The 53,887-nt window shown below is 67.2% G+C and carries 61 protein-coding genes (2 of these 61 running past the window's edge); 29 read left to right on the plus strand and 32 right to left on the minus strand.

Going from position 1 to position 53,887, the window contains the following annotated elements:
- Nucleotides 1-259, minus strand: partial view of a tRNA preQ1(34) S-adenosylmethionine ribosyltransferase-isomerase QueA gene (queA, locus tag SH203_RS05855; RefSeq protein WP_087119914.1) — the 5' end (the start) only. It extends 827 nt beyond the left edge of the window; only the first 259 of its 1,086 coding nucleotides appear in the window; the start codon lies at nt 257-259; its stop codon lies beyond the left edge, outside the window.
- A gap of 289 nt (nt 260-548) precedes the next feature.
- Nucleotides 549-1,835 carry a D-amino acid dehydrogenase gene (locus tag SH203_RS05860; protein ID WP_087119915.1) on the minus strand — a complete coding sequence of 429 codons (1,287 nt, stop codon included), beginning with the start codon at nt 1,833-1,835 and terminating at the stop codon, nt 549-551.
- Nucleotides 1,836-1,970: 135 nt separating this feature from the next.
- Here SH203_RS05860 and SH203_RS05865 point away from each other — a divergent pair, with 135 nt between their 5' ends.
- The 4 genes from SH203_RS05865 to SH203_RS05880 all read left to right on the plus strand — a co-directional run bounded on the left by SH203_RS05865 (nt 1,971) and on the right by SH203_RS05880 (nt 5,178).
- The gene (locus SH203_RS05865; protein WP_087119916.1) at nt 1,971-2,420 is read left to right on the plus strand and encodes an Lrp/AsnC family transcriptional regulator; all 450 of its coding nucleotides are present in this window, start codon (nt 1,971-1,973) and stop codon (nt 2,418-2,420) included.
- Between the two features lie 89 nt (nt 2,421-2,509).
- Nucleotides 2,510-2,854, plus strand: coding sequence for a RidA family protein (locus SH203_RS05870; protein WP_087119917.1), 345 nt, complete (start codon nt 2,510-2,512; stop codon nt 2,852-2,854).
- Between the two features lie 53 nt (nt 2,855-2,907).
- Nucleotides 2,908-4,587 carry a lysine--tRNA ligase gene (locus SH203_RS05875; RefSeq protein ID WP_087119918.1) on the plus strand — a complete coding sequence of 560 codons (1,680 nt, stop codon included), beginning with the start codon at nt 2,908-2,910 and terminating at the stop codon, nt 4,585-4,587.
- Nucleotides 4,588-4,704: 117 nt separating this feature from the next.
- A complete protein-coding gene (locus SH203_RS05880; protein ID WP_087119919.1) occupies nt 4,705-5,178 on the plus strand; it encodes an SH3 domain-containing protein in 474 nt (157 codons plus the stop codon).
- Nucleotides 5,179-5,230: 52 nt separating this feature from the next.
- Here SH203_RS05880 and SH203_RS05885 read toward each other — a convergent pair whose 3' ends face one another.
- The 5 genes from SH203_RS05885 to SH203_RS05905 form a co-directional block, all read right to left on the minus strand.
- A complete protein-coding gene (locus tag SH203_RS05885; protein ID WP_087119920.1) occupies nt 5,231-5,866 on the minus strand; it encodes a helix-turn-helix transcriptional regulator in 636 nt (211 codons plus the stop codon).
- Between the two features lie 51 nt (nt 5,867-5,917).
- Nucleotides 5,918-6,349 (minus strand): hypothetical protein, encoded by a 432-nt coding sequence (locus SH203_RS05890; RefSeq protein ID WP_087119921.1) that lies wholly within the window; start codon nt 6,347-6,349, stop codon nt 5,918-5,920.
- Nucleotides 6,350-6,440: 91 nt separating this feature from the next.
- A complete protein-coding gene (locus tag SH203_RS05895; protein ID WP_087119922.1) occupies nt 6,441-6,791 on the minus strand; it encodes a hypothetical protein in 351 nt (116 codons plus the stop codon).
- 172 nt (nt 6,792-6,963) lie between these two features.
- A complete protein-coding gene (locus SH203_RS05900) occupies nt 6,964-7,359 on the minus strand; it encodes a PaaI family thioesterase (protein WP_087119923.1) in 396 nt (131 codons plus the stop codon).
- A complete protein-coding gene (locus SH203_RS05905) occupies nt 7,356-7,805 on the minus strand; it encodes a PaaI family thioesterase (RefSeq protein ID WP_087119924.1) in 450 nt (149 codons plus the stop codon). The genes SH203_RS05900 and SH203_RS05905 overlap by 4 nt, the downstream gene beginning before the upstream one ends.
- 86 nt (nt 7,806-7,891) lie before the next feature.
- Between SH203_RS05905 and SH203_RS05910 the strand changes: the two genes are divergently transcribed.
- Nucleotides 7,892-8,923, plus strand: coding sequence for a ligase-associated DNA damage response exonuclease (locus SH203_RS05910; protein WP_087119925.1), 1,032 nt, complete (start codon nt 7,892-7,894; stop codon nt 8,921-8,923).
- 4 nt (nt 8,924-8,927) lie between these two features.
- Here SH203_RS05910 and SH203_RS05915 read toward each other — a convergent pair whose 3' ends face one another.
- Complete coding sequence (locus SH203_RS05915; RefSeq protein WP_087119926.1) at nt 8,928-10,547, minus strand: response regulator; 1,620 nt, start codon at nt 10,545-10,547, stop codon at nt 8,928-8,930.
- Nucleotides 10,548-10,740: 193 nt separating this feature from the next.
- On the opposite strand from SH203_RS05915, the gene queC reads away from it, so the two are divergent.
- The 3 genes from queC to SH203_RS05930 are packed head-to-tail and all read left to right on the plus strand — an operon-like array spanning nt 10,741 to nt 12,460.
- The gene (gene queC / locus SH203_RS05920) at nt 10,741-11,460 is read left to right on the plus strand and encodes a 7-cyano-7-deazaguanine synthase QueC (protein ID WP_087119927.1); all 720 of its coding nucleotides are present in this window, start codon (nt 10,741-10,743) and stop codon (nt 11,458-11,460) included.
- On the plus strand, nt 11,457-12,092 hold the full coding sequence (gene queE, locus SH203_RS05925; protein WP_087119928.1) for a 7-carboxy-7-deazaguanine synthase: 636 nt from the start codon (nt 11,457-11,459) through the stop codon (nt 12,090-12,092). The genes queC and queE overlap by 4 nt, the downstream gene beginning before the upstream one ends.
- The gene (locus tag SH203_RS05930) at nt 12,092-12,460 is read left to right on the plus strand and encodes a 6-carboxytetrahydropterin synthase (protein WP_087119929.1); all 369 of its coding nucleotides are present in this window, start codon (nt 12,092-12,094) and stop codon (nt 12,458-12,460) included. The genes queE and SH203_RS05930 overlap by 1 nt, the downstream gene beginning before the upstream one ends.
- On the opposite strand, the gene SH203_RS05935 is transcribed toward SH203_RS05930, so the two are convergent.
- From SH203_RS05935 to SH203_RS05945, 3 genes are all read right to left on the minus strand, one after another.
- Nucleotides 12,457-13,149: an alpha/beta fold hydrolase gene (locus SH203_RS05935; protein WP_087119930.1), complete on the minus strand. Its 693-nt coding sequence runs from the start codon at nt 13,147-13,149 to the stop codon at nt 12,457-12,459. The two genes, SH203_RS05930 and SH203_RS05935, sit on opposite strands and share 4 nt — an antisense overlap.
- Nucleotides 13,150-13,159: 10 nt before the next feature.
- Entirely contained in the window at nt 13,160-13,438 is a 279-nt protein-coding gene (locus SH203_RS05940) for a hypothetical protein (RefSeq protein ID WP_087119931.1), read from the minus strand.
- A gap of 64 nt (nt 13,439-13,502) precedes the next feature.
- Nucleotides 13,503-14,360, minus strand: coding sequence for an acyl-CoA thioesterase II (locus tag SH203_RS05945; protein WP_087120187.1), 858 nt, complete (start codon nt 14,358-14,360; stop codon nt 13,503-13,505).
- Nucleotides 14,361-14,538: 178 nt separating this feature from the next.
- On the opposite strand from SH203_RS05945, the gene SH203_RS05950 reads away from it, so the two are divergent.
- The 3 genes from SH203_RS05950 to SH203_RS05960 are packed head-to-tail and all read left to right on the plus strand — an operon-like array spanning nt 14,539 to nt 16,182.
- Nucleotides 14,539-15,027: a helix-turn-helix domain-containing protein gene (locus tag SH203_RS05950; protein WP_087119932.1), complete on the plus strand. Its 489-nt coding sequence runs from the start codon at nt 14,539-14,541 to the stop codon at nt 15,025-15,027.
- Between the two features lie 50 nt (nt 15,028-15,077).
- On the plus strand, nt 15,078-15,776 hold the full coding sequence (locus SH203_RS05955; protein WP_087119933.1) for a YafY family protein: 699 nt from the start codon (nt 15,078-15,080) through the stop codon (nt 15,774-15,776).
- Between the two features lie 58 nt (nt 15,777-15,834).
- On the plus strand, nt 15,835-16,182 hold the full coding sequence (locus SH203_RS05960) for a VOC family protein (protein WP_087119934.1): 348 nt from the start codon (nt 15,835-15,837) through the stop codon (nt 16,180-16,182).
- 12 nt (nt 16,183-16,194) lie between these two features.
- On the opposite strand, the gene SH203_RS05965 is transcribed toward SH203_RS05960, so the two are convergent.
- The 9 genes from SH203_RS05965 to SH203_RS15880 all read right to left on the minus strand — a co-directional run bounded on the left by SH203_RS05965 (nt 16,195) and on the right by SH203_RS15880 (nt 26,040).
- Nucleotides 16,195-16,953, minus strand: coding sequence for a response regulator (locus SH203_RS05965; protein ID WP_234989398.1), 759 nt, complete (start codon nt 16,951-16,953; stop codon nt 16,195-16,197).
- 95 nt (nt 16,954-17,048) lie between these two features.
- The gene (locus SH203_RS05970; protein WP_087119935.1) at nt 17,049-19,403 is read right to left on the minus strand and encodes a TonB-dependent receptor; all 2,355 of its coding nucleotides are present in this window, start codon (nt 19,401-19,403) and stop codon (nt 17,049-17,051) included.
- Nucleotides 19,404-19,603: 200 nt separating this feature from the next.
- A complete protein-coding gene (gene mnmA / locus SH203_RS05975) occupies nt 19,604-20,812 on the minus strand; it encodes a tRNA 2-thiouridine(34) synthase MnmA (RefSeq protein WP_087119936.1) in 1,209 nt (402 codons plus the stop codon).
- Between the two features lie 30 nt (nt 20,813-20,842).
- Complete coding sequence (locus SH203_RS05980; RefSeq protein WP_087119937.1) at nt 20,843-21,190, minus strand: type II toxin-antitoxin system RelE/ParE family toxin; 348 nt, start codon at nt 21,188-21,190, stop codon at nt 20,843-20,845.
- Between the two features lie 3 nt (nt 21,191-21,193).
- A complete protein-coding gene (locus SH203_RS05985; protein ID WP_087119938.1) occupies nt 21,194-21,436 on the minus strand; it encodes a type II toxin-antitoxin system ParD family antitoxin in 243 nt (80 codons plus the stop codon).
- Between the two features lie 84 nt (nt 21,437-21,520).
- Nucleotides 21,521-21,805 carry a DUF1153 domain-containing protein gene (locus tag SH203_RS05990; protein WP_026108337.1) on the minus strand — a complete coding sequence of 95 codons (285 nt, stop codon included), beginning with the start codon at nt 21,803-21,805 and terminating at the stop codon, nt 21,521-21,523.
- A gap of 172 nt (nt 21,806-21,977) precedes the next feature.
- Nucleotides 21,978-23,756, minus strand: a complete 1,779-nt coding sequence (flgE, locus tag SH203_RS05995) for a flagellar hook protein FlgE (RefSeq protein WP_200808824.1) — start codon at nt 23,754-23,756, stop codon at nt 21,978-21,980.
- 48 nt (nt 23,757-23,804) lie between these two features.
- A complete protein-coding gene (locus SH203_RS06000; RefSeq protein WP_087119939.1) occupies nt 23,805-24,527 on the minus strand; it encodes a flagellar hook assembly protein FlgD in 723 nt (240 codons plus the stop codon).
- Between the two features lie 4 nt (nt 24,528-24,531).
- Nucleotides 24,532-26,040 carry a flagellar hook-length control protein FliK gene (locus SH203_RS15880; RefSeq protein WP_255376556.1) on the minus strand — a complete coding sequence of 503 codons (1,509 nt, stop codon included), beginning with the start codon at nt 26,038-26,040 and terminating at the stop codon, nt 24,532-24,534.
- Nucleotides 26,041-26,427: 387 nt separating this feature from the next.
- Between SH203_RS15880 and flgK the strand changes: the two genes are divergently transcribed.
- From flgK to SH203_RS06055, 10 genes are all read left to right on the plus strand, one after another.
- On the plus strand, nt 26,428-28,545 hold the full coding sequence (gene flgK, locus SH203_RS06010; protein ID WP_087119940.1) for a flagellar hook-associated protein FlgK: 2,118 nt from the start codon (nt 26,428-26,430) through the stop codon (nt 28,543-28,545).
- Nucleotides 28,542-29,507 (plus strand): hypothetical protein, encoded by a 966-nt coding sequence (locus SH203_RS06015; RefSeq protein ID WP_087119941.1) that lies wholly within the window; start codon nt 28,542-28,544, stop codon nt 29,505-29,507. The genes flgK and SH203_RS06015 overlap by 4 nt, the downstream gene beginning before the upstream one ends.
- A gap of 66 nt (nt 29,508-29,573) precedes the next feature.
- Entirely contained in the window at nt 29,574-30,812 is a 1,239-nt protein-coding gene (locus SH203_RS06020; RefSeq protein ID WP_087119942.1) for a putative DNA modification/repair radical SAM protein, read from the plus strand.
- Nucleotides 30,812-32,278, plus strand: coding sequence for a UdgX family uracil-DNA binding protein (locus SH203_RS06025; RefSeq protein ID WP_087119943.1), 1,467 nt, complete (start codon nt 30,812-30,814; stop codon nt 32,276-32,278). The genes SH203_RS06020 and SH203_RS06025 overlap by 1 nt, the downstream gene beginning before the upstream one ends.
- A gap of 232 nt (nt 32,279-32,510) precedes the next feature.
- Entirely contained in the window at nt 32,511-33,626 is a 1,116-nt protein-coding gene (locus SH203_RS06030) for an ABC transporter permease (protein ID WP_087119944.1), read from the plus strand.
- Nucleotides 33,623-34,417, plus strand: a complete 795-nt coding sequence (locus SH203_RS06035) for an ABC transporter ATP-binding protein (protein ID WP_087119945.1) — start codon at nt 33,623-33,625, stop codon at nt 34,415-34,417. The genes SH203_RS06030 and SH203_RS06035 overlap by 4 nt, the downstream gene beginning before the upstream one ends.
- Nucleotides 34,418-34,429: 12 nt before the next feature.
- A complete protein-coding gene (locus tag SH203_RS06040) occupies nt 34,430-35,368 on the plus strand; it encodes an MlaD family protein (RefSeq protein WP_087119946.1) in 939 nt (312 codons plus the stop codon).
- Entirely contained in the window at nt 35,365-36,015 is a 651-nt protein-coding gene (locus SH203_RS06045) for an ABC-type transport auxiliary lipoprotein family protein (protein WP_087119947.1), read from the plus strand. The genes SH203_RS06040 and SH203_RS06045 overlap by 4 nt, the downstream gene beginning before the upstream one ends.
- A gap of 63 nt (nt 36,016-36,078) precedes the next feature.
- Nucleotides 36,079-36,969 carry a hypothetical protein gene (locus SH203_RS06050; protein ID WP_087119948.1) on the plus strand — a complete coding sequence of 297 codons (891 nt, stop codon included), beginning with the start codon at nt 36,079-36,081 and terminating at the stop codon, nt 36,967-36,969.
- Nucleotides 36,970-36,990: 21 nt separating this feature from the next.
- Nucleotides 36,991-37,962, plus strand: a complete 972-nt coding sequence (locus tag SH203_RS06055; RefSeq protein WP_087119949.1) for a CPBP family intramembrane glutamic endopeptidase — start codon at nt 36,991-36,993, stop codon at nt 37,960-37,962.
- Here the strand turns inward: SH203_RS06055 and uvrA are convergent.
- The gene (gene uvrA / locus SH203_RS06060; RefSeq protein ID WP_087119950.1) at nt 37,959-40,901 is read right to left on the minus strand and encodes an excinuclease ABC subunit UvrA; all 2,943 of its coding nucleotides are present in this window, start codon (nt 40,899-40,901) and stop codon (nt 37,959-37,961) included. The two genes, SH203_RS06055 and uvrA, sit on opposite strands and share 4 nt — an antisense overlap.
- 130 nt (nt 40,902-41,031) lie before the next feature.
- On the opposite strand from uvrA, the gene SH203_RS06065 reads away from it, so the two are divergent.
- Both SH203_RS06065 and SH203_RS06070 read left to right on the plus strand, forming a co-directional pair.
- Nucleotides 41,032-41,316, plus strand: coding sequence for a hypothetical protein (locus tag SH203_RS06065; protein ID WP_087119951.1), 285 nt, complete (start codon nt 41,032-41,034; stop codon nt 41,314-41,316).
- Nucleotides 41,313-41,600 (plus strand): type II toxin-antitoxin system RelE/ParE family toxin, encoded by a 288-nt coding sequence (locus SH203_RS06070; protein WP_087119952.1) that lies wholly within the window; start codon nt 41,313-41,315, stop codon nt 41,598-41,600. The genes SH203_RS06065 and SH203_RS06070 overlap by 4 nt, the downstream gene beginning before the upstream one ends.
- Nucleotide 41,601: 1 nt before the next feature.
- On the opposite strand, the gene SH203_RS06075 is transcribed toward SH203_RS06070, so the two are convergent.
- Nucleotides 41,602-42,132: a group III truncated hemoglobin gene (locus SH203_RS06075; protein WP_234989400.1), complete on the minus strand. Its 531-nt coding sequence runs from the start codon at nt 42,130-42,132 to the stop codon at nt 41,602-41,604.
- 111 nt (nt 42,133-42,243) lie between these two features.
- On the opposite strand from SH203_RS06075, the gene SH203_RS15885 reads away from it, so the two are divergent.
- Together SH203_RS15885 and SH203_RS06080 are read left to right on the plus strand one after the other, a co-directional pair.
- Nucleotides 42,244-42,378, plus strand: coding sequence for a hypothetical protein (locus SH203_RS15885; RefSeq protein ID WP_255376561.1), 135 nt, complete (start codon nt 42,244-42,246; stop codon nt 42,376-42,378).
- A 22-nt stretch (nt 42,379-42,400) separates the two neighbouring features.
- On the plus strand, nt 42,401-43,912 hold the full coding sequence (locus tag SH203_RS06080) for an ABC-F family ATP-binding cassette domain-containing protein (RefSeq protein ID WP_255376560.1): 1,512 nt from the start codon (nt 42,401-42,403) through the stop codon (nt 43,910-43,912).
- A 7-nt stretch (nt 43,913-43,919) separates the two neighbouring features.
- Here the strand turns inward: SH203_RS06080 and SH203_RS06085 are convergent, their stop codons facing one another.
- Genes SH203_RS06085 through SH203_RS06100 form a run of 4 tightly spaced genes read right to left on the minus strand, consistent with a single transcriptional unit; the run spans nt 43,920 to nt 47,398 of the window.
- Complete coding sequence (locus SH203_RS06085; protein WP_087119954.1) at nt 43,920-45,497, minus strand: EAL domain-containing protein; 1,578 nt, start codon at nt 45,495-45,497, stop codon at nt 43,920-43,922.
- A 46-nt stretch (nt 45,498-45,543) separates the two neighbouring features.
- Nucleotides 45,544-45,981 (minus strand): flagellar basal-body protein FlbY, encoded by a 438-nt coding sequence (locus SH203_RS06090; RefSeq protein WP_087119955.1) that lies wholly within the window; start codon nt 45,979-45,981, stop codon nt 45,544-45,546.
- The gene (locus SH203_RS06095) at nt 45,978-46,280 is read right to left on the minus strand and encodes a rod-binding protein (RefSeq protein WP_087119956.1); all 303 of its coding nucleotides are present in this window, start codon (nt 46,278-46,280) and stop codon (nt 45,978-45,980) included. Before SH203_RS06095 ends, SH203_RS06090 begins: the two co-directional genes overlap by 4 nt.
- Before the next feature lie 2 nt (nt 46,281-46,282).
- Nucleotides 46,283-47,398: a flagellar basal body P-ring protein FlgI gene (locus tag SH203_RS06100; RefSeq protein WP_087119957.1), complete on the minus strand. Its 1,116-nt coding sequence runs from the start codon at nt 47,396-47,398 to the stop codon at nt 46,283-46,285.
- Nucleotides 47,399-47,581: 183 nt separating this feature from the next.
- Between SH203_RS06100 and SH203_RS06105 the strand changes: the two genes are divergently transcribed.
- The 3 genes from SH203_RS06105 to gltX all read left to right on the plus strand — a co-directional run bounded on the left by SH203_RS06105 (nt 47,582) and on the right by gltX (nt 50,037).
- The gene (locus SH203_RS06105; protein ID WP_087119958.1) at nt 47,582-48,007 is read left to right on the plus strand and encodes a flagellar assembly protein FliX; all 426 of its coding nucleotides are present in this window, start codon (nt 47,582-47,584) and stop codon (nt 48,005-48,007) included.
- Between the two features lie 181 nt (nt 48,008-48,188).
- Complete coding sequence (gene dksA, locus SH203_RS06110; RefSeq protein WP_087119959.1) at nt 48,189-48,623, plus strand: RNA polymerase-binding protein DksA; 435 nt, start codon at nt 48,189-48,191, stop codon at nt 48,621-48,623.
- Nucleotides 48,624-48,702: 79 nt separating this feature from the next.
- Entirely contained in the window at nt 48,703-50,037 is a 1,335-nt protein-coding gene (gltX, locus tag SH203_RS06115) for a glutamate--tRNA ligase (protein ID WP_087119960.1), read from the plus strand.
- Nucleotides 50,038-50,059: 22 nt separating this feature from the next.
- Here gltX and SH203_RS06120 read toward each other — a convergent pair whose 3' ends face one another.
- Together SH203_RS06120 and SH203_RS06125 are read right to left on the minus strand one after the other, a co-directional pair.
- Nucleotides 50,060-50,353: a hypothetical protein gene (locus SH203_RS06120; protein WP_087119961.1), complete on the minus strand. Its 294-nt coding sequence runs from the start codon at nt 50,351-50,353 to the stop codon at nt 50,060-50,062.
- 104 nt (nt 50,354-50,457) lie between these two features.
- Nucleotides 50,458-51,063, minus strand: coding sequence for a TIGR00730 family Rossman fold protein (locus SH203_RS06125; protein WP_087119962.1), 606 nt, complete (start codon nt 51,061-51,063; stop codon nt 50,458-50,460).
- A 111-nt stretch (nt 51,064-51,174) separates the two neighbouring features.
- On the opposite strand from SH203_RS06125, the gene SH203_RS06130 reads away from it, so the two are divergent.
- Entirely contained in the window at nt 51,175-51,924 is a 750-nt protein-coding gene (locus tag SH203_RS06130) for a hypothetical protein (RefSeq protein ID WP_087119963.1), read from the plus strand.
- Between the two features lie 67 nt (nt 51,925-51,991).
- On the opposite strand, the gene mnhG is transcribed toward SH203_RS06130, so the two are convergent.
- The 4 genes in view from mnhG to SH203_RS06150 are tightly spaced (each overlapping or abutting the next) and all read right to left on the minus strand, a layout consistent with a single transcriptional unit that may run on beyond the window.
- Entirely contained in the window at nt 51,992-52,351 is a 360-nt protein-coding gene (mnhG, locus tag SH203_RS06135; RefSeq protein ID WP_087119964.1) for a monovalent cation/H(+) antiporter subunit G, read from the minus strand.
- Nucleotides 52,348-52,629 (minus strand): K+/H+ antiporter subunit F, encoded by a 282-nt coding sequence (locus tag SH203_RS06140; RefSeq protein WP_087119965.1) that lies wholly within the window; start codon nt 52,627-52,629, stop codon nt 52,348-52,350. The genes mnhG and SH203_RS06140 overlap by 4 nt, the downstream gene beginning before the upstream one ends.
- The gene (locus tag SH203_RS06145) at nt 52,626-53,114 is read right to left on the minus strand and encodes a Na+/H+ antiporter subunit E (RefSeq protein ID WP_087119966.1); all 489 of its coding nucleotides are present in this window, start codon (nt 53,112-53,114) and stop codon (nt 52,626-52,628) included. Before SH203_RS06145 ends, SH203_RS06140 begins: the two co-directional genes overlap by 4 nt.
- Nucleotides 53,111-53,887 carry the 3' portion of a monovalent cation/H+ antiporter subunit D gene (locus SH203_RS06150; protein ID WP_087119967.1) on the minus strand. It continues 819 nt past the right edge of the window, so 777 of the gene's 1,596 nt are visible here — the last part of the coding sequence; the start codon falls outside the window, past its right edge; its stop codon occupies nt 53,111-53,113. The genes SH203_RS06145 and SH203_RS06150 overlap by 4 nt, the downstream gene beginning before the upstream one ends.

A 53,887-nucleotide genomic window follows, 5' to 3' on the forward strand; every position in this document is an offset into this window, starting at 1 on the left:
TCGCCTCGACCTCGACCGTCAGGATTTCGCCCTCGGGCCCGACACGCTGTCGCACGCCCGACAGCCGCGCCGGGATCACCCGCGTATCGTTGAACACCAGCGCGTCGCCGGCTTGCAGGAAGTCCGGCAGATCGCGAATGACCCGATCCTCCAGCGCGCCGCCCCTGACCACCAGCAGCCGGGCGGAATCGCGGGGATCGGCCGGACGCAGGGCGATGCGGTCCTCGGGCAGGTCGAAATCGAAATCGGCGGTCTTCATGGGCCGCTCTATAGGGGCGTCCGCCGCCCCGCGCCACGTCGAGCCCTCTTGGCAGCGCATTGGCGTCGTATCGGTGTTTGATTTCCAAGGGGTTTTAACCGCCGAACGGCTTTTGACCTATCGCACCCCGGCGGTGGGTTAGGATGCGCGTCGATCTTTGACAGCGTGAGTTCAGACGATTCAGACGGTTCAGACGAAAAATTCGCCTCGGGCGCCCGATGTCGTAATCGCCCGATTTCAGACTATTCAGACGGTTCAGACGATAAAAATCGCCAGTCCGCGTCCGGCGTCAGTTGAACCCCGGCGCGAACGCCCCCGCCCAGGCGCCGTAGCGGTTCAGGGACAGGTCGTGCGTGTCGATCTCGGGCGCTCGGCCGTCGATCATGTCCGCCAGGACGCGGGCCGAGCCGCAGGACATGGTCCAGCCCAGGGTGCCGTGGCCGGTGTTCAGATAAAGGCCGGCGACCTTGGTGGCGCCGATGACGGGCGTGCCGTCCGGCGTCATGGGCCGCAGCCCGGACCAGTAGCTGGCCCCCGCCAGATCGCCGCCGCCGGGGAACAGGCTGCCGACCGAATGGGTCAGGGTTTCGCGACGCAGGGCGGGCAGGGTGTTGTTGTAGCCCGACAGCTCGGCCATGCCGCCGACCCGGATGCGGTCGCCCAGGCGGGTGATGGCCACCTTGTAGCTCTCGTCCATCACGGTCGAGACCGGCGCGCGTTCCGCGTCCAGGATGCGGGCCGTGATCGAATAGCCCTTCACCGGATAGACGGGCAGGTCCAGACCCAGCGGCCGGGCCATCATGGGCGAATAGGACCCCAGGGCCAGCACCACGGCGTCGGCGGTCATGACGCCCTTGCTGGTCACGGCGCCGGTCGCGCGCCCGTCCTGGGTCGTGATCGAGCGGATGTCGGTGTCGTGGTGGAAGACCACGCCCCGCTCCGCCGCCAGTTTCGCCAGGGCGTTGGTGAACAGGAAACAGTCGCCCGTCTCGTCGTGCGGCAGACGCAGCCCCCCGACGAAATCCACGTCGGAAGCGGCCAGTCCGGGCTCGGCGGCGATGCATCCGGCGCGGTCCAGCACCGCGCACGGCACCCCGGCGGCCTTCAGCACGTCCACGTCCTTATGCACGTCGGCCAGCTGCTTCTCGGTGCGGAACAGCTGCAGCGTACCCTGCTGGCGGCCGTCATAGGCGATGCCCGTCTCGCGGCGCAGCAGGTCCAGCTGGTCGCGACTGTATTCCGCCAGACGCACCATCCGGCTCTTGTTCAGCGCATAGCGGTCATGGGTGCAGTTCCTCAGCATGGCCATGGTCCAGCGCACCATGGCCCTGTCTAGCCGGGGACGCAGGATCAGCGGCGCATGGCGCATCAGCAGCCACTTCATCGCCTTGACCGGGATCGAGGGCGCGGCCCACGGCGCGGAATAGCCGGGCGAGACCTGGCCCGCGTTGGCGAAGCTGGTTTCCAGCGCCGGGCCCGACTGGCGATCGACCACCACCACCTCGTGTCCCGCCTGGTTCAGATACCAGGCGGTGGTGACGCCGATGACGCCCGAACCCAGCACCAAAACCCGCATGTCACGTTTCCCAGCCAATTGGTCTTATTGGCCTGAAGCTACCTCTGCATTGGTCGATGATCCTGCCTGTTTGCGCAATGATCGGCGGCTGTTAGAGAATGAACGCAATTATCTACGGCCTTGTGGTGGAAAGTTGTGACCCTGTTCGATCCCGTCGATCAACGCATCCTGCAACGGCTTCGCGCCGAGGGGCGGATCAGCAATGCGGACCTGGCCTCTGCGGTGGGCCTGTCGCCCTCGGCCTGCCTGCGGCGGGTGCGGCGGCTGGAGGAGCGGGGCGTGATCCGGGGCTACGCCGCCGTCCTGGCCAACGACGCCGACGACGGTGTCGTGGCCTATGTCGAGATCACGCTGGAGAAGCAGACCGACGACCATATGCGCCGGTTCGAGGCGGCGGTCAGGAACCACCCGGAGATCCGCGACTGCTATCTGATGGCGGGCGAGGCGGACTATATCGTGCGGGCCGTGGCGCCCGACATCGCCGCCTATGAGGTGATCCACAAGGACGTGCTGTCGCGCCTGCCGGGCGTGTCGCGCATCCACTCCAGCCTGGCCATCCGCAACGTGCTGGCGGCGCGCGGGTAGGGTGGGATCATGGAGGGGAGAGGCGACAGGCCTCGACACGCTGCGGTTCATGCCGATAGGTGCCGAAACTATCTGACAGGAGGCTTTCCATGATCACCCGCATCCAGCCCGGCGCCCGCATGAGCGAAGCCGTCATCCACGGCGACACCGTCTATCTGGCGGGCCAGGTCGGCGAGCCGGGCGATGACGTGATCGCCCAGACCCGGACGGCGCTGGCCGAGGTCGACACCCTTCTGGCCCAGGCGGGCAGCGACAAGTCCAAAATCCTGATGGCTCAGATCTGGCTGGCCGACATCGCCGACTTCGACGCGATGAACAGCGTCTGGGACGCCTGGGTCGACACCGCCAATCCGCCCGCCCGCGCCACGGGCGAAAGCCGGCTCGCCTCGCCCGATTACAAGGTCGAGGTCATCGTAATCGCCGCCAAGGCCTGATCGCGGCGGCTAAGCGGTTGACCGGGCGGAATGCAGACTGCAAACCGCCGCCCATGTTGCAGAACCTCGAAACCCTCGCCCGCGAGGCCAAGTCCTGGCCGTTTGAGCAAGCCCGCAATCTTCTGGCCCATGTGCTGAAGAAGCGGCTGGCCGAGGCCGACCGCGCCGAGGCCAAGTCCCTGATCGACGCGGGCAAGGCCGACGAGGCGCTGGCGAAGTTCGAGACCCTGCGCCGCCCGGTGATCCTGGAGACGGGTTACGGCCCATCCGGCCTGCCGCACATGGGCACCTTCGGCGAGGTCGCGCGCACGACCATGGTGCGCAACGCCTTCCGCGCCCTGACCGGCGATCACTGGAAGACGCGCCTGATCGCCTTCAGCGACGACATGGACGGCCTGCGTAAGGTGCCGGAAGGCATCCCGAACCCGGAGATGCTGCGCGAAGACCTGCACCTGTCGTTGACCCGCGTGCGCGACCCGTTCGGCACCCACGACAGTTTCGGGGCGCACAACAATGCCCGCCTGCAGGCGTTCCTGGACTCGTTCGGCTTCGACTACGAGTTCATGTCCTCGACCGAGACCTACAGGTCCGGGCGGTTCGATGAGACACTGCTGACCCTGCTGGAACGGTTCGACGCGGTGCAGGCGATCATGCTGCCGACGCTGGGCGAGGAGCGGCGGGCGACCTATTCGCCCTTCCTGCCGATCAGCCCCATCACCGGCCATGTGCTGCAGGTCCCGACGCTGGACCGAAACGTCGAGAAGGGGACCATCACCTTCGAAGACCCCGCGGGCGAACCGGGCAACCGCACCGAGGTTCCGGTCACCGGCGGCCATGTGAAGCTGCAATGGAAGCCCGACTGGGCCATGCGCTGGACCGCACTGGACGTCGATTACGAAATGTCGGGCAAGGACCTGATCGAGAGCGTGCGCGAAAGCTCCAAGGTCTGCCGCGCCCTGGGCGGCACGCCGCCGGAAGGCTTCAACTACGAATTGTTCCTGGACATCGAAGGCAAGAAGATCTCGAAGTCCAAGGGCAACGGCCTGACGATGGACGAGTGGCTGCGCTACGGCACGCCCGAGAGTCTGTCGTGGTATATGTTCCAGTCGCCGAAGTCGGCCAAGAGCCTGCACTTCAACGTCATTCCGCGCGCCATCGACGACTATCTGGCCTTCATCGAGGCCTATAAGACGCAGGAGCCGGCCAAGCGGATCGACAACGCCGTCTGGTCGATCCATGCGGGCGATCCGCCGACCCACACCTCGCCTGTGTCGTTCGCCCTGCTGCTGAACCTGGTGGGCGTGGCCAATGCGTCCGACAAGGCGCAACTGTGGGCCTATTTCGCCAGATATCTGCCGGAGGCGACGCCCGAGAACCAGCCGCTGCTGGACCGGCTGATGGACCATGCGCTGAACTATTACGAGGACTTCGTGAAGCCCTCCAAGTCGTACCGCCTGCCGGACGACAAGGAAAAGGCGGCCCTGCTGGATCTGGCGGCGCGGCTGAAGGCCCTGCCGGCCGACACGACCGACGGCGAACTGATCCAGAACGAGGTCTATGCGGTGGGCAAGGATCACGCCTTCGAACCGCTGCGCGCCTGGTTCGGGGCGCTGTACGAGGTGCTGCTGGGCGCTTCGCAGGGGCCGCGCTTCGGCTCCTTCGCCGCCATCTACGGCCTGCCGCAGACGATCGCCCTGATCGAGGCGGGCGCGAATGGAGAACTGGCTGGCTGATCTCCTCGCGGCGGGCGCGACGAAGATGAACGGAAAATAACGGCGAAGCTCCGGGAGCCTTCAGGTTCGTCCGTGCATTCTCCCGTCATCGGCAAACGCGCTGACAGGAGAAGAGTTATGTCGAACAAGATTTTCAAGACGGGTCTGGCCACCGCTGCGGCTCTGGCCGCAATGGTTACGGCCGCCCCGATGGCCGCTCAGGCCCAGGCCAACGGCGTCACCAACTGCGACGCTCCCGGTGGTCGCCAACGCGCCGGCGCCCTGATCGGCGCTGTCGTCGGCGGCGTGGTCGGGTCGAACCTGGCCCGTAACGAGCGCACAGCCGGCACCATCGTCGGCGCCGGCGCCGGCGCGGCGGCGGGTTCGTATATCGGCTGCAACCAGCAGCGCGCTCGCGCCGCCTCGGTGTCGCAAAGCGGCCAGTACCGCGCGTCGTCCAACCTGCGCATTCGCAGCGGCCCCGGCACCCACTATCGCACCGCCGGCACCCTGTCGGCTGGCCAGCCGTTCACCGCGATCGGCTCGCAGGGTGAGTGGGTCCAGATCGCCGGCGGCGGTTGGGTGAACGCCCACTACGTCACGGCCAACTGAGACGCATCAGGCTGAAAACCAAGGCCCCGCCGGCTCGCCGCGCGGGGCCTTTCTACTGGCTGACCCACAGGATGCGGGCCATCCATTCGATGTCGCGTCGCGCCACGATCCGCGGCGGATAGTCCGGGTTGATGGACGACAGGGTGACGGCCCGGCTGGTCAGACCCGCCACCTCCTTGGCGATGGTTTCGCCGGTCATCAGCCGCACGACGACGCGGTCGCCACGTCGCACCCGCGTTTCTTCCTGATCCACCAGAACCCTGTCGCCCTGCCGATAGAGCGGCGACATCGAATCCCCCTCGATGGTCAGGCTGAACAGGGTGTCCTTGGCGCGCGGCAGTTCGGTCTGATCCCACCCATCCCCGGTGGGCAGGCCGGCGTCGTCGAAAAAGCCGTCGTCGCCCGCCTTGGCCAGCCCCAGCAACGGAACCGTCGCCGGCCGCTCCGGCGCGTCCTCGGCCAGGGCTGCGAAATCCGCCAGCGAAATCCCCGTCGCCTGCAGGATCAGCGTCATGCTCTCGGTCGAGGGCCAGCGCGGCCGTGGCGGATCGCCGGCGCCGAAGCGTTTGGACGGGTTGAAGCTGGTGGCGTCCAGTCCCGCGCGTCGGGCCAGACCCGACGGCGTCAGACCCTCTCGCCGCGCCAGATTATCGACGGCTTTCCAAAGCTTGGCGTGCGACAGCGGCATGGTGTCCCGACGACTGATTCGCCGCAGGATAGGCGGTCAGTGTAGGAATTTCTACCTATTCATTTCCGCCGCTCGTCGCTCTTGCCAAGCGAAGAAGGTGCCGAAAATCAGACAGAGGATGATCAGATAGCCCGTGAAATTCATGATGGTGTAGAGCGAACCGACCATGACGGGTTGCCCGGTCAGGATCATGATGTGCGACATCACGGCGATCAGCTGTAGCCCGCTGGCCCATACCGGCCATGACTGGCGGTATCGCCAGGAAAGCCCGACAAACACAAACAGCAATGCAAGGTCGATCAGGAACACGCCGATGGGCACGCCGCGAAAACCGCTGCCCTCTTGCATGATGATGGTCGCGAACCAGGCGAAAAGATAGGCTCCCGCGCCTAATCGTTCGGCCGACCCGCCTTTAAGGAAGGCGAACACCGCCATGCCGAGCATGAAGACTGCACCGACGATCGCATAGGCGATGTTAAGCATGGCAAATCGCCCCCGTGCAGAAATGCACGGGGGCGATAATGACCGAAGTCAGATGAAACTGAAATCTCGGTAAGCCAAGCTTACCAAGAATTCACGCCACGCGGTGAAGGTGGGTCGGCGTCAGGGCGGACTTCGGGTCCAGCCAGTCGTCGGGCTTGGCGACCGGGCCGGCGGCGTAGGTGCCGTAGCCGAGGCGACGGTGATCCTTTTGCAGTTCGGCGTGGCAGGCGACGATGGACTCGCGAGCGGCCGACAGGGCGGCGATCGTTTCCATGGCCTTGGCCTGAGACACCGTGCCGCTCACCGGCGACAGGGACAGGGCGGCGCGGGCGCCGATGAAGGATTGAACGAGGGTCGTCGCCTGAGTGATCGCGGCGTCGATCGCGAGTTCGGTAGCGTGCAGATCGCCAGCAACGCTGGAGATGACTTCAGTCCGGTCCATGAAAACCCCTCAAGAAATGGTCAGCGAACCTTATGGTTATCACGCCTTAACCCTGTTTGGTAGAGGTATGTTCATATCTTGGGCCGTCGCGCGTCGAATCGCCGTCGCGGGGCGCGGCGTCGAATGTCGACGGCGATGGGGCTTCCGGGCGAACGCTGTCCGCGCCGGACGGTCAGCTCTGGGTGTCGAGCAGGAAGTGGGCCGTCAGGCTGGCGATCGGCTGCAAACGCTCTTCCTGCCAGGCCTCGGCCTGGACATGGGCCACGCGGCGTCCGGCGCGGCTGATCCGCGCGCGGGCGAAGACGTCGATGGGCCGGCCCGTGCGCAGATAGGCCACGGTGACGTTGATCGGCCGGGGCAGGCGGGGGCTGGGGAAGGCCAGGGCCAACTGCGCCATGGCGGTCATCTCCAGCAGGGCGGCGGTCGATCCGCCATGTAGCGCCGGCAGCATCGGATTGCCGATCAGCTTGTCCGCGAACGGCATGATCACCGTGACCTCGTCGCCGCTGACGAGCGTCTTCAGACCGAGAAAGCGGGCGTAGGGCAGGGTGGCGAGAAGATCGGTCATGCCGCCTCTCCCGCCAGCCGTTCGCGCGACGGGTTGAAGATATAGGCCGACTGGGCCGCCGCCACCGGATCGGACGGATCGTCCTCGAACGCCCAGGCGCGCACGAAGGCGATGGTGTGGGTCATGCGATAGCAGACGCCCTGGGCCAGCAGGTCGCGATGCGGCCGGGCGGCGCGCATATAGTCCACGCGCAGATCGACGGTGGCGATGGGTTGGTAGGCGTCCAGCGCCGTCCACACCGCCAGCCCTCCGATATGGTCCAGCAGGGTCGTCACCAGCCCGCCCGCGAACACGCCGCTGTCGGGATCGCCGACCAGATCCTCGCGCCAGGGTACGCGAATGCGCGGCTCGCCGTCGTGCAGGCCGTCGAAGGCGAAGCCCAGCGCCCCGGTGTGGGCCGCGCCGGCTGCCAACTGGGGCAGGATGGTCAGGAAACTGTCGGACATCGTGAAGGGACGGTCTTTCCGGCGCTGATTTTTCAAGGGCCCTGTATGGATCGGCGACCCGACGGCGTCGAGTGCGTTAGGGGACCATGATCCGCGCCGAAGATTTGCTGCATCCGACGCCCGCCGGCCTCTATTGCCCGCCCGGCGACTTCTACGTCGATCCGGTGCGTCCGGTGGATCGGGCGGTGATCACCCACGGCCATTCCGACCATGCGCGCGCGGGTCACGGCGCGGTGCTGGCGACGCGCCAGACGCTGGCGATCATGGCCGAACGCTATGGCGCCGACTTCACCGGCCAGGCCCAGTCGGTCGAATATGGTCAGGCGACGGCGATAAACGGCGTCGATCTCAGACTGGCGCCGGCCGGGCACGTGCTGGGTTCGGCCCAGGTCGAGGTGCGCTGGAAGGGCCTGACCATGGTGGTTTCCGGCGATTACAAGCGCCGCCGCGACCCGACCTGCGCCCCGTTCGAGCCGATCCCGTGTCACGTCTTCATTTCCGAGGCCACCTTCGGCCTGCCGGTATTCAGCCATCCCCCGGCCGAGGAAGAGGTGGGGCGTTTGGTCCGCTCCCTGGGGCAATTCCCTGAACGGGCGCATCTGGTCGGCGCCTATGCGCTGGGCAAGGCGCAACGGATCATCCGCCTGTTGCGCGAGGCGGGGTGGGACCGGCCGATCTATTACCACGGCGCGATGGAACGGCTGAACGCCCTCTATGAGCGCGAAGGCGTCGATCTTGGGCCTTTGCTGCCGACGCGCGACCTGCCCAAGAACGCCCTGGGCGGCGAAGTGGCGATCGCGCCGCCGTCCGCCATTCAGGACCGCTGGGCGCGGCGGTTCGCCGACCCCGTCACCGCCTTCGCCTCGGGCTGGATGGGGGTGAAGGCCCGCGCGCGCCAGAGAGGGGTGGAGCTGCCCCTGATCGTGTCCGACCACGCCGACTGGAACGAGCTGACGGCGACCTTCACCGAGTTGAAGCCGGAAGAGGTCTGGATCACCCACGGGCGCGAGGAAGGTCTGCTGCGCTGGGCCGAGATCAACAGTCAGAAGGCGCGGGCGCTGCGTCTCGTCGGCTATGACGAGGAGGACGAGGAGGCGCTGGACATCCGGCCGGACTGAGGCGTCAGGCGGCGGATCGGCCCGATGCGTCCTGATCCTCGGCGTCCTGAGACGCCGCAAGTGCGGCGTTCATGGCCATGCGCAGACGCTCGGGCTTGATCGGCTTTTCGACCACGGCGGCCATGCCGATGGACAGATAGTGTTTGGCGTCCTCGGGGTCGGCGTTGGCGGTCAGGGCGACGATGGGCACGCGGCCGACCGCGCCGGGCAGGGCGCGGATGGCCTGCGTCGCCTGCACGCCGTCCATGCGCGGCATCTTGATGTCCATCAGGACCAGATCGTAGCGGCTTTCCTGCACGGCCTGCAGCGCCTCCAGCCCGTCCTCGGCCAGTTCGGAACTGCAGCCGAACATTTCGCACAGGGCCTGGGCGACCACGCGGTTGGTGGCGTTGTCATCGACGATCAGAATGTGCGGCGCCGCCTTCAGGTCGAAACCGGCCAGATCGGAGACGTTCGATTGAACCTCGGCCTCCATGATCGCGCGCGGCGCGGTCAGGTCGAAGGCGAAGGTCGCGCCGCGTCCCTTGTTGTTCTCGGCCCAGATCCGGCCGCCCATCCGGTCGATGACCTGACGGCAGATCGACAGGCCCAGGCCTGCGCCGTCGGGGCCGGAGCCGTGGACGAAGGGTTCGAAGATGGAATCGACCCGGTCGACGTCCACGCCCGGCCCGTCGTCGCGGACGCGGGCCTCCATATGGATGCCGTCGCCCTCGACCCAGGCCTTCAGCCGGGCCTCGATCACGCCGTTGCGGGCGAACTTCAGGGCGTTGCCGATCAGGTTGTTGAACACCTGTTTCAGGCGCACGCCGTCGATCATGGCCGCCAGTTCGGTGTCGCCCTCATAGCCGACCAGCAGGGTGACGCTGTCCTGAGAGGCGCGCGGCTCCCACATCGACTGGATGTCGTCCATCACGGCGCGCAGGGCCGTCGGGGTGCTGGACAGCTCCAACTCGCCTGCCTCGGCCTTGGACAGGTCCACCGCGTCCTGCAGGATGCGCAGCAGGGTCTCGGACGAATCCATGATGGTCTGGACGTGCGCATGGGCTGCTGACGTCAGCGGTTGACGGCGCAGCAGTTCGGCGACGGCCAGCACGCCGTTCATCGGCGTGCGCAGTTCGTGGCTCATGATGGCCAGGAACTGGCTCTTGGCGCGGGCTGCGGCCATGGCCTGGGCGCGGGTGTCGCTGAGGATGGCGGCCTGTTCGGCCAGTTGGTCGTTTTGTTCGCGCTGGCGCGTATTGACCGCCTGAAGCAGGGTCGCGGCCGTGCCGACGCCCAGATAGGCGCCGTTGCGGGTGACGATGAAGCCCCGCAGCAAGGCCGCGGGGCCGCCCTTCAGCATGATGTCGCAAAAGGCGTCGATGCGGACGCCGGCCTCCACTACCGCCGGCTCGGCGTCCATGGCGAAGGTGATGGGGCGAAGATCGTAAAGGGCATGACCGAACCGGGCGGCGATCTTCTCAAGAAAGGCGGTGCGCTCGACCAGGCCGACGGGCTTGTCGCCATCGACGACGGGTATGACCAGCGTATCCGGCTCGCGTTCGAAACGCGCCAGAACCTCGCACCCGAGCGTCGTCGGGCCCACGGGCTTGGGACGCTCGGAAAGGGTTTCGATGGTCGGCATAATGCCCGGAACTCCTACTCATTGTGAGTATAAGTCAGAAATCGCTTGCGGATTGGTTAAGCGTTGTCAGGCACGACGCAAATCCGCCCATTTTGCCCCCGGCGCGGGTCTGGTGTATGAGGCCCGCCCGTCCCATCTGGGGCTTCATCCCTTTGTGCATGCGCGCGGCCGACCGGCCGACCGCAGGTTTGTCATGAGCGTCATCCTGGAAAAGACCCCCACATCGGCCCTGGTTCTGTTCTCCGGCGGGCAGGACAGCGCGACCTGCCTGGCCTGGGCGCTGGAACGGTTCCAGCGGGTCGAGACGGTCGGTTTCGACTATGGCCAGCGGCATGCGGTCGAGATGCAGGCGCGCCAGACCGTGCGCGACGGCATGGCGAAGGCCCTGCCACACTACGCCGACCGGCTGGGCGACGATCATGTGGTGGACCTGACCGGATACGGCCGGATCGCCGAAAGCGCCCTGACCGCCGACCGCAAGATCGAGATGGATGCGCGCGGCCTGCCGACGACCTTCGTGCCGGGGCGGAACCTGATCTTCCTGGTCGCGGCGGCGGCGCTGGCGGACCGGCGCGGGCTGGAGGTGCTGGTCGGCGGCATGTGCGAGACCGACTTCTCGGGCTATCCCGACTGTCGTCACGACACGATGGAGGCGATGGCGCGGGCGCTGTCTCTGGGGCTGGACAAGCCGGTGGTGATCGAGACGCCGCTGATGTGGCTGACGAAGGCCCGGACGTGGGAACTGGCCCGTCAGATCGGCGGAGAGGCGCTGGTCCAGATGATCGTCGAAGACAGCCACACCTGTTATCGGGGCGACCGGACGCATCGCCACGCCTGGGGCTATGGCTGCGGCGAATGTCCGGCGTGCGAACTGCGCGCTACGGGCTATGACGAATGGGCGTCGGGCCAATGACGTATTCGGCCAAGGAAGTCTTTCTGACGGTGCAGGGCGAGGGCGGGCAGGCGGGCCGTCCGGCGGTCTTCCTGCGCTTCGCCGGCTGCAATCTGTGGAGCGGTCGCGAGCAGGATCGGGCCAGCGCCGTCTGCACCTTCTGCGACACCGATTTCGTCGGCGTGGACGGCGGCGGGGGCGGCAAGTTCGCGACGCCAGATCTGCTGGCCGATCATGTCGCGGCGATGTGGCGGGGGCGGGCGGGCGATCCGAAACTGGTGGTCTGCACCGGGGGCGAGCCGCTGCTGCAACTGGACGCGCCTCTGATCGCATCCCTGCACGCGCGGGGCTTTGAAATCGCCATCGAGTCGAACGGCACGCTGGCTGCGCCCGACGGGATCGACTGGATCTGCATCAGCCCCAAGGCCGATGCGCCGGTGGTGCAGACGCGCGGGGCCGAGCTGAAACTGGTCTTTCCCCAGGCCAAGGCCATGCCGGATCGGTTCGAACATTTTGATTTCGAACGCTTCTGGCTTCAGCCGATGGACGGGCCGGATCAGGCCGCCAATACCGCCGCCGCCATCGAATACTGCCTGACCCACCCCCAATGGCGCCTGAGCGTCCAGACCCACAAATACATCGGCGTCCGCTAATGCCCGTCTTCGAGATCACCAAACAGGCGACGTTCGACGCCGCCCATCACTTCCCCAACGAGCCCGAGGGCAGCATCTATCGCCGCGTCCACGGCCATTCCTTCACGGTCGAGGCGACGGTGCGGTCAGAGGTGCTGGACGTCGAGCATGGCTGGGTCGCCGATCTGGGCGCGCTGGACCGGGCGTTGAAGGCGGCGGCGGAGGTGCTGGACCACGGGATGCTGAACGAACATCCGGGACTGGAACTGCCCAGCCTGGAGAACCTTTGCCTGTGGTTCGCCCGGACGCTGAAGCCCGAATGGCCGGGCCTGTGCCGCATTCAGGTGGCCCGCCCGACGATCAACGAGCGGTGCGTGCTGAGCCTTTAGGCGTTCAGCCAGTCCAGCAGGGCCGCATTGACGACGGCCGGCTGTTCCAGTGTCGAGGCATGGCCGCAGTCGGGGACGATGACCAGTTGGGCGTTGGGCAGGGCGTCGGCCATTTCGCGCGCTCGGATCGGCGGGGTCAGGGGATCGCGGTCGCCGACCAGAATCAGCGTCGGAACGTGGAGGCCGGGCAGGTCGGGGCGTGAATCCGCCCGGCCGATGATCGCCCTTTGCTGGCGCACGAAACCGGCGGCGCCGACGTCCAGACCCATGCGGACCTGGACGTCGATTAAGGTCTGATCCCCCTTATGCAGCGGGTGCAGCAGGCGTGGCGCGATCTCACGCATGATGGTCTCAAGCTGACCGTCCTCGGCGCGGGCGATCAGGGTCTGGCGTTGGGCGGTCTGTTCCGGCGCATCGGGGCGAGCTGTGGTGTCCAGCAGCGCCAGACGCTCAACCCGATCCGGCGCCTGACGCATGATCTCGAAGGCGATGTAGCCGCCCATCGAAATCCCGCCCAAGGCAAAGCGGGGCGGGGCGTCGTGCAGGATGGCGTCGGCCATCCGCGCCATGCTGTCGCCTTCGCGTGTCGAGGCGATGCGGACGGGCCTGTGGGGGCTGAGCGCCGCGACCTGAGGAGCGAACATCTCGGCCGTGCAGGCCAGGCCGGGGATCAGGATCAGCGGCGTCATGCGGCGCAGCCTAGCAGCGTTTGCCCTGACGCTGGCGTTGTTCGCAGCGGCGTTGTTCGCGTTCGAAGTCGCGCTGCTCGCGTTCGCGCTTGAGGCGGGTCTCCTCGTCCGAGGTCGTGACGGCGTCGAAGCCGGCGCCGACCACCGCGCCGGTGGCTTGGGCCGCGCCGCCGACGACGGCGGCGGTCCCGCCCACGACGGCCCCGACCAGACAGCCTTGCAGCGTCAGACAGCCCGTCGCGACCAGGACGATTTGAGATACGCGAAACAGGGGATTTCGACGACGCATGGGGACGACTCCAGAGATACGGGATAGTCGCCGATAATGATGAACGAGCCCTGACCCGTTCGGCTCAACCGCCGCGTCGGGGCAGCAGCTTGCGCCGCTGTCGCGACAGGGCCAGCGGGACGCCGTCCGCGCCCCAGGCCGTCGCCTCGTCCACCGTCCAGCCCGAACCCAGGTCCAGCATCCGAAACTCGAAGAAGGCCCAGCCGTCCGGCGCGTTCTCGGGCGTCGGATCGTTCAGGATGTCGATGCGCAGGTCCACCGTCGTCATCGGCGCCGGCGTCTTCGACAGGGTCCAGGCGGGCGGATAGAGGGCGTCCAGCAGGTAGCACAGCCCGACCTCGTCCAGCGGACGCCGATCCGCCATCCGCATCCATGTCCGCTCGACCGCCGGCCTGCCTTCGTTTCCGCCCAGGATATTGGGTCCGCCGTCGAACCGATAATCGACGTGGCGCGAGAAGTGCGGGGCCATCGGCCCGTGGATCGTGGCCTCGGGGCTCAGGCTGTCCAGCGGCGGGGGCAGGCTGTGGAGCGGCGACACTCCCGGCGTCCGGGCGTCCAGACCATAGGTTCCGGTGGCGTGATGGGTCATGCGGCCGTTCTGATCCGCCTCGACCGCCGCATAGATCACGTTGCGGCCGCCGCGCAGCAGGCGGGGACGAAACGCGACCTGTTCGCCAAAGGCCGCCGCCGACAGATATTGCACCGACAGGGTCCGCAGCGGCGCGGTCAGGCCCAGCCCTTGGCGCATGGACCGCGCGCACAGGGCTGCGAGCAAGCCACCGAACGGAAAGCCCTTTTCCGGAGGCAGGGCGGAAGGGCCATTGGAGAAATGGCCCGGCACCGGGGCGGACAGGCCGCCGTCGGCTAGGGTCTGAAAGGACAAAGCGGCGTCGAGCGGCACGGGCGATTCAACATCGGGCATGGCGCGATCCTGCGTCAGGAGAAAAAACGGCGGAAGCCCCAAGGCGAGGGCTTCCGCCAGTCGAAGGAACAAGGTCGCGGACCAAAAGGGCCATGCGTCCGTTGCTAAACGAGACTGACCTAGAGGGTTTGGATTTGCAACCCTTGCCAAATGGCTGACGTGGGGTCACTTTCCGTGCATGGGACGCACCGCCGACTACAGCCGCCAAAGCTGCTCCATCGCCGCCACGCTGGAGGTGATCGGCGACCCGTGGACCCTGCTGGTCATCCGCGACGCCTTCAACGGCGTCAGCCGCTTCGAACAGTGGCAGGACAATCTGGGCGTGGCGCGCAATGTGCTGGCCTCGCGGCTGAAAAGTCTGGTGCAGCACGGGGTTCTGGAGCCGCGCCTCTATTCCCAGCGACCGCCGCGCAACGAATATGTGCTGACGGCCAAGGGCAAGGATCTGTACGGCGTGCTGGTCACTCTGCACGGCTGGGGCGCCAAACACGTCTATGGCGAGACCGACAGCGGCATCGACATGATCCACAAGACCTGCGGCCATACGCTGACGCCCCGCATCGCCTGCGGCTGCTGTGGCGAGATCGTCAAGCCGCGCGACATCAAGCTGACCCGCGCAGAGAACCGGCCCACCGTCGGCGAGGTGATGCCCAAGGAAGCGGCCTGAGCGACGTTTCTGCTGACAGTTTCCGGCGGGATGTCTGCTAGGGTCGTCCGGTGTCCCGCTCCGAGCGCCTTCTCGATCTGCTGAATGTGTTGCGACGGCATCGCCGGCCCGTGAGCGGGCAGGTGCTGGCCGACGAGATGGGCGTCAGTCTGCGCACCCTGTATCGCGACATCGCCAGCCTGCAGGCGCAGGGGGCGACCATCGAGGGCGAGGCGGGCGTCGGCTATGTGCTGAAGCCGGGCTTCATGCTGCCGCCGCTGATGTTCACGCCCGAAGAGATCGAGGCCCTGGTGCTGGGGTCGCGCTGGGTGGCGGATCGGGCCGATCCCAGGATGCGCGATGCGGCCCTGGCGGCTCTGGGGCGGATTTCGGCGGTGCTGCCGCCCGATCTGCGCGAGGAGATGGACACCTCGGCCCTGCTGGTCGTGCCGAGCGCGCCGTTTCCGGTCGACGCCGTCGATCCGGGCCTGTTGCGAAAGGCCATCCGCACGGAGCGGCGGCTGAGGCTGTGTTATCGCGACGAGGCGGGGGCGGCGTCGGAACGACTGGTGTGGCCCTTCGCCCTGGCCTTCTTCGACCGGGTGCGGCTGCTGATGGCCTGGTGCGAGCTGCGCGGCGACTTCCGCAGTTTCCGCACCGACCGGATCGTCGTGGCCGAGGTGATGGAGGCGCGCTATCCCGCCCGGCGTCAGGTTCTGATGAAGCGTTGGAAGGAAACGCACGAACGGTCGCGGGACACGCGCTGCTGACGGAAACTGGCAGTAGTCGGGCTTAGCCTGTCTTCAGTCGAGATGAGGGACAGGGCCGATGGGCGAGATCGAGGACATTCTTCTGACCGTGGCCGACCCGGAGGTCAGCGCGCGCTTCTACGCCGGGCTGCTGGGCTGTCGGCCGGTGGTGACGCGGCCGGATCGGGCGCTGTTCAGGCTGAGTTCGGGGCGGGCGCTGGGGCTGATGCGACGCAGCGGCGACGCCGCTTCGGTCTGCGAGATCGACTTTCCGATGGAGGGCGCGGCGGCCGTGGATCAGGCCCATATCGACTGGTGGGATCGCGGCGCGCGCATACTGACGCCGCCCCACGATCTGGAGAACGGGCGCAGCTTCGTCGCCGGCGACCCGGACGGGCATCGTTTGCGGGTGTTCGCGGCGGCGTGAGGCGCCCGGCCGTCAGGCCTCCGCCTCCAGACGATAGCCGACGCCGCGCACATTGGTCAGCAGGCCGGCGGCGTCGGCGCCCTCCAGCTTGCGGCGCAGGTGGCTGACATGGCTGTCGATGGTGCGTTCCAGAACCGCCTGATTGTCGAAACAGGCCTGCATGATCTCGCCGCGGCTGAAGACGCGCAACGGCGTGCGGGCCATGTGGGCCAGGATGCGGAACTCGGTCAGGGTCAGATCCAGCCGCCGGCGTTCCCCCGCCTTCATCACCGCCGCCATGTAGTTTTCGAGCTGAACCTCCAGCGGCCCGACGCGCAGCACCTTGGCGGTGCGGCCGCCGGCGGCGCGACGCAGGATGGACTGAATGCGGGCCACCACCTCGACCGGGGCGGTCGGGCGGACCAGATGGTCGTCGGCGCCGATCCGCAGCGCCTGCAGCCGATGATGCGGTTGATCCGGCGCCCCGATCATGACGACCGGCGTATCGCCGCGCCGACGCAGCTCGCCCAGCACGTCCCAGCCGTCGCGGCCGGGCAGGGCGACGGCCAGCAGCACCAGATCGGGCTTCAGCCGGGCGTGCAGATCAAGGGCCTGTTCCCCGTCCTCGGCGACGACCGTTCGCAGGCCGTCGCGGCGCAGGGCCGCGTCCAGCGTCTCGACGCTTTCGCGGTCGTCATCGGCGATCAGGATCAAGCTGCTCATGGCGCCTCCGGCCGCCGCCATGACCGGCGCCGCCGCCGAAATCCAGCGAAACCGGAGGCGTTCGGACAAGTTTCATCGCCCCGTCGCAAAGGCTTCACGCAGACGAAGAAAAACCCCCTCCCGCCGAGGCGGAAGGGGGCCAGTCGTCGTTCGGGGAGGAACGCTTAGTAGGAGGCGCGCAGTTCGATGCCGAACGTGCGCGGATTGTTGAAGTTGCCGTAGTCGCCCAGGGTGTTCCGGTTCGACGGGTCGCGGCGATAGACGTAGGTTTCGTCCAGCAGGTTACGCGACCACAGGGCCACTTCCAGCAGCGGGCCGCCTTCGCGGGTGGCGATGTCGGCCACCGCCACGCGGGCGTTCACGATGAACGACGAGTCGTTCTTGATTTCGAACTGGTCGAAGCTTTGGCTGGCGTCGGCATAGTTCGCATCGACGTGGGCCTTCAGGGTGGCGCCCATGAAGGGCGAGTTCCAGTCGGCGGACACCGTCGCCGCGTTCTTGGGCGTATAGGCGATGAAGACCTGTTGGGTCTGGCCGTTGAACGGATTGACCGTGTCGGGAATCTTGGCGTCCGTATAGGCGTAGCCGGCCGACAGCGTCAGATTGTCCGTCGCGCGGAACTGACCTTCCAGCTCCAGACCCCGGATTTTCGTGGTGCCGGGGGCGTTGATCGTTTCCAGCGTGTTGCGGGTCGAGGCGCCGATCACCGTGACCAGGCTGAAGTCGATCTGGCTGTCGGTGCGGTCCATCGCATAGATGGCCGCGTTCAGGCGGACGCGACGGTCGAACAGGTCGCTCTTCAGACCCAGTTCGTAGGCCTTGACCTCTTCCGGGTCGAACGAGCGGTAGGTCAGCGAGCGCGAGGAGGCGCCGCCGGCGCGGTAGCCGGTCGAGTATTTGCCATAGACGTTGATGTTGTTCGTCAGGTCGTAGGCCAGCGTCACCAGCGGGTCGAAACGATTGACCTTGGAGTTGAAGTGCAGTTCGCCCGAAACGCCGTTGACGACGGGCAGGGCGTTATTGACCAGCTCCAGCGTGCCGTCCTTGTCGTCCCAGGTGTAGCGGCCGCCGACGGTGAGGTGCAGGGCGTCCATGCTGGCCGGCGTCCAGGTCGCCTGGCCGTAAACCGCCTTGGACTCGGCGTGTGCGGTCGAGGCGCGGTCCAGGAAGCGGGAGCCGCGGATGGTCGGGGTCGGGTCCAGGATGGTGTAGCCGGTGCCGTCCGAGTTCCACTGGTTGGTGGAAGGCGTGGCCGCGTCGTCGGACACCGTTTCCTTGAAGTAGAAGACGCCGCCGACGTAGTCGATGCTGTCGCCCAGCGAACCGACGGCCTGCAGTTCCTGGCTGAACTGATGCTGCCAGAAGCCGGCCAGCGAATAGCGGCTGAACTTGCCGTTCGGGCCGGTCACGGGCGGGCGGTGGGCGCCGGCGATGTTGTCGTACTGTTGGACGTCCAGATCGCGGTAGGCCGTGATCGAGCGGATTTCCAGGGTGTCGCTCGGGCGATAGGACAGGTGCAGATCGACGCCGCGCGTGTCATCGACGCTCCACTGTTGCGGCACGCCGATGTCGGCCTGCGTCATGCGCTTGGAGCCTTCGACCTGAACCAGCGGCGACAGGGCGCGGATGCTGCCCGACGGCACGGAAGCCGAGGTGAACGGCACCACGGTCAGGCCGTTCGGGTTGAAGTTCAGCAGCTGGCTGTAGAACGGGGTGTTCTTGTCCTTGCCGATGTCGGCGGCCAGGTCGGCGGTGAAGTTGTCGGTCGGGGTCCAGCGCGTCTGGAAGCGCAGGCCGCGACGGTCGTATTGGCCGAAACCCGTCTCGCCGGGCAGGGTGTTCTCGGTCACGGGACCCTGGACCTGCAGCACGCCGTCCACCTTGAAGGCGAAGTCGCCCAGGGCGGGGAAGTCCACGTGCAGTTCGGTGTTGTAGGATTCCAGATTGCCGACGCCGGCGATGGCGCGCATGCCGAACTCGCCCGTGGGCTTCTTAGTGACGAGCGACAGGGCGCCGCCTTCGGTGTTGCGGCCGAACAGGGTGCCTTGCGGACCCTTCAGCACTTCGACGCGCTCGATGTCCAGAAGGGCGGAGGCCAGGCCGTGCTGGCGGGCCAGATAGACGCCGTCGACATAGACGCCGACGCCCTGCTCGCGGGCGGGCTGGTTGGCGTCGTTCGGCACGATGCCGCGGATGCCGATGGTCAGAGCGGACTGACGGGCCTCGAAGGTGGCGACGCGCAGCGACGGAACGGCGCCGTCGGCCAGGTCCATCAGGCTCTGGACGTGACGGTCCTGAAGCGCTTCGGAGTTCATCACCGAGATCGAGATCGGCGTGTCCTGCAGATTGGTTTCGCGCTTGGTGGCGGTCACGACGATGTCGTCCAGGCCGACCGGCGCATTGGCGACGGGCGCCGGAGCGGTCTGCGCGGGCGCGGTCTGGGCGAAGGCGGAAACAGGCGCGGCGAGAAGCGCGGTCCCCAGCAACAGCTGGAGGCGCAGTTTGGTTTGACGGTGCATTTATATCCCCTGCTTGGTCGAGCGGGGGATTACGCCGCCTTTGCGATATGCAGTTCACAACCGCGCGACACTGGGATGCATGTTTGATGTCTGAGGCCGTGACCGATCTGCTGAGAAAATCCGGTCAATCTCCACTTCGTCTCCACAATCGGGACAAGGCTCCGTCGCGAACCGCCGGACTTCTGATCGTGGGGAAGGGGTTAGGCCGCCGCCGTCGTGTCGCGGATGAAGCCGCCGCCCAGCACGCGATCGGGGTCCGCCGGATCGTAGAGCGCGCAGGCCTGGCCGGGGGCGACGCCTTCCTCGCCCCGGTCGAATGCGACGGTGATCGCATCGTCGACCAGCCCCAGCCGGGCGGGGGAGGGTTGGCGCGTGGAGCGGACGCGGGCCAGGACGGGGACGCCGGCCTCCGCCGCCTCGCGAATCGTGGCCTCGTCGCCCAGCCAGTTGGTTTCTTCCAGCGTCAGGCGTGCGGTCAGCAGGGCCTCGCGCGGGCCGACCACGACGCGGCGGGTTTCGGGCTCAAGCCTGGTCACGAACAGCGGTTCGCCCACGGCGACGTTCAGGCCCCGGCGCTGGCCGATGGTGTAGTCGGTGATGCCGGAATGCCGACCCAGCACGCGGCCGTCCATATGCACGATCTCGCCCGCCTCGCGACCTTGCGGCCGCAGGCGGTCGATCAGGGTGCGATAGTCCCCTGAGGGGACGAAACAGATGTCCTGGCTGTCGGGCTTGGCGGCGATCTTCAGGCCCAGTTCGGCGGCGACGCCGCGCACCTGGGGCTTTTCCAGATCGGCGAGCGGGAAGCGCAGATAGTCGAGCTGGTCCTGGGTGGTCGCGAACAGGAAGTAGGACTGGTCGCGCGAATGGTCGATCGCCTTGCGCATCTGCGAACGATTGCCGGCGACGGCGCGACGGACATAGTGGCCCGTCGCCATCGCCTCGGCGCCCAGATCGCGGGCGACGTCCAGCAGGTCGCGGAACTTGACCGTCTGATTGCAGCGGATGCAGGGGACCGGCGTCTGGCCCTTCAGATAGCTGTCGGCGAACTGGTCGATCACCGCGTCCTTGAACCGGCTTTCGTAGTCCAGGACATAATGAGGAATGCCGATCATGTCGGCGGCCAGGCGCGCGTCGTGAATGTCCTGGCCCGCGCAGCAGGCGCCCTTCTTCTTCAGGGCTGCGCCATGATCGTAAAGCTGAAGGGTGACGCCCACCACGTCATAGCCGGCCTTATGCAGCAGGGCCGCGACGACGGTGGAGTCCACCCCGCCCGACATGGCCGCCACGACCCGCGCCCCGACCGGCAGGCCGACCGCCGCCCGCGCGCTCTCGACCGCCGCGTCCATGCTGGCGCGCGCAATGTCGGGAACGGGACAGAATTCTTCGACCAAGGTCATTGCGGCCATTTAGTGCGGAACCGGCGCGATTTCGAGGCCTCAGCGCAGTCGGGCCGGAATATCCATGCGATCATGCAGCACCTGAGCGATCTCGATGCGCAAGTCATCGTGGCGATAGGCGATGACATGCCGAGGCGATGCGACGCGATCCCTTGGCGTCATCAGATGACGCGCATGTCGAAGATGAAACAACCGCACAGTCTCATGATCCAGCGAGAGCGATCTGGAAACGGCGTGAGTGGGATGTTCCGCCAGCAATCGGAAAGCGGACGCCAGCAGCATCCTGTAGCGAGCGCCGGCCGCCTCGCCGAAATCGACAGTGCTTGTGCGAAGGATCACATCGATCTGGCTTTGCGCCAGAGGCGCCACGACAAGACGCAGAGGCAAGGATCAGCGACCGAGGCTGTCCAGCCAGGCTTCGATATCGTCGACTTCTATGCCGAGACCTGCGTCCAACTCGTCCAGACCGTCCTGGATCTTGGCTTTCAGCGCAGTCAGTCGTGTGTCTTGCTGCAGCATATCGGCCAGAGCGCTTTCGATGACCGCGGATCGATCACGAAAGGCGCCGGACCCGACCTTCATGTCGACGAAGGATTCGAGCTGCTCGCTGAGATGCACGGCGAAAGTCGTCATGGCTGTAATTTAACACAGGCGCCTCCAACGACAAGGGCCGCACCCGTCGCCGGATGCGGCCCTCAACGTCTTCGGGGAAATCCTTCAGGAGCGGTAGCTCTGGATCCGCGTCGTGCGCAGGCCCTGCATGCCCCATTTGTCGATCGCCTTTTGCCAGGCCAGGAACTCTTCCGCCGTCAGGCGATACTTCGCCAGGGCGTCGTCGAGGCTGAGCAGGCCGCCGCGAACGGCGGCGACGACCTCGGCCTTGCGGCGGATCACCCACCGATCCGTATTGGACGGCGGCAGGTCGTTCAGGGTCAGGGGCGTGCCAGTCGGTCCGACCACGTATTGTTCGCCTTTGCTATTAAGGCGTCGCTCTTGCAACATGGGCTTATGCCTCTTTCACCAACACCGTAGTGTCGTGACGATAGGCCGGCCCGACTAAGGTCCGTTTAAGTGTCGTGGTGAAGAAACGGATAAAATCCGTCTCCGCCCGAACGACTCCGTAAACCTTGCTTTCGCGACGATTCATCGAGACTAACGCTTACTTACTCGCCGATCAGCGTTTGATGTTGATCAGCTCGGCCAGCATTTCATCGGCCGTGGTGATGATTTTGGACGAGGCGGAATAGGCCCGCTGGGTCGTGATCAGGCCGGTGAATTCCGCCGACAGGTCGACGGTGGAAGACTCCAGCTGCTGGGCCGCGATCGACCCCGCGCCGCCGGTTCCAGCGGCTTTCAGGTTGAAGGTGCCGGACTGGGGGCTGACGGTGTAGGCGTTGCCGGACGTCTCTTTCAGGCTGTCGGGGCTGGGGAAGGTGGCGACCGCGACCTGGGCGATGCGGCGCATCACGCCATTGTCGAAGACGGCGGTGACGAAGCCGCTGTCGTCGATGGTGATCTTGTTCAGATTGCCGAAGGCGGTGCCGTTGGTGACGGTCGACTGGACGACCGAGGTGGTGTTCAACTGGCTGAGGCCGCCGGCCGAGGTGTTAAGGTCCAGCGTCACCGTCTGGTCGGCGATGCCCAGGCCGTCGGCCCATTTGATCTTGCCGTTGTCGCTCGCGTCGTTCGGATCGATGGTGTTGCTGGGGTCCGACTTCAGGAAGGACAGGGTGGCGTTCTCGGGGTCGTCGAACAGACCCTTGCCCGCCGGCCAGGACTTCATCGTCGCCACGTCCAGCCGTCCGGCCGGGGTGAAGGCGATTAGGCCGGTCTTGACCTGGCCGTTCGAATAGGGCGCGCCCGTCACCACGTCGTCCGCCGGGACGGAGACGATTTCGGCATACCACTGGTTCGGCTGGTCGCTCTTGAGGAAGCGGACCTCCAGATTGCGCTGACCGCCCTTTGAGTCCGACACCGGGATGTTCATCTTGAAGTCCGGCTTCACGCCCGACGGATTGTCGCTGTCGGCGTTGTACATGGCCATCGAATTGACCTTGGGGTCGTATTTGGTCTTGGCGACGCCGTTGGTGGTCAGGCCCAGGTCGGACAGGTTCAGCGTGAAGGGCGTGCCCGCCACGCCCGCGCTGGTCGGGGTGATGGTCATCTGGGTGGCGGTGCTGGTCGCGGAGCCGTTGGCGCTGTTCGCGCTGTCGGGCGTGAAGGCGGTCAGGGCGCCGCTGGCGTCATAGGTGGCGACGCCGGTGATCTTGGTGATGCCGGTCTTGAGGGTGACGTTGTAGTTGTTGGCGTCGATGCGCGAATAGCCGACCGTGACGTCGTGCGAGGCCGGGGTGGAGGCGGTGTCCGACACGCCCTTGTACGACTGGGCCCCCGCCGCGCTCGACACGCTCTGGGTCGAGCGCAGGTTGGCGTTGATCTGGACCCGCGTGGTGGGTTCCGCCGTGCCGCCGACCGAGCCGATGTTGATCGAACGCAGGCGCGACAGGTCGGACGGATCGGTCGAGATGTCGCCGTTGGAATCGGCGGGCCAGCCCTGCAGGTACAGACCGGCGCTGTTCTTCAGATAGCCCAGCTTGTCGACGCGGAAGGCGCCTGCGCGGGTGAACATCCGGGCGTCCGTGGCGGCGACGCCCTCGGCCTGGGTGGTGGTGACGAAGAAGCCCTGGCCGTTGACCGCCAGATCGGTGCTTTCGGTCGTGCGTTGCAGCAGACCTTCCTGGCTGATGAAGGCGCGGGTGTTGGCCGCGACGCCGCCGGCGGAATAGCTGCCGCCCGACTTGCTCTGGCTGTTGACCAGGGTCTGGAACTCGCCAGCCGTGCGCTTGTAGCCCACGGTGTTCACATTGGCGATGTTCTGGGAAATGGCGGCCAGGGCGGCGGAGTTGGCGGCGAGGCCGGACACGCCGGCCCGCATGGCGCTGTTGAGGCTCATGGAAGAACGCTCCTTACAAGGAAATCATCGGGAAGGCGGCGAGACGCATCATGCGGCCGCCTCCTCGGTGGAGACGTTCGGATTCTCCGTATCGTCATTGTTGGCTTGAGCGGTGATCTCGTTCAGCGAGATCACGGTCGAGAGGGGCAGGATCGACTTGCCGATCACCAGATACGGCGCGCCGTTGTACATTTCGACGCCGGTGACGCGGCCCTGGATCAGGGCCTGGCTGTCGATGGAGGCCCCGGAGGAATCCGTCGCGGCGACCTTCAGCGTATAGACGCCGCCGGCGTCTGCCGTGCCGCCGTCCTTCATCTTGCCGTCCCAGGTGAAGGTGTGCAGGCCGGACGACTTGTCGGGCGCGGAGCCTTCCCAGACCACGGCGCCCTTGCTGTCCACGACCTGCAGCGTGGCCTTGTCGGCCGCCTTGCCCAGTTCGTAGGCCCAGGTCGCCTTGCCGTCGTTGAACTCGGTCGCCGTCCAGGCGGTCGTGACCTGTTTGCCGATGTAGTTGGAGGCGTTGTCCAGTCCCCCGGCCGACTGGGCCTTCAGCAGGCTGGTCAGAAGGTCGTTGGTCAGCAGTTGTTGCTCGACGCCCGCCATCTGGGTCAGCTGGGCGGTGAACTGGTTGGAATCCAGCGGCGACAGCGGGTCCTGGTTCTTCATTTGCGTGGTCAGCAGGGTCAGGAAGGTCTCGAAGTTCGAGGCCATGGCGCCCGCGCCCTTGGTGATGCGGCTGGTCGCGGTGTTGGTGGAGACGGCGTCGACCATGGGGTCAGACCTTCAGATCGACGCGCTCTGGCGTCAGGAAATGGTTGGTCCAGGCGCCGGGCGCCGGGATGACGGGGGCGTCGGCCTGGGCGGCCAGACGGTCGCCGCCGGCGAACAGGGCGTTGCGCTGCTGCTGACGGTCGAAGGCGCCGCCGCCGGCCGACGGATCGCGCTCCGAAAAGTCCAGGGCGTCGCCGGCCAGCTGGAACCCGGCGGCTTCGAGCTGTCGGCGCAATTCGTCCGCGCGACCGCGCAGGTCGGCGGCGGCGGCGGGATTGTCGAAGGCCAGACGCGCGGACAGCTGGCCGTCCTTGCCGATCTCCAGACTGACATCGACGCGGCCCAGGTCTTCGGGCGTCAACACCATGTCGAACCGCGTGGACCGGCCGTCCAGCCTGCGGGCGATCTGGGCCGCCAGATGGGCGGTGGTCTCGACCGTCGCGCGCGACAGGGTGGACAGGGGCGGGCTGTGATTGGCGGCGGCGGAAGGCTGGGCGCGCGGCGCATCACCGGCGGCGACGGTCTGGCCGGAGCCTTCGGCGGCTGCTGTCGGGGCGATGTCGGCCGGCGCCGCATCGGCGGTTGCGGGCTTGGCGTCTCCGGCGGCCGACTGGGACGCTCCCGCATTGGCCTCGGCCAGGGTCTTGATCTCGGCGCCTGTCGAAACGGGCCTCGGCGAGGTGTCGACGGGTATGAATTCGATACGCTGGCCGCCGTCGTGGCGGCCGGCGCGAAGCGGCGTCGGCGCGTCGCCCTTGGGCGCAGCGGAGGTCTTGTCCTCGGACTGTGCGTCGGCCTGTGCGCCGGTCTGGGCCTCGCCGATCAGGGCCGCGACGGCCACGGCGGCGTCGGACGCCGGAAGGCTCGGTCGAGGCGCAACCGTCGTCACCGCCACCTGGACCTGAGCCGTCGGAACCTGTGCGTCCGCCGCCATCTTGGCGACGGCGGCCTTCGCCGCGTCTGCGGCGCCGCCCGACGACTGGCCGGCGGCGTCGGCGCCGGACGACGACGCGGCGGCTTTCAGGGCGAGAGCCTGCATCTCCTCCGCTGACAATTGCGCGGCCTGTTGCGTCGCGACGGCGTGCGCGTCGGCGGACACGGATCGAGACTGGGAGGCGCCGGTTTGGGAGGCGCCGGCTTCGGTTGCGGCGTCGGCCTGCGTCCCCGCCGAGCCAGAGGCGGTCGGCGTCGGTTGAACGGTGGCCGGGACGGCCTGCGTGGGGGCGGTGCTGTCGGAGGTTTCCGCCGCCTGGGTCGAGGGCTCTGTCTCCGATCGGTCCTTGTCGGTCTCGGCGGGCAAGGGTTTGAGAGCGCCCGATCCGGCGCGTTTTCCGGGCGTTCCGATCGAGGCCGGATCGTCGGCCCTCGGCGTCGTGTCGGTGATCGGCTTGGCCGACTTGGCCAGCGTCCTGGAGAACAGGTCGCGGTCCGCCTGTCGCGCATGGGACGCAGCCGTCGACGCTCCGGTCGAAACCGGCGCGGCGGGCGCGAACAGGGCGGAGGCGGTCGACATGGTCGAGAGGCGGCTTTCGAAGGCGGAGACGGCGGCGCCTGCTGCGCCCAAGGGTTCGGTTCGCTTCAACGCAAGCGGCGGGCCAAACCAATAAGTCAGCAAAAACAAACGGAAAGCGCCGCTCCGCTTGTGGCGTCCTGACCGGCGCGGTCGATTATTGCCGCGCTATCGCCACTTTTTGCCCGGCTCGCCAATCGGTCGGCAGAGGCGAGGGCGCTGGCGAGCGAAACTGGCCCGACCTTTGCGCCTCTGTTCGATCATGACGGATGCCCAATCCACGATCTCTTTGAAAAACAACGCTCTGGTCGAGCGGCGTCCGGGCGTGGCTGGGCAAGAACTGCGTGCGGCCGTGCAGGGCTTGCCGGGTAGGGCGGGGGAGATGCGTCCATGTCGCTGAACTCGATCATGAACATCGCGACCTCGGGCATGAAGACCGCCCAGTCGCAGTTGCGCGTCACCGCCGACAATATGGCGAACGTCGACACCGCCGGCTATGTCCGCAAGATCGCCGATCAAACCTCGGTCGTCACCAACGGGTATGGCTCGGGCGTGGACGTCACGCGCGTTCGCCTGGCGACCGACCGCTTTCTCCAGGCGGCGGGGCTGAGCGCGGGCGCCGACGCGGCGCGCCAGGGTGTCCGCTCCGATCTCTATGGCCAGATGCAGAGCCAGTTCGGCGATCCCAGCAGCGATGCCAATTTCTTCGCCCAGGTCGACAAACTGTTCGCCAGCTACGCCACCCTGGCCGAAACCCCGACCTCGTCGGCTGCGCGTCAGGACACGATCTACAAGACCCAGACGCTGTTCAACCAGGCGGCCGACATCGCCTCCAAGATCCAGTCCACGCGGCAGGAGGCGGACTCGCGGCTGCAAAGCGCGGTCGAAACGATCAATCCGCTGCTGGAGCAGATCGACAAGCTGAACAAGACCATCGCCTCCGGCACGATCTCCAATCAGGACGTGACGGGCGCCCAGAACGCCCAGCGAGGGCTGATCGCCGAACTGTCCAAATATCTGGATGTGAAGGTCGAGTCCCGGTCGAACGGCGGCGTCACCCTGCGCACCAATGCGGGTACGACCCTGATGGGCGAGGGGCATGCGACCGTCTCCTATCAGGCGGCCGGGACGGTGGGGGCGACCACCGCCTTTTCCGACATCATGATCACCGAGCCCGGCGGCACGCGCTGGCCGCTGCTGGACGGGGTGACGTCGGGCCAGATTCGCGGCCTGGTCGAGATGCGCGACGTGGATGCGCCGGCGGCCGCCGCGCGTCTGGGAGAGCTGACGGCGAAGCTGGCCGACGAACTGAACCGGGCTCATAACGCCAACAGCAGCGTGCCCGCGCCGGCAAGCCTGACCGGCCGCAACACCGGCCAGTCGCTGCAGACCGCCCTGACCGGCTTCACGGGGACCACGACCATCACGGCGGTCAACGCCGCCGGCGTCGTCCAGGCCTCGGCCCAGATCGTCTTTTCCGGCTCCACCATGACGATCAACGGCGCCGCCGCCGATCCCTCGACCTTCCTGAGCGTGCTGAACGCCCAGATGGGCGGGACGGTCACGGCCAGCTTCTCCGAGGGGCGGCTGCAACTGAATGCGACCGGCGGAAACGGCGTGGCCATAGCCGACGATGCGACGACGCCCGGCAATAAGGGTGGACGCGGCTTTTCCCACTGGTTCGGGCTGAACGACCTGGTGTCGACCACCACCCCGACCTTCTACGAGACGGGTCTGACTCTGTCGTCGCAGCACGGCTTCGATGCGGGCGAGAGCCTGACCTTCCGTTTCACCGGCGAATCCGGCGCCCGACTGCGCGACGTCACCGTGTCCGTCCCGGCCGGGACGGGCGCGATGAGCGAACTGCTCGGCGCGCTGAACGACCCTATCACCGGCGTCGGACGCTATGGCGCCTTCAGCCTGGATACGGCGGGCAAGCTGGCGTTCAAGGCCTATGATCCCGCCGCCACGACGATGAGCGTGGTGGATGATGCGACGACGCAGAACCCGTCCGGCGTGTCGATGTCCCAGATGTTCGGCCTTGGGGCCGTCGGCGCGACCCGGGCCGGCGCCTATAGCGTCCGCAGCGACATCCAGCAGGACTCCGCCAAGCTGGCGCTGGCGCAGCTGAACCTGTCGGCGACGGCGGGAACGCCCGCGCTGAGCAAGAGCGACGGACGCGGCGGCCTGGCCCTGGGCGATGTCGGAAAGCGCAATGTCGCCTTCGGCGCGGCCGGAGACTCTTCCGGCGGAACCCGTACCCTGTCGTCCTATGCGGCGGATTTCGCCGGCGAGATCGGCGGCAAGGCCTCGGCCGCCAAGACCCGTAGCGAGACCGCCGCCGCCCTGTCCAAGGAGGCGGAAGGCCGCCGCACCTCGGCCGAGGCGGTCAATATGGACGAGGAGCTGGTCAATATGACCACCTTCCAGCAAGCCTATAACGCCTCGGCCCGCCTGATCCAGGCGAGCAAGGACATGTATGACGTCCTGATCGGAATCCTGCGATGAACCGCGTCTCCACCAACGGAAACTTCCAGTCGGCCCTGCTCAGCCTGATGAACGCCCAGAGCCGCGCCCAGCAGGCGCAGGAGCGGATCGACAGCGAGCGGATCGCCACCGACATGTCCGGCTATGGCCGGGGCGCCGAACAGTTGACCAGCCTGACCTCGACCCAGGCGCGACTGGAGGGATTCATCAACACCGGCAAGACCGTCGCGGCGCGTCTCAGCGCACAGGATCTGGCCATGAGCCGGATTTACGAAGGCGGAACGGGCGCGCGGGAAGCCATCGCAACCGGCCTGGCGGCGGGCAACATCACCAATCTGATGACCGAACTGGGCCTGCAGTATCAGACCGTTCAGGGCGGTCTGAACGCCGAACATCAGGGGTCGTATCTGTTCGCGGGCGGGCAAGGCAACATCGCCCCCGCGACCGCCGCGACCATGGCCGATCTGGCGGCGGCGCCCTCGACCGCCTCGACCTTCGCCAACGACACGCTGAAGCAGAAGTCGCGCATCGACGAAAACACTACGGTTGAAACCGGCTTTCTGGCCAGTGAGATCGGCGGCCCGCTGACGCAGGTGTTCCGCAACCTCCAGGCCTTCCAGAACGGGACGCCCGTGACGGTCAACGGCGTGACCTATACGCCGAGCGCGCCCGGAACCCTGACCGGCCAGCCCAACGCCGACGTCACCGCCTTTTTGAAGGCGCAGCTGAGCGAACTGGACAAGGCCAACGTCGGCCTGACCGACCAGACGGCCAAAAACGGCATCCTGCAGAACAACGTCGATGCGGCGCTGGACGCTCAACAGAACCAGAAGACGGCGCTGAAGACGATGATGAAGGACAAGGCCGGCTACGACTCCGCCCAGGCCATCACCGACCTGAGACAGGCCCAGGTGGCGATCGAGGCCTCGGCCCAGGTGATCAACACCCTGAAGAATACGTCGCTGCTCAACCTGCTGCGCTGATCTGACTGAATTCAAAAAGAAACGGCTACGCTGGACTTGATCTGTTTCGGGAACATATCATGAACTATGGCGCGTCTCGATCTTCGTCGAAAACTGTCGGTTCTGGCCGATGCGGCGAAATATGACGCCTCCTGCTCCTCGTCCGGCACGTCCAAGCGGAACTCGGTCGGCGGCAAGGGGATCGGTTCGACCGAGGGCATGGGAATCTGCCACGCCTATACGCCGGATGGGCGGTGCATCAGCCTGTTGAAGATCCTGCTGACCAACTTCTGCATCTACGACTGCGCCTATTGCATCAATCGCGCGTCGTCGAACGTGGCGCGGGCGCGGTTCGACGTGGACGAAGTGGTCGATCTGACGCTGAACTTCTACAAGCGGAACTATATCGAGGGCCTGTTCCTGTCGTCGGGCGTGATCCGCAACAGCGACTATACGATGGAGCAGCTGGTCCTGGTGGCCAAGACCCTGCGCGAGGTTCACGACTTCCGGGGTTATATCCATCTGAAACTGATCCCCGAGGCCGATCCGCGTCTGGTCGAGATGGCGGGCCTCTATGCCGACCGGCTGTCGGCCAATATCGAACTGCCGCGCGACGAGGCGCTGGCCCAGCTGGCGCCCCAGAAGGATGTCGGGGTCATCAAGAAGGCGATGGGGCAGGTGCGGCTGGGCGTCGAGGCGGCCAGGCCGAACAAGCGCGACCGGATCAAGCCGCCGAAGTTCGCGCCGGGCGGTCAAAGCACCCAGCTGATCATCGGCGCGGACGGGGCGCCGGATACGGAAATCCTGGATCGCAGCGCCTCGCTCTATGGCGGCTATGGCCTGCGCCGGGTCTATTATTCCGCCTTCAGCCCCATCCCGGATTCCAGCGCGGTCCTGCCGCTGTCCAAGCCGCCGCTGATGCGGGAGCATCGGCTGTATCAGGCCGACTGGCTGATGCGGTTCTACGGCTTTTCGGCGCCGGAGATCGGGGAGGGGGCGGCTGGCGGCATGCTGGACCTGGCGGTCGATCCCAAACTGGCCTGGGCGTTGAACAAGCGCGAACAGTTCCCCGTCGATGTGAACCGGGCGCCGCGCGAGATGCTGTTGCGGGTGCCGGGCCTGGGGGTGAAGGCGGTGGACCGGATCGTGTCCGTCCGACGCTATCGCACCCTGCGGCTGGAAGACATTGGGCGGCTGACGCGCTCGGTCGCCAAGGTGCGGCCCTTCATCACGGCGCTGGACTGGACGCCCGGCGCCCTGACCGACGCCGCCGATCTGAAGACGCGGGTGACGACGCGGACGCCCGAACAGTTGAGCCTGTTCTGATGCCGGCGGCGACGCTGGAGGGCGAAACGGACTTTGACGGATGGCGCAGGGCCGCGCGGGCGTTTCGGCTGGCGGGGGTGGAGCCGGCGGCGGCGCGGTTCGTGGTGCAGGGGGGCGCGTCGTCCGTTCAGGGCGGACTGTTCGACATCGCCTCATCCGCCCCTCCTCGCGAAAGTCCGGGTGAGCGGAGAGAAGAAGAGTTCACCGTTCCCGCCGCCTTCGTCGAACTGGCGCAGAACGTCATCCTGCACCGCTCCGAGGATCGGTTCGACCTGATGTATCGGCTGCTGTGGCGGCTCAGGGACGAGCCCGACCTGATCCGCGTGATCTCCGACCGCGACGTGGCCGATGCGCTGGAGCGGGCCAAGAACGTCAGTCGCGCCTCGCACAAGATGAAGGCCTTCGTGCGCTTTCGCCAGGTTCACGACGATCACGGCGAGGCGTGGGCCGCCTGGTTCGAGCCGCCGCATCGGGTGCTGGAAAAGACCGCGCCCTTCTTCCAGCGACGGTTCACGACCATGCGCTGGTCGATCCTGACGCCCGACGGTTCGGTCTTCTGGGACGGAGAACGCCTGCGGTTCGGCCCGCCCGCGACGCGCGACATGGCGCCGGCCGATGACGAGATCGAAGACTTCTGGAAGACCTATTACGCCTCGACCTTCAATCCCGCCCGACTGAAGGTGAAGACCATGCAGGGCGAAATGGCCAAACGCTATTGGAAGAACCTGCCGGAGGCAGCGCTGATCCCGGAACTGGTCGCCGCCTCGTCGGTTCGAACCGAGGCCATGGTCGCCACGCCCGCCCCGTCTCCGAACGCCCGTTTCAGCCGCGCCCTCGCGCCCGATCTGCACGCCGCGCGCCCCGCTGCTGAGGCGGTTCCCGATACCCTTGCCGAGGTGGGCGACGGGGTTCAGGCCTGCCGCCGTTGTCCCCTGTATCGCGACGCCACCCAGGGTGTGTGCGGCGAGGGGCCGAAGACGGCGCGGCTGATGATCGTGGGCGAGCAGCCGGGCGATCAGGAGGATCTGGCCGGCCGTCCTTTTGTCGGCCCGGCGGGCGAGGTGCTGGACGTCGCCCTGCAAGAGGCCGGGATCGACCGATCCGACGTCTATGTCACCAACGCCGTCAAACACTTCAAGCACGAGCCGCGCGGCAAGCGCCGCCTGCACAAGACCCCGAACGCCGGAGAGGTCCAGGCCTGCCGCTGGTGGCTCGACGCCGAGCGGCGGCTGATCAAGCCTCAGATCGTTCTCGCCCTGGGCGCGACCGCCGGCCTGGCGGTGCTGGGGCGAAAGCCGGCGGTGATGAGCGAACGCGGCGCGCCCCTGACCCTGCCGGACGGCGGAACAGCCATCCTGAGCGTCCACCCGTCCTATCTGCTGCGTCTGCCCGACGCGGCGGCGAAGGCCGAGGCGCGACGGCTGTTTCTGGACGATCTGATCGCCGTCCGCGCGCGTATGGACTGAAGCGAGAGAACGAATCTCTTTCGACTGCGTTTGGCATCCACGCCAGCGTCACCGTTTGGCGAAACGATCCTGGGGAGGCGGCCGCGACACGGTTCAGCGACAATCGTCCGTGCGAATGTCATCGCGCGTTGACATCGGGCGCCGCCTTGACCATTAGCGCGGCAGGGATTTCGGCTGTCCGACGGGGCGGCCAGGGGATGATCGCGATGTCCGACCTGTCGTTCGAGGTCCGATGAACCAGGCGCAATACGAGATCGTGGAGACGGACGGCGCGGCGCGGCTGCGCCTGACCGGCGACTGGACCACGACCGCGCTCGGCCGCTTGCCGACCGAACTGAGCCGCGACCTGGAAGGGCGCGAGATCGCCAGCATCGACACCTCCGACCTGGGACGGTTCGACACCGCCGGCGCCCTGGCCCTGGTCCAGGCGTCCAGCGGCCGTCTGTCCAAGAGCCAGTGGAAGGATCGTCCCGAGGCGGGCCGCATCTACCACATGATCGAACTGCTGGAGCGCAAGAGCGCCCCGGCCCCCAAACGCCCCAGCGCCTTTGTTCGAACCTTCGCCAAGATCGGTCGCGGGGTCTATGACTTCGGCGGCGAGGCCATGCTGTCCCTGTCCTTCCTGGGGCGGTTGATGGCTGCGGTGGTCGAGGCCGTGCGGCGTCCCGGCGGCATCCGCTGGCCCGCCTGGGTCAGCCAGGCCGAACGCTCGGGCCTGGACGCCATTCCCATCGTCATGATCACCAACTTCTTCATCGGGGCGGTGGTGGCCTTCATCGGCGTGGATCTGCTGACCGACTTCGGCGCCCAGGTGTTCGCGGTGCAGCTGATCGGCGTGGCCATGTTCCGCGAGTTCGCGGTGGTGATCGCCTCGGTGCTGCTGGCCGGCCGCTCCTCGTCGGCCTTCGCCGCCGAGATCGGCTCCATGCGGATGAACCAGGAGGTCGACGCCATGCAGGTCATGGGCGTCAATCCGTTCCAGGCATTGGTCGTGCCGCGCGTGGCGGCCTTGGTGGTGATGCTGCCGCTGCTGACCTTCCTGGGGATGATCGGCGGGCTTATGGGCGGTCTGGTGGTCTGCTGGAGTTCGCTGAATCTCGGCCCGTCCTTCTTCTTCCAGCGGCTGGTCGAGGACGGCAGCATGGCCCAGCACATGATGGTCGGTCTGGTGAAGGCGCCCGTCTTCGCCCTGGTCATCGCCGCCATCGGCTGTCGTCAGGGGATGTCGGTCGCCGGCGACGTCGAGAGCCTGGGGCGGCGCGTGACGGCGGCGGTGGTTCAGGCCATCTTCGCCATCATCCTGCTGGACGCCGTGTTCGCCCTGGTCTTCCTGGAGCTGAACATATGACCGACGCTGCGGCCGCCGGGTCCGAGCCGGAAAACCTGATCGAGGTGCGCGGTCTGCTGAGCCAGTTCGGCGAGCGGACCATCCACGAAAACCTGGACCTCGACCTGCAACGGGGCGAGGTCATGGGCGTGGTCGGCGGGTCGGGCGCCGGCAAGACGGTGCTGCTGAACACCATCATCGGCCTGAAACAGCCCGAGGGCGGATCGGTCAAGGTGCTGGGCTACGACCGGGCCACCCTGACCGACCCGCAGGCCGCCGACATCGAACGCCGCACCGGCATCCTGTTCCAGCAGGGGGCGCTGTTTTCGTCCCTGACGGTGCTGGAGAACGTGGCCTCGCCGCTGGTTGAACACACCAGACTGCCCAAGTCGGTGATCTATGAGCTGGCCGAGCTGAAGATCGCCATGGTCGGCCTGAAGCCCGAGCATCATTATCTGAAGCCGGCCGAACTGTCGGGCGGGATGAAGAAGCGCGCCGGCCTGGCCCGCGCCCTGGCGCTGGACCCGGAACTGGTGTTTCTGGACGAACCGACGGCGGGTCTGGACCCTATCGGGGCGGCGGCGTTCGATGACCTGATCCGCCAGCTGGCGGACGATCTGGGTCTGTCGGTCTTCATGATCACCCACGACCTCGATAGCCTTTACGCCATCTGCGACAAGGTCGCGGTCCTGGCGGACAAGCGGGTGGTGGAAAAGGCCACGGTGCAGGAGCTGGAACATTCCGACCATCCGTGGATCAAGGAATACTTCCTGGGGCCGCGCGGTCGCGCAGCCACCAAAAGTGCGGCCTGAGGAGAGCCGAGCATGGAAAGAGACGCACATTACGCCGCCGTCGGGATCGCCACCGTCTGCCTTCTGGCGGCGCTGGCGGTGTTCACCATCTGGTTGGCCCGGCTGCAGTTCAACCGCGACTACGACCTCTATGACATCGTCTTCTACGGGCCGGTGAACGGCCTGTCGGAAGGGGGAGAGGTGCATTTCAACGGCATTCGCGTCGGCGAAGTCACCGATCTGCACATCGACACCAAAAGGGGCGATCAGGTCATCGCCCGCGTCCGCGTCGACGGCACCACGCCCGTTCGCGTCACCTCGCGCGCCCAGCTGGAGCCGCAGGGGATCACGGGGCTGAACTATATCCAGATCACCGCCGGTTCGCCCAACAGCGCCCTTCTGCGGGACCAGTATCCCGACAATGTCGTGCCGGTGTTGCAAAGCCAGCCGTCGCCCATCGCCGAACTGCTGAGCGGATCGGGCACCGTTCTGGCCCAGACCGTGGATGCGCTGAACCGCATTAACCGCGTCATGTCCGACGACAATATCCGCAGCTTCTCGACCAGCGTGAAGAACGTCGAGGCCCTGACCACCGAGCTTGAAGCCCGCAAGGCCATCTTCCAGCAGTTGGAAGAGGCGGTGACGAACGCCAACGCCGCGGTGAAGGAATATCAGGCATTGGCCGTCGACAGCCGCCAGATCATCAACACCGACGGTCGCCAGGCCATCGCCAACATCAATGCGGCGACGGCGGAGGCCCGAACCGCCATCGCCTCGGCCAACCGTTCGATCACGGGTCTGGAACGGCCGCTGGGCGACTTCGCGACCTCCAGCCTGCCGCAGCTGACCGGCACGATCGAGGAGTTGCAGGACGCCACCCGGTCCCTGCAGGCGCTGATCGACGATGTCCGCGCCAGCCCGCGCGACTTCATCGGACGTCCCCAATCCAAAGAACTTGAGGTGCAGCCGTGATCCTTCGTCCCGCCCTTCAGCTGTCGGCCGGTCTGGCGATCGCGGCGGCGCTCAGCGGATGTTCGCTGCTGTCCACGCCCGATCCGGTGCAGAACTATCGCTTCGGCCTGCCGATGGCGGCGCCGTCCGCCGTGGGCGACCGGCCCTCGCCGTTGACGGTGTCGATCCGCCGCATCGAGTTTCCGCAGGCCGCCGGCGATGATCGCATCTTGGGCGTGACCGGACTGGAGACATCCTATATCGGCGGCGCGCGCTGGGTTTCGCCCGCCTCGACCCTGTTCGACGACAGCCTGAAGGCCGCCTTCGCCAATCGCGCCGACCGCATCCGCGTGCTGGGCCGCCGCGAGCCGGGCACGCCGCCGCTGGTGCTGCAGGTGACGGTCACGACCTTCGAGGCGCGATACGCCGCGCCGGGCGCGACGCCCGACGTCGTGGTCACGGCCCGCGCTCAGCTGCGCTCGACGCCCGAGCGGCAGGCGGGCGGCGCGGCCATCCGGCCCGAACAGGGCCGTTCGGTCGAACGGGTCTTCACCGTGACCCGGCCGGCCGGCGAAAACCGGGTTTCGGCCATCGTCGCCGCCTTCGACGCCGCCACGCGCGACATCAACACCCAGATCGCCGACTGGACCATTCAGTCCGCCACGTGAAGCAGGCGGGACGGCGGATGGCGGATGCGCTAGGGTGAGGTCGAATCTGCACCCGGAGCTGTCATGAGTTTTTCCGCCACCGACGCGGCCTTCGAAGGGTTCCGGGTCGTTCGCCGTCATCCGATGGTCGCCCTGGCCTGGGGCCTGACCTATCTGCTGCTCTATGTCGTCATGTTCGGCTTCGGCGCGGACAAATGGGCGGCCCTGATGGCGGCAGGCGAGACGCTGGAACAGTCGGCCAATCCGTCGATGGCCGATTTCCAGGCCCTGGGCCCCATCTACGCCAGCGCCTTCCTGATGGCCGCGCCTTTGGGCCTGGTGATCGGCGCGGTGTTGAGCGCCGCCGTGGCGCGCTCGGTGTTGCGGCCGAACGAGTCGCGTTGGGGCTACCTCCGTCTCGGCATGGACGAGCTTCGCGTCCTTCTAGTCAGCCTGGCCATCAGCCTGATCGTCGGCCTGACGTCGGGCGTGGCCATGATGGCCGTGGGCGTCGCCATGGGTGTTGGCGTCGCTTCCGGCCAGCCGCTGCTGATCCTGCTGGCCGTGCTGCTGATCTTCGCCGTCTTCGCCCTGGTGGTCTGGCTGGCCATCAAGTTCAGCCTGGCCGTACCCATGACGGTGGATCGCCGCAAGATCGTGATCCTGGAGTCCTTTTCCGCGACCAGGGGGCATTTCTGGTCACTGCTGGGCATGGCGGTGATCGCGGTGATCATGTCCCTGATCGTCAGTATTCTGGGCATGATCATCAGCGCGGCGGCCGATCTGGCGACCGGCGGGGTGCAGGGCCTGGCCCGTTACGCCGACATGGGCCTTGGGCAGATCCTGATTCAGGCCTGGCCGGCCCTGCTGATCACCTCCGTCGTCAACGCCTTCCTGTCGGCGCTGCAGCTGGCGGTGCTTTACGCGCCCTTCTCGGCGGCGTGGCTGGCGCTGCGCACGTCTCAGGGGCGTTGAGTTCGGGCGGGTAACGGAGCGATGGCGGGCATAGAGCTTTACGCGCCGCGCCAGCCGCGCGTCCGGCGGACCTGGACGGCCGCCGCGCTGATCCTGGCCGTGGTCTTCATCGCCCTGGGTCAGACCCTGACCGTCATACCCGCCGTGCTGCTGGGCTGGGTTTCGCTGCAGGGCCAGGATCAGGGCCAGAATCAGGGATGGGGCGCGATGGCCTATACCCTGTTCGGGTTCGCCTTCATCGCCCTGATCACCGTCGCTTGGGTCCGGTTGTTCGAGCGTCGCGGACTGGACGCGATCGGGTTCAACGGTCTCGGGTTGAAGCGTTTCGCCCAAGGCTATGGTCTGGGGCTGGCGGCTCTGCTCGCGGTCGTCGGCGTGATCGCCCTGTTCGGCGGCTATCGGATCGAGAGCGGGGGTGCATTCGCGACGGCGAATGTCGTCGGCGCCCTTCTGCCGATCCTGGTCCTGATGGCCGGTTTCGTGGTCCAGGGTTCGACCGAGGAGATCGTCACGCGCGGCTGGCTGATGCAGGTCATCGCCTCGCGCCACGGACTGGGCTGGGGCATCGGCCTGAGTTCGGCCCTGTTTGGTCTGCTCCATGCGAGCAACATCAAGCCGTCGCCGGAACTGGCCGTCGGGGTCTTCAATGTCGTGTTGTTCGGCGTGATGATCGGCCTCTACGCTGCGCGCCAGGGGTCGCTGTGGGGCGTGTGCGGTTGGCACGCGGCCTGGAACTGGCTGCTGGGCCTGGGCTTCGGGCTGGAGGTGTCGGGGCAGGTGATCGACACGCCGCCGCTGATCGTCGATCTGGCCGACCGGGCAGGCGCGCCCTGGTGGCTGACCGGCGCCGCCTTCGGACCCGAAGGCAGCGTGGTCACGACCGCCATGCTGGTGATCGCCGCCGTCGTGCTGGCCCTGCGCTGGCGCAGCCGGGACTATGGCGTGGTCGTGGAAGCCGCCACGCCGGTTGTCGTGGAAAAAGCGCCGGCCTAGGCCGACGCCTTCGCCTTCTTGCGAGCGGGTTTGGCGTCTGAACCGCCCAGAGCCGCGACGCGGGCCTTGCGGCGCTCCTCGTGCCGGTCCAGCACCTCTTTCAGGTATTTGCCGGTCCAGCTGGCGGTGTTGGCGGCCACCTGTTCGGGCGTGCCGACCGCGACGATCTCGCCGCCGCCGTCGCCGCCTTCGGGACCGAAGTCCAGCAGATAGTCGGCGACCTTGATGACATCGAGATTGTGCTCGATCACGACGATGGTGTTACCCGCCTCGACCAGTTCCTGAAGCACCTCCAGCAGTTTGCGCGTGTCCTCGAAGTGCAGGCCGGTGGTCGGCTCGTCGAGGATATAGAGGGTGCGGCCCGTGGCGCGTTTCGACAGCTCCTTGGACAGTTTGACCCGCTGGGCCTCGCCGCCCGACAGGGTGGTGGCGGGCTGGCCGACCTTGACGTAGCCCAGTCCCACCCGCTCCAGCGTCAGCATCTTGTCGCGGATCGGCGGCACGGCCTTGAAGAAGCTGGCGGCCTCTTCGACCGTCATGTCCAGCACGTCACTGATGGACTTGCCCTTGAACACGATCTCCAGCGTCTCGCGATTGTAGCGTTTGCCCTTGCAGACGTCGCAGGTGACATAGACGTCGGGCAGGAAGTGCATCTCGATCTTGATGACGCCGTCGCCCTGACACGCCTCGCAGCGGCCGCCCTTGACGTTGAAGCTGAACCGGCCGGGGCCATAGCCGCGCGCCTTGGATTCCGGCAGGCCGGCATACCAGTCGCGGATGGGGCCGAAGGCGCCGGTGTAGGTGGCGGGGTTAGAACGCGGGGTGCGGCCGATCGGCGACTGGTCGATGTCGATGACCTTATCGAAATGCTCCAGCCCCTCGATCCGGTCGAAGGGGGCGGGGGCCTCGGACGCATTGTTCAGGCGGCGCGCGGCGGCTTTGTATAGGGTCTCGATGGTGAAGGTTGACTTGCCGCCGCCCGAGACCCCGGTGATGCAGGTGAAGACGCCGACCGGGATTTCGCCCGTCACATTCTTCAGATTGTTGCCGCTGGCGCCGGAAATCTTCAGCATCCGCTTGCGGTTGATCGGACGGCGGCCCTCGGCGGGGATTTCGATCTCGCGTGCGCCGGTCAGATATTTTCCGGTCAGGGAGTTGGGATTGGCCATGACCTGTTCCGGCGTGCCCTCGGCGCAGACCGTGCCGCCGTGAACGCCCGCCGCCGGTCCCATGTCGATGACATAGTCGGCGGTCAGGATGGCCTCTTCGTCATGCTCGACCACCAGGACGGAGTTGCCCAGGTCGCGTAAGCCTTTCAGGCTTTCCAGCAGGCGGGTGTTGTCGCGCTGGTGCAGGCCGATGGATGGTTCGTCCAACACATAGAGGACGCCGGTCAGGCCCGAACCGATCTGCGACGCCAGACGGATGCGCTGGCTCTCGCCGCCCGACAGGGTGCCGGACGACCGCGACAGGTTCAGATAGTCCAGCCCGACATTGTTCAGGAACCGCAGTCGGTCGCAGATCTCCTTCAGGATGCGCCGGGCGATCTCCATCTGTTTTTCGGACAGGCTCTCTTCCAGCGTCGAGAACCACAGATAGGCCTTGGAGATCGACAGGGTGGAGATGTCGGCGATGTCCTCGCCCCCGACCTTGACCGCCAGGGCCTCGGGCTTCAGCCGCTTGCCGTGGCAGGCGTCGCATGGGGTCTCGGACTGATAGCGGCCCAGCTCCTCGCGCACCCAGGCGCTGTCGGTCTCGCGCCAGCGGCGTTCCAGGTTCGGCAGCACGCCCTCGAACGGCTTGGACACCTCATATTTGCGGGCGTTGTCGTCATAGGTGAATTTGATCTTTTCGGCGCCGGTTCCGTACAGGATGGCCTTGTGCGCCTGGGCCGGAAGATCGCGCCATGCGACATCCATCGAGAAGCCGTAGTGGGTCGAAAGCGACTGAAGCGTCTGGGTGTAGAGCGGCGACGGCCCGCGCGCCCAGGGCGCGACCGCCCCGCCGTGCAGGGTCTTGTCTCGATCCGGGATCACCAGATCGGCGTCGAAGGCCAGTTTGACGCCCAGCCCGTCGCAGACCGGACAGGCGCCGAACGGATTGTTGAACGAGAACAGCCGCGGCTCGATCTCGGCGATGGTGAAACCGGACACCGGACAGGCGAAACGCTCTGAAAAGACCAGGGTGCGGGGCGCGGTCTCGCCCTCATTGGTGGACGCCCATTCCGCCGTCGCCAGACCGTCGGCCAGACCCAGCGCGGTCTGAAGACTGTCGGCGTAGCGGCCTTCCTGATCCGGCTTGGTGACGATCCGGTCCACCACGATGTCGATGTCGTGCTTGAACTTCTTGTCCAGCGTCGGGGCTTCGTCGATGGGATAGAACTGGCCGTCGATCTTCAGGCGCTGAAAGCCCTGACGCTGCCATTCGGCGATCTCTTTCCGGTATTCGCCCTTTCGGCCGCGCACGACGGGGGCCAGCAGCAGGATGCGCTCGCCGTCGGGCAGGGCGGTCAGTTTGTCGACCATCTGGCTGATGGTCTGGCTCTCGATGGGCAGGCCGGTCGCGGGCGAATAGGGCACGCCCACCCGCGCCCACAACAGGCGCATATAGTCGTGAATCTCCGTCACCGTGCCGACGGTCGAGCGCGGGTTCTTGGATGTGGTCTTCTGTTCGATGGAGATGGCCGGGGACAGGCCCTCGATCAGGTCCACGTCCGGCTTGCCCATCAGCTCCAGAAACTGGCGCGCATAGGCCGACAGGCTCTCGACATAGCGGCGCTGGCCCTCGGCGTAGATGGTGTCAAAGGCCAGGGACGACTTGCCCGACCCCGACAGGCCGGTCATCACCACCAGCTGTTCGCGCGGAATATCCAGGTCCACGCCCTTGAGATTATGCTCGCGGGCGCCGCGAACGCGGATGAAGTTGTGCTTTTCGGTCATGGAATCCGGGAACGCGGGGAGGGCCGGACGGCTCCGGCGCGACATCGCTATATGGGGATGAATCGCGGAATATAAGCAAGAACATTGTGGGAACATTGCGACGTTCGGCCGGCTGGGTTATCGTCGCCGCATGGCCGACGGGTTCGACATTCACCTGAACGAGGATCAGGCGCGGCGCCTGAAGGCGGCGGCCGAGGCCGCGGGCATGGAGCCGACCGTCTATGCACTACAGGCGCTGGAAGACGTGATCGGCGACATTGGCGTCGCAGGTGTAAGCGAATATCCGGCGGTCTGGGTCGCAGAAGATGAGGAACGCTGGGCGGAGTATGAGCGCACGGGCGTGACCATTCCGCTGGATGACGCGCTTCGTGACTTTCACGCCAATCTGGAGCGGCGACTGGCGGAGAAGGCGTGAACTATCGGGTCAGGCTGCTGCCGCCCGCACGCAGCGATCTGATCCGTGTCTCGAACTTTCTGGCCGAGGTGTCGCCGGGCGCCGCCTTGCGCGCTGCGGATGTGCTGGACAAGGCGTTGAGAACCCTGGCGATGTTTCCAGAGCGCGCGCCCAAGAACCGGATCGGTGGTCGCGACATGATCGTCCGATTTGGGCAGGCCGGCTATGTCATTCGCTATCGTGTGGTTGGAGCGGACGTCATCGTCACGCGCATCTTCCACACTTTGGAAGATCGTTCCGCCTGATCTATTCCGGCGTCCAGGGCTGCGTCGGGCGGATGTAGCGTTCGCCCTTGACCAGCAGGACACTGTTGGCGTTGGCGACGCCCAGTTCCAGGCTTTCGGCGATGCGGCGGGCGCGTTCGATGAAGTGTCTGGCGGCGACCGGCGGGCAGAGGTCGTCGGCCGTAGCGACGAAGATCTCCAGCCAGCGGTCGAAATGGCGCGCGTCGATGGGCAGGGGCAGGTGTTTGGGCATGGGACGGCCCTGATAGACGCCGGTGGACAGGGCGATGGACGACCAGAACAGCTTCATCTGGGCCAGATGCGGCCCCCAGTCCGTAATGCGCTCGGCGAAGATGGGACCGATCAGGCCGTCGTCGCGGACGCGGGCGTAGAAGCCTTCGACCAGGGTGTCGATCATGGCCTCGTCGATGCCGGTCTCGTCGCGCAATTGCTGAACGGCGGCTTCGCGGCGGGCGGCGGCGCCTGCGGCGTCCTCGATGCGGAAAGGCGTGGTCATGAGGGTCAGATAGGACGCTGGATCGGGCCTGGCCATTGGACGTTCCGTCCCGGCTCACGCGGCCGTGTTCGTCGTCGGGCTTGCGCATCGCCCGATCTGGACCCATCCTCCGTGTTCTGAAGCGTTTTTGCAGAAGGCCTGAAGACCATGATCATCGCACTGGCAACCGGTTCCGCCCTGTCCGCCATGCTGCTCGTGATCCTTCATGCCAATACGCCAAAGCCCAAGCGCGTCCCCGTCCGCGTTCGCGACATTCGACAAGGTCGCCGCACGGACATCTGAGGGCGCCCCTCTCTTCGACAATCTGAGCCTGACGTTCGGGGCTGAGCGCACCGGCGTCGTCGGTCGCAATGGCGTGGGCAAGACCACCCTGCTGCATTTGCTCGCGGGTGAAATCGCGCCGGCCGAGGGCGCGGTCGCGCGATCCGGCGCGGTGGGGATGCTCCATCAACGCCACGATCCCGCACCTGGCGAGACGGCGGCCCGGACCCTCGGTGTGGACGAACCGCTGGCGGTCGTGGCGCGGGTGCTGGCCGGCGAGGCGAGCGAGCGTGATCTGGAGGACGCCGACTGGACGCTGCAGGCGCGGCTGGACGAGGTCCTGGCCGATGTGGGGCTGGGCGGTCTGGCGCTGGATCGCCCCACGGCCAGTCTCAGCGGCGGAGAACAGACGCGACTACGGCTGGCGGCCCTGATGATGCAGCGGCCCGATCTGTTGCTGCTGGACGAACCCACCAACCATCTGGACGTCCAGGCGCGGGCGCAGGTGACGGAGGTGGTCGGGCGCTGGAAGGGCGGGGTGGTGGTCGTCAGCCATGATCGCGGCCTGCTGCGCCGCATGGACCGTATTCTGGAGGTGTCCAGTCTGGGCGTCCGCCTCCATGGCGGCGGCTACGACGCCTATGTCGCGCATCGGGCCGTGGAGCGGGAGGCCGCCGCGCGCGACCTGATCGAGGCCGAACGCGACCTGGCCCGGATCGGCGCCGAGATCCAGAGGCGGGCGGAGACCAAGGCCCGACGCGACGGGGCAGGACGGCGCAAGGCGTCCAGGGGCGACATGCCCAAGGTCCTGCTGGGCGCGCGGGCCGAGCGTGCGGAAAACAGCGGCGGCCGCGACCATCTGCTGGCCCAGCGACAGGCGGACCAGGCGCAGTCCGCCCTGGTCGAGGCGCGCTCGCGGGTGGAGCGGACCCGCACCCTGACCATTCCCATGCCGCCCACGGGTCTGGCGGCGGGGCGCACGGTGTTGGCGCTGGACAGGGCGGTCTGGCGGGCGCCGGACGGGCGGGTCGTGGTCGGGCCCATCGACCTGCAGATGGTCGGGCCGGAGCGGATGGCGGTCGCCGGGGCCAATGGCGCGGGCAAGACGACCCTGCTACGGCTGGCCGTGGGGGACCTGGAGCCCAGCGCGGGCCGGGTGGATCGACCGGCGCCCGCCGTCCTGCTGGATCAGGACGTCGCCTTGCTGAGGCCGGACGAGACGGTGATCGCGGCCTGGCGACGGTTGAACCCGGGCGGTTCGGACAATGACGCCCACGCCGCCCTGGCGCGCTTTCTGTTCCGCAACACGGCGGCCCATCGGTGCGTGGGCGAACTGTCGGGCGGCGAGCGGCTGAGGGCGGGTCTGGCCTGCGTCCTGACGGGAGTTTCGCCGCCGCAACTGCTGGTGCTGGACGAGCCGACCAACCACCTGGACATCGAATCCATCGCGGCGGTGGAGGCGGCGCTGAACGCCTATGACGGCGCCCTGTTGGTCGTCAGCCACGACGCCGATTTTCTGTCCGCGCTGAACATCGACCGAACCCTGAGCCTTTAGGGCCGTGTCAGCCCCAGGCTTCGACCGTGCCCCGACGACGCACCATGGTCGGGGTGGGCAGTTGGACGCGGGGGTCCGCCTCGGCGCGGCCGAACAGCCAGCCCTGGCCATAGTCCACGCCGGCCGATTTCAGTTCGGCGGCGACCGCGTCCGTCTCGATCATCTCGCCGATGGTTTCCAGCTTCATCGAGCGGCACATTTCCACGATGCTGTGAACCAGGGTCTTGGATCGTTCTTCGGTCTGGACGTCGCGCACGATGGCGCCGTCGATCTTGACCGCATCCACCGCCATCTTGCGCAGATAGTCGAAGGCGGCGGCGCCGGCGCCGAAGTCGTCGATACAGACCTTGATGCCCGCCTCGCGCAGCCCGGACAGGCGACGATTGGCGGCCTCGATGTCCGCCACGGCCGAGGTTTCCGTGACCTCGACGATCAGGCGACGCCGCTCTTCCGACGCGCCGGCGGTCATGCGCAACAGCTGTTCGACATAGTTGTCGTCGCCCAGAGACGCGCCCGAGACATTGATCGCCATCTTCAGCAGGCCGGCGCCCGGCTGGCGCATCCGTTTCAGCACCTTCTCGGCGACGGCCAGGTCGAAGGATTTGATCAGGTCCAGCTCTTCGGCCATGCGGATGGCGTCGGCGGGACCGCTGTCGGCCTTGAACCGCGCCAGGGCCTCGAAATGATGCACCGCGCGCGAATCGAGGTTGACGATCGGCTGGTAGTGGACCTCGAAGTCGCGCGATTTCACCACGCTGCGGAAGCTCTCGGCCTCCTTGAAGGTGCGCTTCAGCGAGTCCGCGAAGGCGATCTGGGGATTGGCCAGGCCGTCGCCCTTCAGACAGCCTTCGATGGCGAAACGCATGGCGCGCAGCACGCACAGAGAGTCGGAACCGGCCGGCACCGGCGAGTTGAACGCCTCGGCGCCCAGCGACAGCCCCTCGGCGCGGCCCGCCTCGACGATCTCGGCGGCGATGTCGCGGCGATCGTTGGTGGGGCGCAACAGGGCGAAACGGGCGTTGGTCAGCTGGGCGGCGGCCGATCCCTCGACGGCGGCCGATTGCAGCGTGGCCTCGATGCGGCGGTTCATACGATCCGCGATGTCGTCGCCGACGGCGTCCAGCCCCTTGATGTCCAGGAAGGACAGGGCGACATCCGGGTTGGCGTTCAGCACCCGGCCCGCGTCGCTCAGGAACTCGTCCGGCTTCATCAGCGGGCGGACTTCGACGTCGGGCGTGGCGAAGGCCGGACCTTCATAGGATATGGCGCACGAGACGGCCGGGGCCATCTGGGGCAGGACGAAGGCGCGGAACGACGCCCGCCGCACCCGGTCGGGGCCGGCCGTGACCAGTATGGGCGTCGGCGCAATCCGCACGCCCGACTTCATGTCCTTCACCGCCGCCAGAACCGTCGCTCCATCGTGCAGAAGATCGATGAGCGGCCGTCCGGTCCAGGTCGCGCCGGCGTCCTCGCCTGCCGCCGCGCCCGCGCCGATGGCGAAGACGACGACGCCGTTCGCGTCCACCTCGACCAGGGTGTCGGCGGATGCGAAGGCCAGGCCAAGAAGACGGGTCGTCAGCGACATGAGGCTATGTTGGCACGCGCGCGTTTAAAAAATCGGCAATGCCGGATCAGGCCATGCGATTGAAGGCGACGGCGCGACCGTCGCCCTGGGCCGCGCGGCCGTCGGCGGCGTAGGCGGCCGCCGGAGTGCGGGCGGCGGTGACTTCCGCGGCGATGGTGCGGACCAGTCCCTCGGAAATCTGGCGGGCCGCCTCGACCGCGCGGGCGTGGGCGTTCAGCACGGCGTCGAAGACGCGCGTGGCCTCGACCAGCGCCTTGCGGTCATCCAGCGGGGCGTCGCGCAGCAGGTCGGGGTTGGCCTTCACATGGGCGGTGTCGCGCCGATACAGATTGGCCATCTCCTGGGTCTCGACCAGACCGGCCGCGACGTCCTGAGGCCGCCGGTCGGCGAAGGCCCGGGTTTCGGCCGACAGCCGATCCGTCAGCCGGCGGGTCAGGTCGATCAGCTGGCGCACGCGCGCCCTAGCCAGTTCGCTGTCGCTCATCGCCGTCCCTCCTGCATCTTCAGCATTTCGGACATGACCGGCCCGCTCAGGCCGATGCCGCCCGCCTTGACCGTCGTCTTGGCCATTTCGTCCAGCATGAAGCTGCGCCACGTCTCCTCGGCCTGGCCGCCGCCGAACAGGCCGTCGGTCGACAGGCCGTCGAACATCGGCTTCAGCATCTGCGAGATGAAGGTGGCCTCGAAGGCGCGGGCGGTGTCCTTGATCTTGTCGCGGTTGGCGGCGACGGGCGCGGCCGTGGTCGGGCGCAACAGGTCGGTTGAGACGGTCAGGTCGGTCATGCTCACATCACCTCGATGTCGGCCTGCAGGGCGCCGGCGGCCTTGATGGCCTGCAGGATGCTGATCATGTCGCGCGGACTGACGCCCAAGGCGTTCAGGCCGTTGACCAGGGTGGACAGATTGGCGCCGCCGCCCACCAAACGCATCTGGGTGCCCAGATCTTCCGCGACATTGACCTGGCTGGAGGGGACGACGGCGGTCTGGCCCTGGCTGAAGGGGGCGGGTTGGCTGACGATGGGCTGTTCGTCCACCGATATGGTCAGATTGCCCTGGGCGATGGCGACGCGCGAGATGCGCACGGCGTCGCCCATGACGATGACGCCGTTGACCTCGTCGATGATGACCTTGGCGGGGGTATCGACGCTGACCGGCAGGTTTTCGATGCGGCTGATGAAGCCCGCCATGCCCAGCTGGGCCGGGGCGCGCAGGGCGACGACCGTGCCGTTTTCGGCCAGGGCCGCGCCGGGATAGGCGGCGTTGACGACGGCGGCGACGCGCTGGGCGGTGGTGAAGTCCGGGTTGCGCAGGTTCAGCCGCACCTCGTTCATGTTCGCCATCTGGAAGCCCGTCTCGCGTTCGACCAGGGCGCCCGAGGCGATGCGGCCGGCGGTCGGCACGCCGCGCGTCACCGACGAGCCCGATCCGCCCGAGGCCGAGACGGCGCCGGTCTGAACCGACCCTTGGGCCACCGCATAGACCTGGCCATCGGCGCCCTGCAGGCTGGTCACGACCAGCGAGCCGCCCAGCAGGCTCTTGGCGTCGCACATTGAGGCGACCGACACGTCGATGCGCGAACCCGGCGTGGCGAAGGCGGGCAGGTCCGCCGTCACCATCACGGCGGCCATGTTCTTGGTGTTGGCGTTGGAGCCGCGAATATTGACGCCCAGCCGCTCGGTCATGCCCTCCAGCGACTGGCGGGTGAAGGGGCAGTTGCGCAGGCTGTCGCCCGTGCCGTTCAGCCCCATGACCATGCCGTAGCCGACCAGCTGGTTGCCGCGCACACCTTCGACGGCGGCGATGTCCTTGATGCGCGACTGCACCTGGGCCAGGGCCGGGCCGGCCGAAACCGTCAGGGCGGCGACGGCGCAGGCGGCAAGGCGGGCAAGCAGATTTTGCATCGGTCGAACGTCCACGCGGCTTTACGCGCCGATCCATGCCAGGATCGTGCCGCGCGATTAACCAAGGGAATTCAACGCCAGCCGATCCATTCGCCCTGACGATGCGGCAGGATTTGCCGGGGCGTTAACCAAACAGTCATCGCGGGGCCTCATCCATGGGCTCATGATGCGGAGCAACTGGGCATGAAGGTTGTCGGGCCAAACGGCGTCAGCACGCCGACAAGCACGCGCGCGACGCGATCGACCAGCGGCTTTTCGCTGGGTCAGACGGCCGCCGCCGCTGCGCCTTCGGCCGCGACGGCCAGCGCCGCCGCCGGAGGCGTGTCCGACGTCTCGGCCCTGATGGCCTTGCAGGGGGTGGAGGGGCCGCTGGAGCGTCGGCGTCGCGCCATCCGCCGGGGCGGCGGCCTGCTGGATCGTCTGGACGAACTGAAGCTGGCGTTGCTGAGCGGCGATGCGGACCAGGCGTCGCTGGACCGGCTGGCGCGCAGCCTGCGCGAGGAGCGGGCGGATGATGGCGATCCCGGTCTGAACGCTGTGCTGGACCAGATCGACCTGCGCGCCTCGGTCGAACTGGCCAAGGCGGAAATGCGCCGCCCGCGCGGCTGAAACCGGAAAAAATCCACGAATGTCAGACGGCTAAGCTTGGAGAGTGAGTGACATTTGTCACTCTCGCCGGGTCGTTCGCCCGATTTGGATCACGGAATCGAGAACCGCGTTGCCGCGACTCGTCAGGCTGACTATACGGCCAACTGCGCCACAGGGGGGCGTGTTAGAGAGCTTGAGATCGATGAACGCTTTGGCGTCCGTTGTGACCGACGAATCCGGCCGTTACCGCCCGTCCGACGACGAGCCGTTCATGAATGAACGGCAGCTGGCCTATTCCAAGAAGAAGCTGCTGGACTGGAAGGACGACATCCTTCGCGAGTCCAAGGGCACGGTGGTCAATCTGAAGGCCGAGACCGAGAACCACCCCGATCTGGTGGACCGCGCCTCGTCCGAATCCGACCGCGCGCTGGAGCTGCGCACCCGTGACCGCCAGCGCAAGCTGATCTCCAAGATCGACGACGCCCTGCGCCGGATCGAGGACGGCTCCTACGGCTATTGCGAGGACACCGGCGAACCCATTGGCCTGGGCCGTCTGGAGGCCCGTCCGACCGCGACCCTGTCGGTCGAGGCCCAGGAACGGCACGAGCGCCGCGAGCGCGTCCACCGCGACGACTGAGGTTTAACGGGCCGACGCCTTGACTTCGCCCGGTTGGGGGGCGACCTAGCCGCCTCGCTTTCGAGGTCGTTGATCCCCCATGTCCGTCAAGGTTCGTTTCGCCCCGTCGCCCACGGGTAAGCTGCACGTCGGCAATGTCCGCACCGCCCTGGTGAACTGGCTGTTCGCCAAGGGGCAGGGCGGATCGTTCGTGCTGCGCATCGACGACACCGACCTGGCCCGTTCGACGCCGGAGTTCGAACAGGGGATCGAGGACGATCTGACCTGGTTGGGCATGGTCTGGGACGAACGCTACAACCAGTCCAAGCGGTTCGACCGCTATGAAGAGGCGGCGGAACGGCTGAAGGCCTCGGGCCGGCTGTATCCCGCCTATGAGACGGCGGACGAACTGGATCGTCGCCGCAAGGTGCAACTGTCGCGCGGCCTGCCGCCGATCTACGACCGCGCCGCGCTGGACCTGACCGACGAACAGAAGGCCGGCTACGAAGCCGAGGGCCGCCGTCCGCACTGGCGCTTCAAGCTGGAAGGCAAGCGCGTCGCCTGGGAAGACTTGGCGCGCGGTCATGCCGAGGTGGACACCGCCTCCATGTCCGACCCGGTGCTGATCCGCGAGGACGGGCTTTTCCTCTACACCCTGCCGTCGGTGGTCGACGACATCGACATGGCCATCACCCATATCATCCGGGGCGAGGATCACGTCACGAACACCGGCGCCCAGATCGAGATTTTCGAGGCGCTGGGTGCGGCCGTTCCCGGTTTCGCCCATATGCCGCTGCTGGTCGGCGCGGACGGCGCGGCCCTGTCGAAACGCCTCGGCTCGCTGTCGATCAGCGACATGCGCGAACAGGGCTATGAGCCCATCGCCATCACCAGCCACCTGGGCCGGATCGGCACGTCCGATCCGCTGGAAGTCGGCGAGTCCATCGCGGCGTTGGGCGCCGGCTTCGCCTTCTCCAAGATGGGCCGTTCGCCGGCGCGCTACGACACGGCGGATCTGGACCGGCTGAACGCCCAGGCCCTGCACGTCATGGACTACGACACGGCCAGGCCCCGGCTTCAGGCGCTGGGCGCGGACCTTGGCGAGACCTTCTGGTCGGTGGTGCGCGGCAACCTGAACAAGTTCGGCGATGTCGTTGAAATGGCGAAGATCGTGCAGGGGCCGATCCAGCCGGTGATCGAGGACGCGGGCTTCATCGACGCGGCCGCCGGCCTTCTGCCGGATGTGATCGACGAGACGGCCTGGTCGACCTGGACCAATGCGGTGAAGACCGAGACGGGCGCCAAGGGCAAGGCGCTGTTCATGCCGCTGCGTCTGGCGCTGACGGGTCAGGCGCACGGGCCGGACATGGCGGCCCTGGCGCCGCTGATCGGCCGTGAGACCATCCAGCGGCGCCTGAGAGGCGAGGCGGCCTGAACCGCCTCGAACCGTCCCGGCGTCAGCCGTTGCAGACGGCCAGTTCTTCGGCGCTGAGGGCGACGCCCTTGTAGGAGAAGGCGGTCACGGGACCGAACTTCTGGACCACGCGGCGGCAGGCGCGCGTCGCGGGCTGTTGCGTGCCGCCCGAGGCGGTGCAGGTCGCGCCTTCGCAGGACCAGCGGGCGCCGTCGATGATGGTGGCGCGCGCGGGCGCCTTGGCGGCGTCCGCCAGGGTCAGGCTGGTGGCGGCCGGCGCCTGGGCCATGGCGGGAGCGGCGGCGAAAAGAACGGCGGCGGCGAACAGGGCGCGCATGAAAACTCTCCGATAAGAAGAACGGCGTCGTGCCGCTGCGCCCCAATGTCAGTTTCTGATAAAAACTGTCAATACGTAGTGATGCGAATGTAAGCGGTGATCACTTATCTCAGATCATGTTTCTGCGCCGGCGCGGCGTCGGGCGACTGGATCAGGGCCAGCGCCTCTTCCACCGTATCGGCGACGGTCCAGGCGTCCAGGAAGGACGGGGGGGTCATGCCCTCGTCAACGCTGTGGCGCATCAGGGCGAAGAAGCCGTCCCAGAAGCCGTTTAGGTTCAGGAAGACGACCGGCTTGTGGTGCAGGTCCAGCCGCTTCCACGACAGCAGTTCGACCACCTCTTCCAGGGTGCCGATGCCGCCGGGGGCGACCACGAAGGCGTCGGACTGATCGTACATCAGCTGTTTGCGCTCGTGCATGGAGGTGACGACGACCGTCTCGACCTCGTCGAACAGGCGCTCGCGGCTGCGCAGGAAGGCCGGCATGATGCCGACGACCCGGCCGCCCGCCTCGTGCGCGCCGCGCGCCGAGGCGCCCATCAGCCCAACGCCGCCGCCGCCATAGACCAGCCGCCAGCCCGCCTGGGCCGTCGCGCGACCGAAAGCGTAGGCCGCCTCGGTATAGGCGGGATCGGCGGTCTCGGAGGCGCCGCAGAACAGGCAGACGGAGGAGCCGTCGAAGGGCTGGAAAGAAACGGGGGGCAGGGACATGGGGCCTCGAACAAAACGAATGCCGGCCTGGCTTATGGCCAAACCGGCGGCGCTCGCGCTAACACCAGCGCGAGCCGCTGGGTCGCCAGTCCTATATCGTCGAGGCCAAGGATGAAACGTCGGATCAGCGTAACGATCGTCGCGGCCCTTCTGGCGCCCGGCGTCACGCTTTCGGCCTGTTCGCGGGGCGAGGGCGGCGCGGTCGGGCCGTCCGGGGCGCAAAAGGCCTCGTCTTGGGTGCGGCCGCCGATGATCGACGGCGTGACGCGCGACGGCGCGGTGCTGGTCGTGCGCGGCGCGGCCGATCCCAACGCCCGCGTGGTTCTGCGGGCGCCGGACGTGGCGGCGGTGGCGGTCAATGCGGACGGGGCGGGCCGGTTCGAACTCAGGCTGCCGCCGCTGCATGGCGATGTGCGCCTGACACCCGAGGTTCAGGTGGGCGAGGACGCCGCCGTCTCGCCCGAGACTCTGGTGGTCATTCAGGGCGGGGCGGGGCCGGTCGCCCTGATCGCCGCCGGCCAGCCGACCCTCCGTCTGGATGGATCGGGCGTGTTGAACGCGGTCGATTCGGACGGATCGACCCTGATCGCTTCCGGCCCGGCCGGGTCCAAACCGCCCGTGGTGATGATCGGCGGCGTGCAAGCCAATGTGGTTCAGGCCGCGCGCGGCCAGTGGCGGGCCATGGTCGGGCGCAGCGGTGCGGTCGGCGTCGCAGTCGACGGTCAGAGCTTCGCCTATCCGGGCGATGCGGACGGCGGCGGCTTCTCCATCGCCCGCGCGGGGCAGGGATGGCGGATCATCTGGCCCGTCGCACCGGGCGGTCATCAGAGCGCCTGGCTGCCGGATCGCGTCGCGCGTTAAGGCATCGGAAACCAATTCGGTTAACGAATGAGGCCAGCCCTCAGGGGCGCCATCACCGAACCTGTAGTCAGCCCGGCAGCTCTCTGTCGGGCTCTTTTTTGTCCGCTTCGGCCTTTTCCGTGCGGTCCCGGAACAGGGCGGCGCGCGCCAGAAGGATCAGCGTCACCGGCGTCGTCACCGTCAGGAACAGGCCGATCAGGATTTCGCGCGGCATGAATCGCCGCTCGACCGTGGTGAACCAGACGATGGACGCCAGCAGAATCAGGGCCATGCCCAGGGTCGCCCCCAGGGTTGCGGCGTGGACGCGCTCGTAAAAGGTCTTCAGCCGTGTCAGTCCGACCGCGCCCAGCAGCGACAGGGTCGAGCCGGCGATGGCCAGACCGACGACGACAAAGGCGGCCCATGCGGGAACGTCGGCCTGGGTCATTCGATCACCTCGCCGCGCATCAGGAATTTGGCCAGGGCCACGGTGGCGGCGAACCCCAGCATGCCGATCACCAGGGCGGCCTCGAAATAGAGCTGGCTGTTGGTGCGGATGCCGAACACCACGATCAGCAGCATCCCGTTCAGATACAGGGTGTCCATGCCCAGGACGCGATCCTGGGCGCGCGGGCCGTGGATGATCCGCCACGCCGCCAGACCCATGGCGCAGATCAGCATCAGCTGGGCCAGACCCAGCCCCCAGGTCAGCACCGCCGCTGTCATTCGAAAATCTCCATCAGCCGGCGCTCGTAGCGGTCCTTGATCGTCCGCACCCAGGTCTCCTCGTCGACCAGATCGAGGACGTGCAGCAGCAGGCTCCCGGTCGCGGACTCGTATTCGACCCACAGGGTTCCGGGCGTCGAGGTGATGATGATGGCAAGGACCGCCAGCCCGTATCGGTCCCTCAGATCCAGCGGGACGTGGATGAAGCCGGACGTGCGCTCATGCCGCCGACGTCCCAGGATGATCTGGGACACCGCCCAGTTGGACCGCACCACGTCGGCGACGACATCGACGGCGAGGCTGACCAGGGCCTTGGGCGAGTTCAGCCGCACGCGATCCACGCCTAGCGCCAGCATGATGATCGGCGCCAGCAGGGCCAGCAGCAGGGCCAGGAGCAGCGAGGGAGGCGCGACCGAGGCGCTGAGCAGGAGGGAGGCCCCAAACAGGCCCAGCGACAGGACGGGGTAGGGCACGAGGCGTCTCATCGGCCGCCTCCGCCCAGAACCGCTTGGATATAGCCTTGGGGTTCGGCCAGCCAGGCGGCGGTGTGGTCGGTGTAGATCAGGCCCGAACCAGCGAAGACGGCCAGAAGGACGCAGGCGCCGAGCAGGCCCGCGACTGCCGTGATCTCGGCCGCCCCGACCACGAAGGCCGGCGCATCGTCGTCCCGTGTCCAGATGGCGCCGACGCCCAGCCGCGTCAGGCCGATCAGGACGCCCAGGCTGGATGCCGACAGCACCGCCACCAGCATCCACTGCGTCGGCCCGCCGCCCCTGATCAGGGCGTCGATCATCGACAACTTGCCGACGAAGCCGGCCAGGGGCGGCATACCCGCCACCATCAGTGTGCAGATCAGAAAGGCGCCGCCCAGGGCCGCCACGGCCGCCGGAATGATCAGGCCGGGCTCGTTGCGTTCGTCGTCGTCGAACGGGTCGCGATATTCGTCGTCGAAGACGGCCCGCGCCTCTCCCACATCCGCCTCGCGCCCGCGTTGAAGGATTTCGGCCAGTAGGAACAGGGCCGCGCAGGCCAGGGTGGACCCGATCAGATAGAACAGCGCGCCGCTGAGGGCCGCCGTATCCCCGACGCCCAGGATGGACAGCACGGTCCCCGACGAGATCATCACCCCGAACCCCGCTGCGCGTGACAGGTCGCGCGAGGCGATCAGGCCGAAGGTGCCGAAGGCGATGGTCGCCAGGCCGCCGACCATCAGCCAGGACAGGCCGAACCCGGCCGAGGCGCCGGCCTCCGCGCCGAA

The organism is Brevundimonas sp. SH203, from assembly GCF_002157625.1.
Taxonomy (GTDB): domain Bacteria; phylum Pseudomonadota; class Alphaproteobacteria; order Caulobacterales; family Caulobacteraceae; genus Brevundimonas.

Excerpts from the sequence above, each read along its gene's own strand:
- SH203_RS05960 (WP_087119934.1), top strand. The coding sequence starts at position 15,835 with ATGGGCGAGATCGAGGACATTCTTCTGACCGTGGCCGACCCGGAGGTC.
- SH203_RS06030 (WP_087119944.1), top strand. The coding sequence starts at position 32,511 with ATGAACCAGGCGCAATACGAGATCGTGGAGACGGACGGCGCGGCGCGG.
- SH203_RS06020 (WP_087119942.1), top strand. The coding sequence starts at position 29,574 with ATGGCGCGTCTCGATCTTCGTCGAAAACTGTCGGTTCTGGCCGATGCG.
- SH203_RS06090 (WP_087119955.1), bottom strand. The coding sequence starts at position 45,981 with ATGAGCGACAGCGAACTGGCTAGGGCGCGCGTGCGCCAGCTGATCGAC.
- SH203_RS05950 (WP_087119932.1), top strand. The coding sequence starts at position 14,539 with ATGGGACGCACCGCCGACTACAGCCGCCAAAGCTGCTCCATCGCCGCC.
- flgE (WP_200808824.1), bottom strand. The coding sequence starts at position 23,756 with ATGAGCCTCAACAGCGCCATGCGGGCCGGCGTGTCCGGCCTCGCCGCC.
- SH203_RS06015 (WP_087119941.1), top strand. The coding sequence starts at position 28,542 with ATGAACCGCGTCTCCACCAACGGAAACTTCCAGTCGGCCCTGCTCAGC.
- SH203_RS06125 (WP_087119962.1), bottom strand. The coding sequence starts at position 51,063 with ATGTCCCTGCCCCCCGTTTCTTTCCAGCCCTTCGACGGCTCCTCCGTC.
- mnmA (WP_087119936.1), bottom strand. The coding sequence starts at position 20,812 with ATGGCCGCAATGACCTTGGTCGAAGAATTCTGTCCCGTTCCCGACATT.
- SH203_RS06140 (WP_087119965.1), bottom strand. The coding sequence starts at position 52,629 with ATGACAGCGGCGGTGCTGACCTGGGGGCTGGGTCTGGCCCAGCTGATG.
- SH203_RS15880 (WP_255376556.1), bottom strand. The coding sequence starts at position 26,040 with ATGTCGACCGCCTCCGCCCTGTTCGCGCCCGCCGCGCCGGTTTCGACC.
- SH203_RS06000 (WP_087119939.1), bottom strand. The coding sequence starts at position 24,527 with ATGGTCGACGCCGTCTCCACCAACACCGCGACCAGCCGCATCACCAAG.
- SH203_RS05880 (WP_087119919.1), top strand. The coding sequence starts at position 4,705 with ATGTCGAACAAGATTTTCAAGACGGGTCTGGCCACCGCTGCGGCTCTG.
- SH203_RS06105 (WP_087119958.1), top strand. The coding sequence starts at position 47,582 with ATGAAGGTTGTCGGGCCAAACGGCGTCAGCACGCCGACAAGCACGCGC.
- SH203_RS05940 (WP_087119931.1), bottom strand. The coding sequence starts at position 13,438 with ATGCGTCGTCGAAATCCCCTGTTTCGCGTATCTCAAATCGTCCTGGTC.
- gltX (WP_087119960.1), top strand. The coding sequence starts at position 48,703 with ATGTCCGTCAAGGTTCGTTTCGCCCCGTCGCCCACGGGTAAGCTGCAC.
- SH203_RS05895 (WP_087119922.1), bottom strand. The coding sequence starts at position 6,791 with ATGGACCGGACTGAAGTCATCTCCAGCGTTGCTGGCGATCTGCACGCT.
- SH203_RS06035 (WP_087119945.1), top strand. The coding sequence starts at position 33,623 with ATGACCGACGCTGCGGCCGCCGGGTCCGAGCCGGAAAACCTGATCGAG.
- SH203_RS06130 (WP_087119963.1), top strand. The coding sequence starts at position 51,175 with ATGAAACGTCGGATCAGCGTAACGATCGTCGCGGCCCTTCTGGCGCCC.
- SH203_RS05870 (WP_087119917.1), top strand. The coding sequence starts at position 2,510 with ATGATCACCCGCATCCAGCCCGGCGCCCGCATGAGCGAAGCCGTCATC.
- SH203_RS06085 (WP_087119954.1), bottom strand. The coding sequence starts at position 45,497 with ATGTCGCTGACGACCCGTCTTCTTGGCCTGGCCTTCGCATCCGCCGAC.
- SH203_RS06050 (WP_087119948.1), top strand. The coding sequence starts at position 36,079 with ATGAGTTTTTCCGCCACCGACGCGGCCTTCGAAGGGTTCCGGGTCGTT.
- SH203_RS05900 (WP_087119923.1), bottom strand. The coding sequence starts at position 7,359 with ATGACCGATCTTCTCGCCACCCTGCCCTACGCCCGCTTTCTCGGTCTG.
- mnhG (WP_087119964.1), bottom strand. The coding sequence starts at position 52,351 with ATGACCCAGGCCGACGTTCCCGCATGGGCCGCCTTTGTCGTCGTCGGT.
- SH203_RS06065 (WP_087119951.1), top strand. The coding sequence starts at position 41,032 with ATGGCCGACGGGTTCGACATTCACCTGAACGAGGATCAGGCGCGGCGC.
- SH203_RS05930 (WP_087119929.1), top strand. The coding sequence starts at position 12,092 with ATGCCCGTCTTCGAGATCACCAAACAGGCGACGTTCGACGCCGCCCAT.
- uvrA (WP_087119950.1), bottom strand. The coding sequence starts at position 40,901 with ATGACCGAAAAGCACAACTTCATCCGCGTTCGCGGCGCCCGCGAGCAT.
- SH203_RS06120 (WP_087119961.1), bottom strand. The coding sequence starts at position 50,353 with ATGCGCGCCCTGTTCGCCGCCGCCGTTCTTTTCGCCGCCGCTCCCGCC.
- SH203_RS05885 (WP_087119920.1), bottom strand. The coding sequence starts at position 5,866 with ATGCCGCTGTCGCACGCCAAGCTTTGGAAAGCCGTCGATAATCTGGCG.
- SH203_RS06055 (WP_087119949.1), top strand. The coding sequence starts at position 36,991 with ATGGCGGGCATAGAGCTTTACGCGCCGCGCCAGCCGCGCGTCCGGCGG.
- SH203_RS05860 (WP_087119915.1), bottom strand. The coding sequence starts at position 1,835 with ATGCGGGTTTTGGTGCTGGGTTCGGGCGTCATCGGCGTCACCACCGCC.
- SH203_RS06145 (WP_087119966.1), bottom strand. The coding sequence starts at position 53,114 with ATGAGACGCCTCGTGCCCTACCCCGTCCTGTCGCTGGGCCTGTTTGGG.
- SH203_RS06095 (WP_087119956.1), bottom strand. The coding sequence starts at position 46,280 with ATGACCGACCTGACCGTCTCAACCGACCTGTTGCGCCCGACCACGGCC.
- queE (WP_087119928.1), top strand. The coding sequence starts at position 11,457 with ATGACGTATTCGGCCAAGGAAGTCTTTCTGACGGTGCAGGGCGAGGGC.
- SH203_RS05910 (WP_087119925.1), top strand. The coding sequence starts at position 7,892 with ATGATCCGCGCCGAAGATTTGCTGCATCCGACGCCCGCCGGCCTCTAT.
- SH203_RS06075 (WP_234989400.1), bottom strand. The coding sequence starts at position 42,132 with ATGGCCAGGCCCGATCCAGCGTCCTATCTGACCCTCATGACCACGCCT.
- SH203_RS06040 (WP_087119946.1), top strand. The coding sequence starts at position 34,430 with ATGGAAAGAGACGCACATTACGCCGCCGTCGGGATCGCCACCGTCTGC.
- SH203_RS15885 (WP_255376561.1), top strand. The coding sequence starts at position 42,244 with ATGATCATCGCACTGGCAACCGGTTCCGCCCTGTCCGCCATGCTGCTC.
- SH203_RS06100 (WP_087119957.1), bottom strand. The coding sequence starts at position 47,398 with ATGCAAAATCTGCTTGCCCGCCTTGCCGCCTGCGCCGTCGCCGCCCTG.
- flgK (WP_087119940.1), top strand. The coding sequence starts at position 26,428 with ATGTCGCTGAACTCGATCATGAACATCGCGACCTCGGGCATGAAGACC.
- SH203_RS05915 (WP_087119926.1), bottom strand. The coding sequence starts at position 10,547 with ATGCCGACCATCGAAACCCTTTCCGAGCGTCCCAAGCCCGTGGGCCCG.
- dksA (WP_087119959.1), top strand. The coding sequence starts at position 48,189 with ATGAACGCTTTGGCGTCCGTTGTGACCGACGAATCCGGCCGTTACCGC.
- SH203_RS05875 (WP_087119918.1), top strand. The coding sequence starts at position 2,908 with ATGTTGCAGAACCTCGAAACCCTCGCCCGCGAGGCCAAGTCCTGGCCG.
- SH203_RS06025 (WP_087119943.1), top strand. The coding sequence starts at position 30,812 with ATGCCGGCGGCGACGCTGGAGGGCGAAACGGACTTTGACGGATGGCGC.
- SH203_RS05945 (WP_087120187.1), bottom strand. The coding sequence starts at position 14,360 with ATGCCCGATGTTGAATCGCCCGTGCCGCTCGACGCCGCTTTGTCCTTT.
- SH203_RS05935 (WP_087119930.1), bottom strand. The coding sequence starts at position 13,149 with ATGACGCCGCTGATCCTGATCCCCGGCCTGGCCTGCACGGCCGAGATG.
- SH203_RS05890 (WP_087119921.1), bottom strand. The coding sequence starts at position 6,349 with ATGCTTAACATCGCCTATGCGATCGTCGGTGCAGTCTTCATGCTCGGC.
- SH203_RS05990 (WP_026108337.1), bottom strand. The coding sequence starts at position 21,805 with ATGTTGCAAGAGCGACGCCTTAATAGCAAAGGCGAACAATACGTGGTC.
- SH203_RS05970 (WP_087119935.1), bottom strand. The coding sequence starts at position 19,403 with ATGCACCGTCAAACCAAACTGCGCCTCCAGCTGTTGCTGGGGACCGCG.
- SH203_RS05905 (WP_087119924.1), bottom strand. The coding sequence starts at position 7,805 with ATGTCCGACAGTTTCCTGACCATCCTGCCCCAGTTGGCAGCCGGCGCG.
- SH203_RS05985 (WP_087119938.1), bottom strand. The coding sequence starts at position 21,436 with ATGACGACTTTCGCCGTGCATCTCAGCGAGCAGCTCGAATCCTTCGTC.
- queC (WP_087119927.1), top strand. The coding sequence starts at position 10,741 with ATGAGCGTCATCCTGGAAAAGACCCCCACATCGGCCCTGGTTCTGTTC.